A 57,671-nucleotide genomic window follows, 5' to 3' on the forward strand; every position below is an offset into this window, starting at 1 on the left:
AGACAGCTTCACCGTCACGGTCAGCGACGGCCACGGTGGCACGACGACGAGCACCGTGACCGTGACCATCAACCCCGTCAACGACGCCCCCGTGTTCGTCGACGGCGGTGGCACCCCGGTGAACACGACGGACGGCTACGTCTTCGGCTACGACGAAAACCGCCCCGCAGGCACCGTGCTCGGCACCGTCCGCGCCACGGACGTCGACAGCGCGACCATCACCTACAGCATCCTCTCGGGCAACGACAACGGCTACTTCGCCATCAATCCGGTCACGGGCGCGATCAGCCTCACGGCTGCAGGCGCTGCGGCGTTCGTGAACGACTACGAGGCAGGCGCCAACGGGCACGCGCTGGTGGTCGGCGCGAACGACGGCACGGTCACCACGTCCATCCCCGTCACGCTCAACGAGCAGAACCTCAACGACGCACCGACGGCGCCCGACGACAACAAGACCACGGACGAAGACACGCCGGTCAGCGGCCAGATCGTCGGCAGCGACGTCGACGGCGACACGCTCACCTACGCCAAGGGCAGCAACCCGGCCCACGGCACGGTGACGGTCAACGCCGATGGCACCTACACCTATGTTCCCGGCCCGAACTTCAACGGCACCGACAGCTTCACCGTCACGGTGAGCGACGGCCACGGCGGCACGACCACCAGCACGGTGAACGTGACCGTCAACCCCGTGAACGATGCGCCCTCGGCCACGGTGATTGCGCCCGAGGCTGTCTCCGAAGGCAGCCTGCCCGGCGGCATTCCGGCTGCGGGAGAGCCGCCGCTGCAATCGACCGGCACCATTTCCATCGCGGACCTGGACAGCGCGGCCGGCGACCTGTCGGTGTCGCTGAGTGGCCCCAACGGCGTCACCTCCGGCGGCCAGCCGGTGTCGTGGACCTGGGACGCGGGCACGCACACGCTCACGGGCAGCGTCACCGTCGGCGGCGTCACCACCGAGGTGATGACCGTGGCCGTGGGCAATGTCACCGCCACGGGCGCGGGGCAGTTCGAGGCGGGCTACACCGTCACGCTGAAGGCGCCGATCGACCATCTGCCGGGCAACGGCGAAGGCGTGTCGAACCTGCATTTCGAAGCCGTGGTGAGCGATGGTCAGGCCAGCGGCGCGCCGGTGGGCTTCGAGGTGCCCGTCAAGGACGATGCGCCGGTGCTCGTGAACGGCGAGCAGGCCGTCGACGTGGCGCCGATCGATACCAACCTCATGGTGATCCTGGACCTTTCCGGGAGCATGGGGCAGGAAACCCCGACACGCCTCAGCCGTGCGAAAGAGGCTGTCCAGAATCTGATCGACGGCTACGACCTGTACGGCGACGTGCGGGTGCAGCTCGTCACCTTCAGCACGACCGGGGCGTCGCAGCAGGCCTGGATGACGGCGGCCGAAGCCAAGGCGCTGGTGCAGAACCTGCAGGCCAGTGGCAGCACCAACTACGACGCCGCCCTGGCTGCGGCGATGAACGGCTTCTCGGCCACCGGCAAGCTGGACGGGGCCCAGAACGTGTCCTACTTCCTCACGGACGGCGAGCCGACCCTGGGCGACGGCAACACGGGGCAGTTGGCGAACAGCAGCAACAGCAGTACGGCCGATAGGGGCATCCAGGCCGGGGAAGAAGCGATCTGGACGAACTTCCTCAGCACCCACCAGATCAACTCGTTCGCACTGGGCCTGGGCTCGAGCCTGAACGCGGAGGCACAGGCTTTCATCGACCCCATCGCCTACAACGGCAACACCGGCGCGAACACCAACGGGCAGATCGTCACCGACACGAGCCAACTGAACGACATGCTGCAAGGCACGATCAGCGTGCCGCCCACCGTCAGCAACCTGCTGACCGGCGGCCTCGGTGGGTCGTCGGGCTTCGGTGCCGACGGTGGCCATATGTCCACGCTGAGCATCGACGGCACCACCTACGCCTTCGACAGCGTCACGGGACTGATGACGAAGACTGGCCCGGCCACCGGCAGCGACTACAGCTACAACGCGGCGACACACCAGGTCACCATCGCCACGGCGCAGGGCGGCAAGCTGGTTGTGGACTTCGACTCGGGCGAATTCAGCTACCAGGTGGCACCGAGGACCGCCGCCTCGCAGAATTACGACGAGACCCTCAGCTACCAAGTGGTCGACCGCGACGGCGATGCGAGCAACGCGGCCACGCAGACGCTGCATGTCAACTACACGCCCAGCGCTGGTGCAGCGGGGGCGGCAGCGCTCTTCGCCTCGGCCGACTCGCTGGGTCTGGCCGGTGTCGACGAGGTGACGGTGTCGCTCGAGCAGCAGCAATCGCACGACGCGCCGCAGTTTCCCTTCGGCGACAGCCCGTGGGGCGGCATGCAGCTGTCCGACATGCTGCAGGGCTTCGGCGCTGCCGAGTCGCTGCATGCGCTGCTGCAGGTCGCGTTCCCGCCGGCCTTCGCGAGCACGCAGGCATCGCCCACGGTGCTGGCCCTGGCGTCATCGGCCGACTCGCTCGCGGCCTACGCACCGCCCGTGGCCCCTTCGCTCGACGACGAGCTTCACATGGGCCTCGCGTTTCACCACTGACCGACCGGGGCGTCGGCGCCGCTTGCGGCGTCGACACCTTGGTCCACACGCTGTCCGCACGTTCTTACGCATGTTTGCTTCCCGTCTTCTTCCGACCGCCGCCGCGGGCCTTTTATTCCTGCTCGCCGGAACGGGGGCGTTTGCGCAAGCGAGCGCCGCCACCCCGCTGGGCATGACCGAGGCCGTGCGCCTGGCCGCCACATCGCACCCGACCGTGCGCAACGCCGTCGGGCAAGCGCTGCAGGCGGGCGAGGGCATTGCGGCCGCGCGCTCGGGCTACTACCCGCAGGTCAGCGCGGGCCTCAGCGCACGCACGGGCAACCGCCAGCTGCAGACCGACGGTCGCCGCCAGGTGCACCAGGCCTCGCTGTCGGTGACCCAGATGCTGTACGACTTCGGCAAGGTGTCGAGCGCCGTGAACGAGGCCGAGGCCTCGGCCACGGCCGCGCGCGCCAAGCTGCTGTTGGCGGTCGACGACGTGGTGCGCGACACCGCCCAGGCGTGGATCGAAGTGCATCGCCAGCAGGCGCTCGGCGAAATCGCGCAGGCCCAGGTGAAGGGCGTGCAGTCGCTGGCCGGCCTGGTGGGCGAGCGCCAGGCCAAGGGCGCCACCAGCCAGTCCGACGTGGCACAGGCGCAGTCGCGTCTGGAAGCCGCGCGCGCCCAGCAACTCAACACCGCGTCGCAGGCCGAGCGCTGGCGCCTTAACCTCATGCATCTGACCCAGGGCCGAATGCCGGCCGACATTGCCGGCGAAGCGTCGGCACCGCTCGCGAGCGCCTGCGCCGCGCACCCGCAGACGGCCTTGCCCGCACCGACCGTGCAGATGGCGCAGGCCGAGCGCGACATAGCACAGGCCGCGCTGCGCGGTGCCGATGCCCAGTTGCTGCCCACGCTGTCGCTCAACGCCGGCGTCAATCGAGGGCTCGAATCGGGCGCGCGGCTTGCCGGCCAGTCCGCCACCGAAAGCACGCTCACCGTGAACTTCAGCGCGCCGCTGTACGAAGGCGGGCGCAGCCAGGCCCGCCAGCGCGCCGCCTTGCACGCCGTCGAAGCGGCCGAGGCCGCGCTGGGCTATGCACAGTTGAGCGTACGGCAGCGGCTCGAAGACGCGCGCGTGCAATCGCAAGGCCACGCGCAGCGCCTGCCCGTGCTCGCCGCGCGCGTGCACAGCACGCAGCGCACGCGCGACCTGTACCGCGAGCAGTACCTGCAGCTGGGCACGCGCTCGCTGCTCGACCTGCTCAATGCGGAGCAGGAGTTCCACGGCGCGCGCTTCGAGCAGGCCGAGAGCGTGCACGAAGTGCAGCGCCTCGCGGTCGAGTGCCTGTACCAGTCGGGCCGCCTGCGCGAAGCCTTCGGGCTGGTCGATGCGGGCGACCTCGTGGCCGGGGGCCAGCCATGACCGCCACCACGATGCCCGAGCTTTCTGCCGCGCGCGGCCCCGAGCTGCTCGCCGGCTGGGTCGACGCCGTGCTGGCCGTGGCCGCCCACTACCACCTGGACACCTCGCGCGAGCGCATCCGCGGCGCTGCCGCGTGGAGCGACCACGAAGACATCGGCGAGCGCGTGCGCCAGATGGCCCGCCAGGCCGGGCTCACCGTGCGCCAGGTCGCGCCGCGCCTGGACACCCTGAGCCCCTGGCGGCTGCCCGTGGTGCTGCAGCTGCGCGACGGACAGGTGGCCGTGGTCACCGCCATCTCGGCGCAGGGCCTGCGCGTGATGCTCGGTGGCGACCAGGGCGCAGAAACCGTCTGCACGATCGATGAGCTGGAGCCCGCGCTCGAAGCCATGGCCGTGCTGCGGCCCGCGCAGTCCGCACCCGACTCGCGCGTCGATGCCTACATCCGCCCCGTCGAGCCGCACTGGCTGCGACAGATCGTGCTGGCCGACTGGCGGCCCTATGCGCACATCCTCGTCGCGTCACTCGCCTACAACCTGATGGCGCTCGCCGGCACGCTGTTCTCGATGCAGGTGTACGACCGCGTGGTGCCCGCGCAGTCGCTGCCCACGCTGCATGTGCTGTTCGGCGGCGTGCTGCTGTCGATTGCGTTCAGTTGGGTCATGCGCGGCGCGCGCATGCGCATCACCGACGTGGTGGGCAAGCGCGCCGACCTGCGCATTTCTGACCGCGTGTTCGGCCACGCGCTGCGCGTGCGCGGCTCGGCGCGCCCGCGCGCCACCGGCACCTTCATCTCGCAGCTGCGCGAGCTGGAGCCCGTGCGCGAAATGCTCACGTCGACCACCGTGGCGGCCGTGGCCGACCTGCCGTTCTTCTTCGTCTTCTGCGTGCTCTTCTGGTTCATTGCCGGCTGGCTCGTGCTGGTGCCGCTGGCCGCGTGCGTGCTGCTGCTCGTGCCCAGCCTGCTGGCGCAGCCGCGTCTGCGCGCACTGGCCCAGGCAGGCATGCGCGAATCGTCGCTGCGCAACGCCATGCTGGTCGAGGCCGTGCAGGGCATCGACGACATCAAGGTGCTGCAGGCCGAGCCGCGTTTCCAGAACCAGTGGAACCACTACAACGCCGTCAACGCCGACTCGGGCCTGCAACTGCGCGCGCTGCTCAACACCCTGAGCAACTGGACGCAGACCGTGCAGGGCGGCGCCTTCGCCTTCGTCGTGTTCTTCGGTGCGCCGCTGGTGATGGACGGCCACATGAGCACCGGCGTGCTCGTGGCCGCGTCGATCCTGTCGACCCGCATGCTCGCGCCGCTGGCGGGCGTGACGCAGGTGCTCAACCGCTGGCAGCAGGCCAAGGTGGCCGGCGAATCGCTCGACCAGCTCATGAAGCTTCCGGTCGACCACCCGCCCCACGAAACGCGCGTGCACCGGCCCGCCGTGCAGGGCGACTACACGCTGCGCGACGCCGTCTTCAGCCACGACGGCCAGACCACCGCGCTGCACGTGAAGGCGCTGCACATCGGCCCTGGCGAGCGCATTGCCGTGCTCGGGTGCAACGGTGCGGGCAAGTCGACGCTGCTGCAGGCGCTGTCGGGTCTCATCGAACCGCGCGCGGGCAGTGTGGTGCTCGACGGCGTTTCGATGGCCCACATCGATCCCGCCGACGTGCGCCGCGACGTCGGCTTGCTCGCGCAAGACGCGCGCCTGTTCCACGGCACCCTGCGCGAGAACCTGCAGATGGGCGCGCCCCATGCCACCGATGCCGAACTGATCACCGCCCTGCAAGCCACCGGCGCCTGGGCCTTCGTGCGCCGTTTGCCCACGGGGCTGGACCATCCGCTGCTGGAAGGCGGGCGCGGCCTCTCGGGCGGGCAGCGCCAGAGCCTGCTGCTCGCGCGGCTCATGCTCCGCCGCCCCAGCGTGCTGCTGCTCGACGAGCCCACCGCCTCGCTCGACGAAGTGGCCGAGCGCGAAGTGATCGAACAACTGCGCGCTCTGTCCGCAGGCCGCACGCTGGTGCTGGCCACGCATCGCCCGGCCGTGCTCGATGCGGTGGACCGCATCCTCGTGGTAGATGGCGGCGCCGTCGTACTCGACGGGCCGCGCGACCAAGTGATGGCACGGCTGCGCCAAGGCGCGGCGGCATCGCGCGAGACAACGGCCCTCGCAGGCCGTGGCAAGGAGGCACAGGCATGAACGCCGTGACATTGACCAAGGCAGCGGTGCCTGCGCAGGTATCCACCGCCACCGTGTGGGGCCCTGGCGGCGCCGGCGACTTCGACGAGGCGCGCGCCAGCGGCTCCGCGCGCGTCGTGTGGTTCGTTGCGCTCTTTCTGCTCGCGTTCTTCGTGTGGGCCTGGTGCTTCGAAATCGACGAAGTGTCCAGCGGCATGGGCAAGGTGATTCCCAGCTCGCGTGAGCAGCGCATCCAGTCGCTCGAAGGCGGCATCCTTGCCGAGCTGCGCGTGCACGAAGGCGAGATCGTCGAGAAGGGCCAGGTGCTCGCGCAGCTCGACCCGACGCGCGGCGAATCGAGCGTGGAAGAAACCGCCGCGCGCTACCGCGCCGCGCTGGCCAGTAGCGTGCGCCTGCGCGCTGAGGTGGAAGGGCGCAGCACCCTTCAGTTCCCCGCCGAGCTGAAGGCGTACGCGCAGCTGGTCGACTCCGAAAGCGCGCTCTTCCGCTCCCGGCAGGGCAGCATGCGCGACACCGTTTCAGGCCTGGGCCAGGCGCTTGCGCTCGTGCGCAAAGAGCTCGACATCACGCGCTCGCTGCAGGTGAGCGGCGCGGCCAGCAACGTCGAGCTCATCCGCCTGCAACGCCAGGCCGCCGACCTGGAGCTGAAGATCTCCGAGGCGCGATCGAACTACATGGTGCGCAGCCGCGAAGAACTCGCCAAGGCCGATGCCGAGGTGAAGTCTTTGTCGTCCGTGGTGCGCGGGCGTGCAGACTCGCTCGAGCGGCTCACCCTGAACTCGCCCGTGCGCGGCATCGTCAAGAGCTTGCAGGTCACCACCATCGGCGGTGTCGTGCCGCCTAACGGCTCTCTCCTGACCCTGGTGCCGCTGGACGACCAGTTGCTGGTCGAGGCGCGCATCTCGCCTCGCGACATCGCCTTCATGCGGCCCGGGCAGGAGGCGCAGATCAAGGTCACCGCTTATGACTACGCCGTGTACGGCGGCCTCAAAGGGCGTGTGGTGACCATCGCACCCGACACGCAGCGCGACGAGGTCAAGCCCGAGATCGTGTACTACCCCGTACTCGTGCGCACCGACTCCGACGCACTTACCGACAAGGCCGGCCGCCGCATGCCCATCGTGCCCGGCATGGTGACTACCGCCGACATCCGCACCGGTCGCAAGACCGTGTGGGACTACCTGACCAAGCCGCTGAACAAGGCGCGCGAAGCCATGCGCGAGCGCTGATTCGCGCGCGCTCATCTCTCCCAAGAATCCCATCTGACCCAAGAGGAAGCTAGCCATGAAAAAGACCCCGCACGCATCACCCACCGTTGCCGCCTTCGCGCTCGCCGCCGCGCTGCTCGGCGCCGCCACCCATGTGGCAGCGCGCGATAACCCTGTAGACCCCGTGAGCAACCCCGACAAGCTGGACTATCGCGACGTCGAGGCGCGCCGCCCTGACTTCAAGGAGCCCTTTCTGCGCGACGGCATCGTGTCGCGGCCCGCGCGCTTTCGCGAGATCAAGCCCGGGATCAATCAGGCCCATGTGCTCGCCGTGCTCGGGCAGGCGCTGAGGCAACAGCGCGGCGCGCTCGGCACTGAGTGGGACTACCAGTTCAAGTTCCAAATGCCGCAATCGGCCAACTATCTCGTATGCCAGTACAAAGTCGTGTTCGACGACAGCCAAACCGTGCGCAGCGCCGCGTGGCGCCGTCGGCAATGCTTGGATCTGATCCCGCACTGAACTGCCAGCCGGTGATCGAGCCGTCAAATCTTCGCCTGGGTGAATAGTGGCCTTAGCCGGTGCCGTTTGATGCAAAACCTGTAGTGCGTCCCTACGAAGCCTTCGTGTACGGAAACGCTGCAGATGAGCCGAACAAGTTGGCCGAGCGTTGCTTGGAGGTGATCGAGAGCACGCTCAAGAGCGTCGAACGCGTCACAGCCTGCTTACGCGCCGCCGAATTGGAACAGGGCATCGGAATCGCGGCCATGACGCGCACGGAAATCGCCGACGCTGCTGAATGGCACCGCGCCAAGCTACAAGGTCTGCTGGCTGTGAAGCTGCGACGCACTGGTTGTGGTGACCTTCAAGTGGTGGAAGACCTTCATTTGGTCGTGCGGATCAAACCCAGACTCACGGCCGCACCAATACCCGCAGTGCCCGTCTTCTCAAAAGGTGACTTGGTTCACCCGATGCCAAATGATCAAACTGACTGACTCGGCACATCGTATTTGCACTTTGCCGCTGATTGTTCGCATGCCTCTTTTGGGAGATGCATCGTGATCCGTCGCACCAAGCGGTTTCGAAGAAACCTCCTCCTATTGAGCAACATCGCGCTGTGGTTGTACGTCGGCCTCCTCGCTGCCCTCGCGATTGAAGCGCTTCTTGGATAGGCTGCGCAGCCAGTGGGCAAAGCCGGGAGCGCCATACAGGCCGCTAACAACCAATCCTGCGATGCGCAGCTTGTCCAGGTAGTCCGCCCAGCGTTGCATCATTTCCCGGCGCGCGGGGAGATGTGCGGTGCGGTTGTACGCACGACCGTTGGCATCCTTGACCGTGTGGGAGAGCTGGTGCTCGATGAAGTCCACGCGCTCGCCAAGCACCTCATCCATGATCGTCCGCGCGGTTGCCCTGAAGCCGTGGGCCGTGTGGACTTCAGCGCTGTAGCCCATCCCGCGCAGAGCGGCATTGATCGTGTTCTCGCTCATGGGCGTTCACCCGTCCGTATGCTGGGAAACACAAACCGTCCATGACAAACCGTCCATGCCCTGTGATCGGGTGGAGGTTCCGCAGGATATCCATCGCTTGGGTTGCTAGCGGTACGACGTGATCGACCTTCATTTTCATCTTCGGGCCGGAGATGCGCCACTCGGCCGCGTCCAGGTCGATCTCGGCCCATTCCGCGGTGCGCAACTCGCCAGGCCGGACAAACAGCAGAGGGGAAAGCTTCAGCGCGGCAACAGTAGTGGGGTGGCCGCTATAGGCGTGGATCGAGCGCATCAGGTCTCCGACTCGCTTGGGCTCGGTAATGGCGGCGAAGTGCTTGGTCACTTTCGAAGCCAGAGCTTCGCTCAGATCGGCGGTTACGTCCCTCTCTGCCAGTCCTGACACCACTGCGAAGCGAAACACCTGCCCGCAAAGCTGCTTGACGCGATGGGCGGTATCGATAGCGCCGCGTGCTTCCAGCTTGCGCACCACTCGCTCCAGGATGTCGCGCGGGGCGATGGTGGACATTGGCATCTTGCCGATGAAGGGGAACACGTCCTTCTCGAGCCATGTCTTGACCTTGAGCTGCATTCCACTCGCTCGTTTGGCCGCAGTCTTTCCCAGCCACTCGCGCGCAACCGCCTCGAACGTATTCGCCGCTGCGTCCGCTCGGGCTCTCTTTTCTTCGCGCTTGGCCGCGCTCGGGTCAGTCCCGTCTGCCAAAAGCTCGCGGGCGGCGGCGCGGCGATCCCGAGCTTTGGCCAGCGAGACCTCTGGGTAGGTTCCCAGCGCTAGCGTTTTCCGCTTGCCGGCGAAGGTGTAATCCATTCGCCAGTATTTCCCAGCAATCTTCACCAACAGGTACATGCCGGCGCCGTCGGCATATTTGAGCAAACGTGTCTGTCAGTGCCATCTCTACTCCTTGACGGTATCTCGTCACGGGGATTTCCGGGATACCGGCAAAAGTAACGGTATTTCCGTGCGATAGGCTATGCCGCGCGTCGTCCGCGAGGCAAAGAAAAACCCGCTACGCCTTGGAGCGTGCGGGTTTCTGATGTGGGGTGAGACGCCGTGAACCGGGTCCTTGGTGCCTTCGACAGGAATCGAACCTGTATCTGAGTCTTAGGAGGACCCCGTTCTATCCATTGAACTACGAAGACGAAGGGCGGCCCGGACTTTACCAGTTCGGGGCGCCTCCGGAGCGGCCGCTGGCGCGACGTCGCTCGGTTTGTTGCCTAGCGCAGGCCGATGCGCGAGGCGTGCCAGCGCAGCACGTCGGCGCGCAGCGGGTCTGATGCCTCGATGCGGTTGGCGCGCACTTGGAGGGCGCGCATCTGCTCGACTTCGTCGATGACCTTGCCGGGGCTCAGCAAGGCCTGAACGAGCACGCTGGCCTCTTCGGCGAGTGCCTTGAGCGCGCCAGCCAAGCCACCGGATGCGCTCGCGCCGGACGATCGTTCAAGGGTAGGCATAAAAAACTCCTGCGTTGGGTGGATGGGTTGAATTGCCCTCCATTTTAGGGTTTACCCGGATTCCCCTCGGAAAGGCTCAAAAAGACAGCGCAGTGCGTGCCGCTCCGCGTAGCTCTGCCCACCTGCGGAGGCCGCATCGGAGCGCCGTTCCCGCTCGATCGCTCACCACGCGGCGCGGGGTTACCCCAAGACAAAATCTTGAAAAAGTTGACCATGGTCAAGCAAGCGAAGTTCGTCCAGCGCGCACCATCTGCCCTGTTCGCATCTCGGCTCAGATTCACGAAAAAAGAGCGCCCCATACACAGGAGACAACATGATGAAGAACTTCTTTTCGCGCACCCGCACTTGTCGGGCAAAAGTCTTCGCCGCAGCCATGTTGGCGCTCGCGGTGGCCACACCAGCCTCCGCGTGGGAGCCCACCAAACCGGTGGAGTTCGTGATCCCGGCAGGCACCGGCGGAGGTGCCGACCAGATGGGGCGGCTGCTGCAGGGCATCGTCATCAAGTACAAGCTGATGAAGGAGCCGCTGATCGTCGTCAACAAGTCGGGCGGCGCGGGCGCAGAGGGCTTCCTGGCGGTGAAGGAAGCCAAGGGCGATCCGCACAAGATCGTGATCTCGCTGTCCAACCTGTTCACCACGCCGATGGCCACGGGCGTGCCCTTCAACTGGAAGGACATGACGCCGGTCGCGATGATGGCGCTCGACCAGTTCGTGCTGTGGACCAATGCCGAGCAGCCGTACAAGAATGCCGGGGAGTACATCGCGGCGGCCAAGGCGGCGGGCCCGAGCAAGTTCAAGATGGCGGGCACAGGCTCCAAGCAGGAAGACCAGATCATCACGGTCGCGCTCGAGAAGGCCACCGGCACCAAGTTCATCTACGTGCCGTTCAAGGGCGGCGGCGAGGTGGCGGTGCAGCTGGTGGGCGGCCACGTGCAGTCCACCGTCAACAATCCGATCGAGGCCGTGGCCCAGTGGCGCGCGGGCAAGCTGCGCGCGCTGTGCGTGTTCGACGACGAGCGCATGCCGTTCAAAGCCAAGGTGACCGACACGCAGTCATGGAACGACATTCCCACCTGCAAGGAAGCCGGCGTTCCCACCAAGTACACCATGCTGCGCGGCATCTTCATGCCCCCCGGCGTAACGCCCGACCAGCGCGCGTTCTACGTCGACTTGCTGACCAAGATCGCCGCCACGCCGGACTGGAAGGAGTACATGGAGAAGGGTGCCTTCAACCCGACCTTCATGAGCGGCGACGCGTTCACCAAGTGGCTCACCGAAGCGGAAGCCACGCACCGTACGTTGATGAGCGAAGCCGGCTTCCTGGCCAGCAGCAAGTAACAGCGGCAACAGAGCGCCCTGCAGCGTTCCGGGCTGAGTAGACTGCCGCCGGCCGGGGCGGCGGGCGAGGCGCTGCACTCTTTTTTACGGCACATACATACACATGAACGATGGGGACTCCATGGAGCACGACGAGATTTCCGATGGCGCGCCACGCCGTGGCGTAGCGACCAACGTGGTCGAGGCGGCGGTTGCGCTGGTCCTGCTGGTGATAGGGCTGGTGGTGATCTACGAGAGCCAGAGGCTGGGCTCGGGCTGGACGAGCGATGGTCCCGGCGCGGGGTACTTCCCGTTCTACATCGGCGTGATCATCTCCATCTCGGGGGCCGGCATCCTGTATCAGGCGCTGCTTGGCAAAAACAAGAAGACCGAGGTTTTCGTGGACACGGTGCAGCTCAAGCGCGTGCTGTCGGTGCTGGTGCCGGCCACGGTCTACGTGCTGGCCATTTCAGCGCTCGGCCTGTATGTGGCTTCGGCGATCTACATCGCGCTGTTCATGGTGTTCCTGGGCAAGTACTCGTGGGTGAAGAGCGTCATTGCGGCGCTGGTGGTCAACACGGTGTTCTTCTTCATGTTCGAGGTGTGGTTCAAGGTGCCGCTGTTCAAGGGCGCACTCGATCCTCTTCGTTTTCTCGGCTACTGAATCTCACGGAGCAAATGCGAAATGGATGAAATCAGTGCCCTGATGCAGGGCTTCTCGGTGATCCTCACACCCATGAACATCGGCCTGATGTTCGTCGGCATCATCCTGGGGGTGCTGATTGGCGTGCTCCCAGGTCTGGGTGGCGCCAACGGGGTGGCAATCTTGCTGCCGCTCACGTTCACGATGTCGCCGACCTCGGCGATCATCATGCTGTCGTGCATCTACTGGGGTGCGTTGTTCGGTGGAGCCATCACCTCCATCCTGTTCAACATTCCCGGTGAGCCATGGTCGGTGGCCACCACCTTCGACGGCTATCCGATGGCGCAGCAGGGCAACGCCGGTGCCGCGCTGACCACGGCGTTCACGTCGTCCTTCGTCGGTGCGCTGCTGGCGGTGATCATGATCACCTTCCTGGCGCCGCTGGTGGCCAAGTTCGCGCTCAAGTTCGGCTCGCCCGAATTCTTTGCGGTGTACCTGCTCACCTTCTGCAGCTTCGTTGGCATGGGCAAGGGGTCGCCGTTCAAGATCCTCGCGTCGATGGCGCTTGGCTTCGCATTGGCAAGCGTGGGCATGGACACGGTCACGGGCCAGCTGCGGCTCACGTTCGGCCAGTCCGAGCTGATGCGCGGCTTCGACTTCCTGATTGCGGTGATCGGTCTGTTCGGCATCGGCGAAATTTTGCTGTCGATGGAAGAGGGCCTCAAGTTCTCCGGCAAGAGCGCGAAGATCGATCCCAAGGTGGTGCTGCAGACCTGGAAGCAGCTGCCGCAATACTGGGTGACCTCGCTGCGCAGTTCGCTCATCGGCATCTGGATGGGCATCACGCCGGGCGGCGCCACGCCGGCTTCGTTCATGGCCTACGGCCTGGCCAAGAAGATGTCGAAGCGCGGTTCCAAGTTCGGCACCGGCCAGATGGAGGGTGTCGTGGCGCCCGAGACCGCGGCGCACGCCGCCGGCACCAGCGCCCTGCTGCCGATGCTGGCGCTCGGTATTCCGGGTTCGCCCACCGCCGCGGTGCTGCTGGGCGGCCTCTTGATCTGGGGCCTGCAGCCCGGACCGCTGCTGTTCGTCGAGCAGAAGGACTTTGTCTGGGGCCTCATCGCCAGCATGTACCTGGGCAACATCGTCGGCCTGATCGTGGTGCTGAGCACGGTGCCGCTGTTCGCATCGATCCTGCGCATTCCGTTTTCGATCATTGCGCCGGTGATCATCGTGATCTGCGCCATCGGCGCCTACACGGTGCACAACGCGATGCTCGACATCTGGTTCATGCTGGGCTTCGGCGTGGTGGGGTATTTGTTCAAGAAGCTCGACTTCCCGCTGGCGCCGCTGGTGCTGGCACTGGTGCTCGGGGACAAGGCGGAAGACTCGTTCCGCCAGGCCATGCTGGTCTCTCAGGGCGACGTGATGATCATGTTCTCGAACCCGCTGGTCGGTGGCATCACCACGCTGGCGCTCCTGCTGTTGTTCTGGCCGCTGATCTCCAGGGCGCTGGCTTTCATCAAGCCGAAGAAGCCGGACGAATTCGCCGTTGAGCGGCCTGTGGACTGAACGGAACGGAACACACTATGCCAGTGATTGCACTCACCCAGGAGATGGGCTCCCTCGCCAAGGACGTGTCGCAGCGCCTTGCCGAGCAGCTCGGCCTTGAGCTCATGCGCCACGAGACGATCGAGCGCGTGGCCGACCGCATGCAGGTGCCGACCAGCTTCATCGGCCGGCTGCGCGACGGCAAGGCCGGTTTTGTCGAACGGCTCACCGCCGACAAGCGCAGCCTTGCGCTGTATACGGCCGAAGAACTCTTTGCACTGGCAGACCGCGGCAACGTGGTGCTGCGCGGCTGGGGCGCAACCTGCCTGCTTCGGCCAGTGCCGCACGTGGTGTGCGTGCGCATCACGCGCTCGATGAAGAAGCGGGTCGAATGGCTGATGGCGCACCTGGAGACCGACGACGCCGAGTTTGCAGAAGCCGAGATCCGGCGCAGCGACGACGCGCATGCGGCGCGCATGCATGCGCAGTTCGGCGTGACATGGGGCGATCCGGTGCTCTACGACCTGGTGCTCAATACCGATCGCCTCTCGGTGGACAGCAGCGTGGCGCAAATCCGTGCGCTGGTCGAGCGCCCGGAGTTTGCCGAGACGCCCGCCTCGCGCGCGCTCTTGGCCAACATGGCGCTCGCGGCGCGGGTGAAGTCGGCGCTGAAGGACAACGAGGGGACCGGCGATATTCGCGTGACCGTCGAGGCCGACCAGGGCAAGGTAAAGCTGAGCGGCATCGTTCTCAATGCACAAGAACGCGCGCTCACGGAGGATGTAGCCTCCAAGGTCGACGGCGTGAGCGACGTGGACAACGCGCTGCGCCTGATGACCGTTCCGCGCCGCTTCGCCTCGGCGAAGCAGACCTGAACCATCCACGGACAATTCTTCGAAGCCCAGATTCTTTTCGTGAAACACCGAGGAACCGGCTTTGCCGGGCCTCTGGTGTTGCCCCCGGTAGGGGGTTGGCGAAGCGACACGAAGTGCGCGAAGACTGGGGGCGAGCTAAATTTTCCCGCGCTTGCGGAGGCGGCTCAGGGTTTCCGCGGAGAGATTGAGGTACGAGGCCAATTCCTTGCTCGGAATGCGGTCTTCGAGCTCGGGGTGCTTGCGCATGAACCGGTGCACGCGGCCGGGTGCGTCGAGCAAGTGCAGCGTGATGGTGTGCGCCATGATTTCGCTCATGCCGCGCATCACGCAGTACTCGAACAGTTCCTTGGTCTCGGGGTGGCGGTCCAGAAACGCGATCCACTCCTTCAGCGGCAGGCTGGCCACGCGCGCCTTGGTGACGCACACGATGCCGTAGGGCGTGGGCGTGCCCAGCCGCAGCGCCGCGTAGCTGGTTTCCATGTCGTGCGCGTCGGCAAAGCGCAGGATCATTTCCTTGCCCTCGGGGTTGCTCACCACCCGCTTGAGGATGCCGTCCAGGATGAAGTACTGCTCCATCTCGCGCACGCCCTGGTGCAGCAGAAAGTCGCCCTTGTTGCCGTCCACGATGACGAGATGGGTTTCCAGCTCGGTGCGCTCGCTCTCGCTCAGGTCCTTGAGAAGGATGTTCTGCCGGAGCTGCGCGCGAATGATGTTTTTCTCCGGGTGGTTTTCCAACAACGTCATGGGTCCCGTCTTGCTCGAATTCGCAACAACAACATCTGGTTCATCTGGCCGGTGCCGTTTTCCGGAAAGTTGACCGAGGTCAACGCCCGAAAGCATGCCCCCGAATCATAGTCCCGGCTCGGGCCTCGGCCATTCACCCAAGCAAGAAGGAGAGACATGTCTTCAGTAAGAACGGACAAAGAGGCATCCACGACCCTGGACGACGCCCTCAAGCCCAAGAACCGGGCCGCAGAAGGCGAAGCGGTCGTGGTCGCCCTCAAACACCCCACGGAGGAGGCAGTGGCGGCGCACGACGCGACGATCGACGGCTTCCACCTGGTCATCGATGCGCTGAAGCTGAACGACATCGACACCATCTTCGGCCTGCCGGGCATCCCGATCACCGACCTCACGCGCATGGCACAGGCCGAAGGCCTGCGGGTCATCTCGTTCCGCCACGAGCAGCATGCGGGCAACGCGGCTGCGGCCGCCGGCTTTCTCACGCAGAAGCCGGGCATCTGCCTGACGGTGTCGGCGCCCGGCTTCCTGAACGGCCTGACGGCGCTGGCGAACGCCACCACCAACTGCTTCCCGATGATTCTCATCAGCGGATCGAGCGAGCGCGAGATCGTCGACTTGCAGCAGGGCGACTACGAAGAGATGGACCAGCTCGCGATCGCCAAGCCGCTGTGCAAGGCCGCCTTCCGCGTGCTGCATGCCGAAGACATTGGCGTGGGCATCGCACGCGCCATCCGTTCGGCGCTGTCGGGCCGCCCCGGCGGCGTGTACCTGGACCTGCCAGCCAAGCTGTTCGCTCAGACCATGAACGCCGAAGCCGGCCGCCGTTCGCTCATCAAGGTGATCGACCCGGCACCGCGCCAGATTCCGGCGCCCGATGCCGTCAATCGCGCACTCGACCTGCTCAAGGGTGCGAAGAAGCCGCTCATCCTGCTGGGCAAGGGCGCCGCCTACGCGCAGGCCGATGCCGACATCCGCGCATTCATCGAGAAGACCGGCATTCCCTACTTGCCCATGTCGATGGCCAAGGGCCTCTTGCCCGACACGCATGCGCAATCGGCCGCGGCCGCGCGCTCCTACGTGCTGCAGGAAGCCGACGTGGTGATGCTGGTCGGCGCGCGCCTCAACTGGCTGCTGTCGCACGGCAAGGGCAAGACCTGGGGCCAGGAGAAGGGCGCCAAGCAGTTCATCCAGATCGACATTGCACCGACCGAGATCGACAGCAACGTGGCCATTGCCGCGCCGGTGATCGGCGACATCGGCTCCTGCGTGGCGGCACTGCTCGCTGGCGTCGACTCCAAGTGGGCCAAGCCCCCGGCCGAATGGACCGGAGCCATTGCCGAGCGCAAGGACAAGAACCTCTCGAAGATGGCCGTGACGCTGGCCGCGCGGCCTTCGCCGATGAACTTCCACAGCGCGCTGAGCGTGATCCGCGACCAGGTGAAGGCACGGCCCGACGCCATCGTGGTGAACGAGGGCGCCAACACGCTTGACTTCGCGCGCAGCATCGTCGACATGTACGAGCCGCGCAAGCGCCTGGACGTGGGCACCTGGGGAATCATGGGCATCGGCATGGGCTTTGCCGTGGCGGCCGCGGTGGTCACCGACAAGCCGGTGATCGCCATCGAAGGCGACAGCGCCTTCGGCTTCAGCGGCATGGAGGTGGAGACCATCTGCCGCTACAACCTGCCGATCTGCATCGTCGTGTTCAACAACAACGGCGTCTACCGCGGCACTGACGTCAACCCGAGCGGCACGCCCGACGTGGCGCCCACCGTGTTCGTGAAGAACGCGCGCTACGACAAGCTGATGGAAGCGTTCGGCGGCGTGGGCGTCAACGCCACCACGGCGGACGAACTGCAGAAGGCGCTGGCCGAAGCCGTCGCCTCGCGCCGTCCGACCCTGATCAACGCCGTCATCGACGAGACGGCCGGAACGGAAAGCGGCCGGATCACCAGCCTCAATCCGAGCACGGCAAAGAAAAAGCAGCAGCAGTAATCCAAGGCAACCCAGGAGTTATTCACATGAGCAACAAACCCCTCAACGGCATCAAGATCATCGACTTCACGCACGTGCAAGCCGGCCCGGCCTGTACCCAGATGCTGGCCTGGTTCGGCGCCGACGTGATCAAGGTCGAGCGCCCGGGCGCCGGAGACGTCACACGCAGCCAGCTGCGCGACATCCCGAACGTCGACGCGCTGTACTTCACCATGCTGAACAGCAACAAGCGCTCGATCACGCTGGACACGAAGAAGCCCGAAGGCAAGGCCGTGCTGGAGAAGATGATCCGCGAATCCGACGTGCTGGTCGAAAACTTTGGCCCCGGTGCGCTGGACCGCATGGGCTTTACCTGGGAACGCATCCAGGAGCTGAACCCCAAGATGATCGTCGCGTCGGTCAAGGGCTTCAGCGACGGCCACCACTATGAAGACCTGAAGGTGTACGAGAACGTGGCGCAGTGCGCCGGCGGCGCCGCCTCCACCACCGGCTGGTGGAAGGGCGAAAACTCGGCCCCGACGATCTCGGCGGCTGCGCTGGGCGACTCCAACACCGGCATGCACCTCGCCATCGGCATCCTGACGGCCATCATCGGCCGCCAGCAGACCGGCAAGGGCCAGAAGGTGGCCTGCTCGATGCAGGATGCCGTGCTCAACCTGTGCCGCGTGAAGATGCGCGACCAGCAGCGCCTGGACAGCGTGGGCTACCTGGAGGAGTACCCCCAGTACCCGCACGAGATGGACGCCTTCAAGGACGGCGTGGTGCCGCGCGGCGGCAACGCCGGCGGCGGCGGCCAGCCGGGCTGGATCCTGAAGTGCAAGGGCTGGCAAACCGACCCCAACGCCTACATCTACTTCACCGTGCAGGGCCACGCCTGGGACCCGATCTGCGACGCACTCGGCAAGCCGGAGTGGAAGACCGATCCGGACTACATGACCCCCAAGGCCCGTCAGCCGCACATCGACCAGATCTTCGCCACCATCGAGGACTTCATCAAGGACAAGACCAAGTTCGAGGCGGTCGACATCTTCCGCAAGCACGACATTCCTTGCGCGCCGGTGCTGTCGATGAAGGAACTGCTGCACGACGAGTCGCTGCGCAAGAGCGGCTCCATCGTCGAAGTGCCGCACAAGGAGCGCGGCAGTTATTGGACCATCGGCAGCCCGATCAAGTTCTCGGACCTCAAGCCCGAGGTCACCGCCTCGCCGCTCTTGGGCGAGCACACTGAACAGGTGCTGGCCGAACTGGGCTACACCCAGGCACAGATCGACAACCTGAAAGAATCGAAGGCCGTGTAGCGGACTCACCCCAGCTCGCCTGCTTGACCACAGGCAGGCGGGCTGGGAAATGACATGAAGCGCCAGAGGTAAACATGCAAGCGAACGTTGATTTCAAGCAGATCGTCGAAGGCGCCGGCGACGCGATCATGGTGTGCAATGCGGAAGGAGCGATCACGCTCTGGAACCGTGCGGCCGAGCGCATCTTCGGCTTCACCGAAGCCGAGGCCCTGGGCCAGTCGCTGGACATGATCATTCCCCAGCGGCAGCGCCAGCGGCACTGGGACGGCTACAACAAGACCATGGAAACCGGCATCACCAAATACGGTGCCGATCTGCTGCGCGTGCCGGCGCTGCACAAGGACGGGCACACGCTGTCGATCGCCTTCACGGTGTCGATGCTGTTCTCGGAGAATCGTGAAGTCACGGGCATCGTTGCCTTCGTGCGAGACGAGACAGCCCGCTTTGCGGAGGAGCGTAAATTGCGCGCTCGTCTGCAAGAAGCAGAGACCACGATCAAAGGAGACAGCTGATGAGCAAGGCACTTGAGGGCGTTCGCATTCTCGATTTCACCCATGTCCAGTCCGGTCCCACGTGCACGCAGTTGCTGGCGTGGTTCGGCGCGGACGTGATCAAGGTGGAGCGCGCCGGCGAAGGCGACGCAACGCGCGGCCAGCTGCGCGACATTCCCGGTGTGGACAGCCTCTACTTCACGATGCTGAACCACAACAAGCGCTCGATCACGCTCGACACCAAGAAGCCCAAGGGCAAGAACGTGCTCGACACGCTGATCAAGACCTGCGACGTGCTGGTCGAGAACTTCGCGCCCGGCGCGCTCGACCGCATGGGCATTACCTGGGCCCACATCCAGGAGCTCAACCCGCGCATGATCGTGGCCTCGGTCAAGGGCTTCGGCCCCGGCAAGTACGAGCACTGCAAGGTGTACGAGAACGTGGCGCAGTGCGCAGGCGGCGCGGCATCGACCACCGGCTTCGAAGACGGCCCGCCGGTCGTCACGGGCGCGCAGATCGGCGACAGCGGCACCGGCCTGCACCTGGCGCTGGGCATCGTGGCGGCGCTCTACCAGCGCAACAGCACGGGCCGCGGCCAGCAGGTGCTCGCGCCCATGCAGGACGCGGTGCTCAACCTCTGCCGCGTGAAGATGCGCGACCAGCAGCGGCTGGAGCGCACTGGGACCATGCACGAGTACCCGCAATACCCGGACGGCAAGTTCGGCGACGCGGTGCCGCGCGCCGGTAACGCCTCGGGCGGCGGCCAGCCGGGCTCGATTCTCAAGTGCAAGGGCTGGGAGACCGATCCCAACGCCTACATCTACTTCATCACGCAGGGCGCGGTGTGGCCGGCCGTGTGCAAGGTCATCGGCGAAGAAGGCTGGATCACCGACGAGGCCTACGCCACGCCGGCCGCGCGCCTGCTGCACCTGAAGCCGATCTTCGCGCGCATCGAGCAATGGACCATGACCAAGGACAAGTTCGAGGCCATGGACATCCTCAACCAGTACGACATTCCGTGCGGGCCGATTCTTTCAATGAAAGAGATTGCCGCCGATCCGTCGCTGCGCGAGACCGGCACCATCGTCGAGGTGGACCACCCGACGCGGGGCAAGTACCTGACGGTGGGCAACCCGATCAAGATGTCCGACAGCCCGACCGAGGTCACGCGCTCGCCGCTGCTCGGCGAGCACACCGAAGAAGTGCTGATGCAGCTGGGCTACACCGCGGGCGATGTGGAAGCTCTGCGCGCCGAGGGCGTGATCTGAGCCGCGGCGCGGCTTTTTTAATAGCGCAATAAAGACGCCGGCGGCCGATGCGCTGGCGATGGAATTCGTCGCCTCGAATGTATAACTTATCGTGAATGCATTCAATAAAATAGTTTAACTATTATTTATCGATCAACGAACCTACATTTTGATCATGCCGATCCACAAAACATTTGTCGCCCGGCGTTCAATTTCTAGGAGAAATTTCATGATCGATGAATTGCCAATTCAATACTGGAACAGCGAAACCGAGCGCAACGCCTACAACGCTGCCTTCTACGAACTCGGATTCCGCTGGCACTGGGACCGCGAAATCTATTGCCAGCTGCTGCGCGAGGGCCACGACGGCATCGAGCGGGTCAGCCATTACCTGAATACCCACCAGCCGCATTTGCTGCGCGCCTACGACGCCAAATTCCTGGCCGAGGTGATCGAACAGAAGAAGGAAGAGCATCAAAAGCGCGAGCTGGACTCCGGGGCCATGAAAAGGCGTTATTTCAACTGGGCTGAAACCCGCGGCGCGGAACTCGGCGCCTGAATTGCCCGCCATGAATATCCACGAGTACCAGGGCAAGGACGTACTGCGCAAATACGGCGTGCCCACGCCGCGTGGATATGCGTGCTTTACGCCGGACGAAGCGGCCGACGCGGCCACGCGGCTCGGCGGCAGGGCATGGGTGGTGAAGGCGCAGATACATGCCGGCGGCCGAGGCAAGGGCGGCGGTGTCCGGCTTGCCTGGTCGGCGGCCGAGGTGCGGCGCCATGCCGACGAACTGCTGGGCATGCAGCTTCGAACGCACCAGACGGGCCCCGAAGGCCGGCTGGTGAAGCGGCTGCTGGTCGAGGAGAGCGTCGAGATTGAAAAGGAGTTCTACCTCGGCATGACGGTCGACCGCGATTCGCGGCGCGTGGCCTTGATGGCTTCGAGCGAAGGCGGCATGGACATCGAGGATGTCGCGGCCCGCACGCCGGAAAAAATTCGCAAGCTGTTCATCGACCCGGTCACCGGCGTGAAGTCGGCAGAGGCCGATGGCATTGCGCGCGACATCGGCTTTTCGGGCAAGTCGCTGCTGCAGGTGCGCACGCTGGTGCAGAACCTCTACCAGGCCTTCGACGCCTGCGACGCTTCGCTGGCCGAGATCAACCCATTGGCGCTGACCCGCGACGGCCGCGTCATCGCGCTGGACGCGAAGTTCAACTTCGATCCCAACGCGCTGTTCCGCCAGACCGAGATTGCGGCGATGCGCGATCTCGACGAAGAAGACCCGGCCGAGATCGAGGCCTCGAAGTTCGATCTTTCGTACATACCACTGGACGGTGACATCGGCTGCCTGGTGAACGGCGCGGGCCTGGCGATGGCGACGATGGACGCGATCAAGCTCTATGGCGGATCGCCGGCCAACTTTCTCGACGTGGGCGGTGGCGCCACGGCCGAGAAGGTGACCGAAGCCTTCAAGCTGATGCTGCGCAATCCGAATCTGCGCGCCATCCTCGTCAACATCTTCGGCGGCATCATGAAGTGCGACGTGATCGCGCGCGGCATTGTCGCGGCGGCCCGTGAGGTCCAGTTGTCGGTGCCGCTCGTTGTGCGCATGAAGGGCACCAACGAGAGCCTCGGAAAGACCATCCTCGGACAATCGGGTCTTCCGATCATCTCGGCCAACGACATGGCGGATGCGGCCCAGACGGTCGTTGCTGCGGCTCGGCGAGGAGTTCGATGAAAACTCGCTCTTTGATGTGTCGTGTCGCGCATTCAGGGCGCGCTCCCGCCGACGGGGTACCTTGCTCCGCGAATGTCCCCCGCCCTTCGGGCTCCTCCTTTATTTCGCTGCGCAAGGCACCCCGCCAGCGGGATCGTTGGGCAGGGCGGACGTTTATCAGCCAGCACAACGACAGCGCTTGGTGTGAACAGGGCGCCGGGTGCTCCCCGCAGCGAAATAAAGGAGGAGGGCGAAGCCCGGGGGACATTCGCGGAGGGGAGTACCCGGTGGCCTGTGCACGCGCCCTGAACAAGAGCCCTGGACAAGAGCGCCAAGAACACAAGCAACGCAAGGTGGAGAGCTGAAGATGTCCATCCTCATCAACAAGCACACCCGCGTCATCACCCAAGGCATCACCGGCAAGACCGGACAGTTCCACACCGCCATGTGCCGCGACTACGGCAACGGCCAGAAGTGTTTCGTCGCCGGCGTGAACCCCAAGAAGGCAGGCAAGTCCTTCGACGGCATTCCAGTGTTCGGCACAGTCAAAGAAGCAAAGGCAGAAACAGGCGCCACCGTCTCCGTCATCTACGTGCCGCCACCCTTCGCGGCCGCGGCCATCGACGAAGCTGTCGATGCCGGGCTCGAGCTTGTCGTGTGCATCACCGAAGGCATTCCGGTGCGCGACATGATCCGCACCCGCCATCGCATGGAAGGTAGCAAGACCCTGCTGCTCGGCCCCAACTGCCCCGGCCTCATCACGCCCGACGAAATCAAGATCGGGATCATGCCGGGCCACATCCACCAGAAGGGCCGCATCGGCGTGGTGTCGCGCTCGGGCACGTTGACCTACGAGGCCGCGAGCCAGCTTGCCAACTATGGCATCGGGCAATCGACCGTCGTCGGCATCGGCGGCGATCCGGTCGGCGGGCTGCGGCACATCGACGTGCTGAAGATGTTCAACGACGACCCGCGCACCGACGCCGTGATCATGGTCGGCGAAATCGGCGGCAACGACGAAGAGATCTGCGCGCGATGGATCAAGGACCACATGCATAAGCCTGTGGTCGGCTTCATTGCTGGCGCCAGCGCTCCGCCAGGCAAGCGCATGGGCCACGCGGGCGCCATCGTTTCGGGCGGCAAGGGAACGGCAAAGGAAAAGTTGTCGGTGATGAGGGAGTGCGGCATTCACGTGACCGACAACCCGGCCGAGATGGGAAAGCTGCTCGCATCGCTCGTGATCCCCGACTACTTGCCCTTCGACTGAGCCCGGAAAAAACACACTCCAACAGAACCAAGGAAGGCGCGCCATGCAGCAGCAGAAACATCAGCAATGGGTCCGTTTTGAACACGGCGGCGAAACCGGATTCGGCACCCTCCTGGACGATGCCGTGCACGAGCACCGCGGCAACATGTTCGAGCACCCCGAGCCGACCGGCCGCGTGTTCGTGCTGGCCGGCGTGCGGCTGCTCACGCCCACCGAGCCCACCAAGGTCATTGCGCTGTGGAACAACTTCCACGCGCTCGGCGAAAAGCTGAAGCTGCCGGTGCCCGCGGAGCCGCTGTACCTGCTGAAGGCGCCCAACTCCTACCTCGCGCCCGGCGCGGACATCTGCAAGCCTTTGTGCGACGGCAAGGTCGTGTTCGAGGGAGAGCTCGGGATCGTCATCGGCAAGACCTGCACCGCCGTGCCCGAGGCCGACGCGCTGGGCCATGTGTTCGGCTACACCTGCGCCAACGACGTGACCGTGGCCGACATACTGAGCCGCGACGCCTCGTTCACCCAATGGGTGCGGGCCAAGGGCTTCGACACCTTCTGCCCCATGGGCCCGGTGGTGGCCACCGGCCTCGACCCCGCAACGCTGACCGTGACCACGCTGCTCAACGGCGAGGTGCGCCAGGACTATCCGATCAGCGACATGCGCTTTTCGGTCCAGCAACTCGTGAGCCTGATCTCCCTCGACATGACGCTGAACCCCGGCGACGTGATCCTGTGCGGCACTTCCATCGGAGTCGGTTCGATGAAGCCCGGCAGCCTTGTCGAAGTCGAGATCGGCGGCATCGGCAGGCTCGGCAACCGCTTCGGCTGAGCCCTGCGCGCGCGAAAAGATTCAACAACCTTGGGGATCGACATGAAGATAGCAGTCATCGGAGCGGGCGCCATCGGCGGCTTGGTGGGCGCAAAGCTCGCCCTGGCCGGCGAGGACGTGACGTTCATCGTGCGCGGGAAAAATCTCGACGCCATTGCCACCAACGGCTTCAAGCTCATCGGTGCGGATGGGGCGGAGCAGGTGGCGCGGAACGTCAAGGCCACCGACCGCTACGACCAGGCGGGGCCGCAGGACATCGTCATCCTCGCGATGAAGGCACACCAGGTTGAAGCCGTGGCGAACGACGTACCCAAGCTGTTCGGTCCCGAGACGGTGGTGGTGACGATGCAGAACGGCATACCGTTCTGGTACTTCCACAATCATGGCGGCGCGCTGGCGGGCACGCCGGTGCGAAGCGTCGATCCCACGGGCCTGGTGGCCGCGAAGATTCCGGCCGAGCGGGTCATCGGCTGCGTGGTGTACCCCGCATCGGAACTGACGGCGCCCGGCGTGGTCAAGCACATCGAGGGAGACCGCTTCCCGGTCGGCGAGCTCGACGGCTCATCGAGCGATCGCGTGAACCGCGTCTCGACCTGCCTGGGCGCTGCGGGCTTCAAGGCGCCGGTGCTCGACAACATCCGCGCCGAGATCTGGCTCAAGCTCTGGGGCAACCTGACCTTCAACCCGATCAGCAGCCTCTCGCACTCGACGCTGGTCGACATCTGCCAGTACCCACCCTCGCGCGAGCTGGCCGCGGCGATGATGCGCGAGGCGCAGGCGGTGGCGCACAAGCTGGGCATCGAGTTTCGCGTGACGCTCGACAAGCGCATTGCCGGCGCTGAAAAGGTCGGCAAGCACAAGACCTCGATGCTGCAGGACGTCGAAGCCGGCCGCGCACCGGAGATCGATGCGCTGGTGGGCGCCGTGGTCGAGCTGGCGCGGCTCACCGAGACCCCGACGCCGCACATCGACACCGTGTATTCGCTCGTCAAGCTGCTGGCGCGTACGATGGAAGAACAGCGCGGCCGGGTCTGCCTTCACGAGATGGCGAGCTAGCTCTTTTCAGGCTGCGCATTCTGCGCCGTGTGCGCGCAGTGATCGATCGATGAAATGGAACGGATGATGCGACGTACACGCAGCGCGAAGATCGTGGCCACGCTGGGCCCCGCCACCACCGACGAACCGGCCATTCGTGCCTTGTTCGAACGCGGTGTGGATGTGTTCCGGCTCAACTTCAGCCACGGCACGCAGCACGACCATGCACGCCGCCTCGACACGATCCGGCGGCTCGAAAAAGAGTTCGGCCGGCCCATCGGCGTGCTGCTCGACCTGCAAGGGCCCAAGCTGCGGCTGGGCACTTTCGAAGGCGGGCGCGCGCAGCTCGATGCAGGGTCGCACTTCCGCCTCGACATGGACAAGGCGAGCGGCAATGCACGCCGCGCGCCGCTGCTGCATCCGGAAATTTTCGCGGCGCTGGAGGTCGGCACGGAACTGCTGCTGGACGACGGCAAGCTGCGGCTGCGTGTGGACAGCCACGGCGCCGACTTTGCCGAGACCACGGTCCTGGTCGGCGGTCCGATCTCCGACCGAAAGGGCGTCAATGTGCCGAGCGTGCTGCTGCCGATCTCGCCGCTCACGCCCAAGGACCTCGACGACCTGGCCTGTGGCCTGGCCATGGGCGTGGACTGGGTGGCGCTCTCTTTCGTGCAGCGCCCCGAAGACATCGAAGAGGCGCGCGCCATCATCGGCACGCGCGCGTGGATCATGGCCAAGCTCGAGAAGCCAGCGGCCATCGACCACCTCGATGCGATCGTCGATCTGTGCGACGGCGTCATGGTGGCGCGCGGAGACCTCGGCGTGGAGTTGCCGCCCGAGCGCGTGCCCGAACTGCAGCGCCTCATCGTGCGCGCCTGCCGCAAGCGCGGCAAGCCGGTGGTGGTGGCCACGCAGATGCTCGAATCGATGATTGCCGCGCCCGTGCCCACGCGCGCCGAGGTGTCCGACGTTGCGACCGCCATCTATGACGGCGTGGACGCGGTGATGCTCTCCGCCGAATCGGCCTCCGGCAAATACCCGCTCGAGGCGGTCGCCATGATGGACCGCATCATCTCGCGCGTGGAAGCCGATGCGTCGTACCGGATTGGCATCGACGCCACGCACGAGGCGTCGCTGTCGACCACCGCCGATGCCGTGTGCGCTTCGATGCGCCAGGTGGCCGCGCTGTTGGCGCCCGCCGCCACCGTCACCTACACCTCATCGGGCTTCACCAGCCTGCGCGCCGCCCGCGAGCGGCCGGCCGTTTCCATCCTGAGCCTCACGCCCGACGTGGCCACCGCGCGCCGCATGGCGATGGTGTGGGGCGTGCATGCGGTGCTGGTCGACGACGTGCACGACGTGGCCGAGATGATCGAGTGCGCCTGCCGCATCGCTTGCACCGAAGGCTTCGCGAGCGCGGGCAACGACGTGGTGGTGGTGGCCGGCCTGCCGTTCGGGCTTTCGGGAACGACCAACCTGCTGCACGTCGCGCGGATACCCTAGGCCGCATTCGCACGGGCCGTGGTGCGCAGTACGATGCCCGCTCGATTGCAGCAATTTTTCTCCGAATGAAGCACGCGACCCTGCGCCAGTTGAAAGTGTTCGAAGCGGTGGCGCGCTTGCTGAGCTTCTCGCGCGCGGCGGAAGAGCTTCACCTGACGCAGCCGGCCGTCTCCACGCAGGTGCGCAAGCTCGAAGAGCACGCGGGCAATGCGCTCTTCGAGCAGTTCGGCAAGAAGATCTACCTGACCCCCGCCGGCACCGAACTGCTGCAGATCAGCCGCGCGATCATCCAGCAGTTCGAGGCGGCCGAGAACGCGATGCTGCAATTCAACGGCGTCTCGGGCGGCAAGCTCAACGTGGGCGTGATCAGCGCGGGCGATTATTTCTTTCCGCGCCTCCTGGTGGAGTTTGCGAGCCGGCACCGCGGCGTGACGCTGAACTTCACGGTGCACAACCGCGAAGGGCTCATGACGCACATCGCGGAGAACCTCACCGACCTGGCAATCATGGTGCGTCCGCCGACCGACCTGGACACCATCAACCAGCCGTTTGCGCCGCACCCCTATGTGATCGTCGCGGCGCCCAATCATCCGCTGGTGGGCGTGCCGAGAATTCCCTTGAAGCGGCTGATGCGCGAGCCCTTCGTGGTCCGCGAGAAGGCCTCGGACACCTGGCACTCGATGGAAGAGGGCTTTGGCGGCGACCTCTCCGGCATCAACATCGCCATGGAGATCCGCAGCACCGAGACCATCAAGCAAGCGGTGATCGCGGGCATGGGCGTGAGCTTCCTGTCGGCGCACACCATCAGCCAGGAAACCCGCGCCGGCAGCCTGCGCGTGCTCGACGTGGAGGGCTTTCCGCTGATGCTCAACTGGTACGTGGTGCACCGCCGAAACAAGCGGCTGCCGCCGGTGGCGCAGGCCTTCAAAGACTTTCTGCTGGCCGACGGACCGGCGCTCATTTCGCAGATCGTGCCCTTCGACTCCGGGGCCTGAAGACGGAACTGGACGCGGTGCAGGTTCGTCCTGCGCCCGATGCGCCGCCGTTCAGCGCAGGCCGATGCGCGAGGCGCGCGAGCGCAACACCTCGGCCCGCCGGGGATCGACTGCTTCGATGCTGTCGGCCGCAACTTGCAGCGCACGCATCTGCTCCATCTCGCCAATGAGCTTGTTCGGGCTCAGCAGCGCCTCGGCCAGCATCAGCGCCTCGTCGACAAGCGCCTTGAACGCATCGGCAAGACTTTCGGTGGGGCCGACGTGGAATGGCTCGCGAAGGGTGGGCATCGATCAACTCCTGGTTGGTATGGATGCCTTCATCTTGGGCCTGCGTTCGCAGCAAGTAAAACGATATTAATTGCCAGTTGAGTGCAAAAATAATGCACTTAAAAACTGGATGCGGCATGGACATCAACCTCGCCCGAACCTTCCTCGAAATCGTGGAGACACGCAGCTTCCTGCGTGCCGCACAGCGGCTGCACGTGACGCAAACCTCGGTGAGCGCGCGCGTGCGTACGCTGGAAGGGCTGCTGGGGCGGCCGCTCTTCGTGCGCAACAAGGCAGGCGCGGTCCTGACTGCCGCTGGTGAGCAGTTCTTGCCGCACGCCACCACGCTGGTGCAGGTGTGGGAGCGCGCACGCCACCAGGTCGCGGTGCCGAGCGGCAGCCGCGCGGTGCTCGCCATCGGCTGCGAAATCAGCCTGTGGGACCCGCTGCTGCTGCAATGGCTGCTCTGGATGCGCACCGCCGCGCCGCAGCTGGCCATTCGTACCGAGGTGGGCTTTCCGCACGACCTGCTCGACAAGGTGGCCTCGGGCGTGCTCGACATCGCCATTGCCTACGCGCCGCAGCAGCGGCCTGGCCTGCGCGTGGAATTGCTCATCGAGGAGAAGCTCGTCATGGTGACCACCGCGAAACGTCCGCGCGTGCCGCGGCCGGCCGACTACGTGTATGTGGACTGGGGCCCGGAGTTCGCGGCGCAGCATGGCCTCGCGTATCCGGAGCTCTCGAACGCCGCGGTGAGTGCGGGGCTTGGGCCGCTCGGCCGCGAGTACCTGCTGGCGGCGGGCGGCACCGGCTATTTTCGGCACGACGTGGTGCGCAGCCATCTCGAGTCGGGCCGGCTGCGCCGCGTGCCCAACACGCCGGAGTTTTTGTACCCGGCCTACGCGGTGTATGCGGTGGGCGCGGACACCGCCATCGTGGACCCTGCGCTAGAGGGCTTGAGGAAGGTCGTCAAGGCCAAGCCGGCCGGCTAGGTTGACAGGTTGGCTGAGGGTTTGGCCGTCAGGTGGCCAACATGTGCCTTGCGCGCTCCACGCGCTCTTCGTGCGACTGGAGCAGCGACTCGTAGTAGAGGCACAGCGGCATGGCGATGAACACCATGCCCGCAACGTAGATGATGAGGCTCATCAGCGGAAAGTCATCGCCTCCCCAGTAGGGAATGGACGCCGCCGCGGCGCCGGCTGCGATGACTGCAATGACGCACTGCAACGCGGTGCGCAAGAACGTGGTTCGCGAGTAGCCCGGCGGGTCGTACTTCTGACGGTCCAGCGGGGAACACTCGCCCTTGTCTCCATCATCGTGCATCGTCGTTCCTTGTTAGAAGGGCGTCGACGATTCTTATCCCGTGAATTGCCGTGGTCAAGGCGGCAGACCCGGACCCCTCAGTCGTACTTCAAGGTGTAGATCAGGTCGAGCCCGCTGGTCTGTCCGGCCTGCCCGCGCAGCGTGAGCCGTTGCGTCAGGTCGTAGAAAATGAAGATCGTGCCGAAGGTGCCGCCCACGCTGCGTTCGTAGGTCAAATAGAAATCCTTCGACAGCCGCTTGCCGAGCGTCACTGCGGACTCGCGCAGGTCGCCGCCGTTGCCGGGCCCCTTGAAGCCGAGCTCGTCGAGCCCGAAGCGGCTTGCCAGGCTGCCGCCGCTCCCGCCCTTGCTGACATGGCCGATCAGCGCAAGGGCCGCCTGCTGCAGCAGCGCCGATTCGCCGCCGCTGGTGGCCGAGGCACGGCCCAGCACTACCCACGACAGCGTTTCCGCATCGGACAGTGCGGGCTCGGAGTAGAGCTTGACGCGCGGCGATTGCGCGGTGCCCGTGATCTGCACGCCGGCGCGCTGCGAGATGTTGGGCCGGATCGCGAGGATGTCGAGCGCGGGATTGTCGAACGGCCCGTTGAAGCGGGCCAGGCCGGTTTCGACGTCGAGCTGCTGGCCATAGGCGCGGTACTGGCCCTTCACGGTCTTCACTTCGCCGGTGATGCGCGGTGGCGCATTGAGCTTGGTGCTTCGGATCTCGACCTCGCCCTCGAGCCGTGTGGTGATGCCGCGTCCCTGCACCGCGAAGTCGTCGCCCAGGTCGAAGTTCACTGCGATGTCGGGCGGCTTCGCGGTCTCCGGCCGGGCGGCCCGCGCTTCGCTGCTGGCGGCGTCGCGCTGCGCCTGCTCGGCCGCCTCGCGGTCCTTGGCGGCCGAGCGCACGACCACGTCGGTGCCCAGGCTCGGCGCGGTTTCGTCGGGCAGGATGATCACTGCACGGTCGGTCTTGAGCTTGCCGCGCACGCTGAACTGGCCGCCGTCGAGCCGGGCTTGCAGGTTGCCCGACAGCGTGACCTGGCGGTCGGTGCGCACCAGCACGCGCAGCGAGCGCAGATCGGCCTGCAGCGCCATGCGAATGCCGGTGCCCGATGCGCCGGCCGCACCCCAGCCGATGTCGCCGCGCGCCGAGAGCGAGCCGCCATCGACGGCGGCCTGGCTGGCCGCGGTGCTGCGGTTGCCGCTCTGGCCCGCGATGCGCACGTTGCTGCCGGCGCCGCCCTTGAGCGTGAATTCGGTGACGTCGATGCGCGTGCCGGTGAGCGTCGCGCGCAGGCGGCCATCGCGCAGGTCCAGTCCTTCGACGGGCGCGCGCAGTGCGAGCTTGTCTGCGCCCAGCGTGCCGTTCCAGCGCGGCGTGGCGCGGTTGCCCGAGAGCGCGGCATCGGCGTCCAGCGTGCCTGCAATGCGCCAGCCAGGCGGCGCCAGCATCGACCACACGCCCAGGTTCGGCAGCGCGGCCTTGATGTTGCCGGCCAACGGCGCATCGGCCGCCCACTGCCAGCCTTCCGCGCGCTGCTGCATGCGCGTGTTGAGCTGGGCGTCGATCTTGCCCGCGCGTTCGCTGTCCCAGGCCAGCGTGGCGCGCACCGCATCGGCTTGCGCATCGAGCCGCAGTTCGGCCTGGCGCAAACCGGCGGGCGTGCTGGGTGCGGCTCCGCCGGCCGCGCTCGAGTTCATCGTGCGCTCGCTGGCCGTGCCGGTGCCGCGGCTGGTGATGCGCGTGACCAGCGCGGCCTCGCCGGCCTGCACGCGGATGTCCCCGCTCTGCCGCGCGAGCCGTGCATGGGCGCGCAGCGTGTCGCCGGCGTCGATGTCCCAGTCGCCGTCGAACATCAGGTCGCCGCTCACGCCCAGTTCATTGAAGGTGGTGCTGGCGCCGAAAGCCTCGGCCCATGCCATCGGAAGGCCTTGCAGCGTGCCCTTGGACTGCATGCGAAAAGCCTGATTGGGTGCCACGCCGCTGCGAGTGAAGCGCAGCGGCTGCCATTCGATGCGAACGGTACCGGGCGCCGGTCCGCGCAATGTGGCCGTGGCTGCGGAGGCTTCGACATCCAGGCGGCTCGCGGCGCCGCTTCCGCTCGTCTTGATCGTGGCGGTGACTTCTCGGCCGAGCTCCAGGGTCCAGGGCGCGGCGGCAGTGCCGAAACGCGCGCTGTCCAAGGCCTGCAGACGCAGGCTCGCGAGCGCGGCACGCCAGTGGTTGGGACCCGCAAGGCCACCACTCGCGCGTGCATCGACCGTGAGCTTTTGCGTGCCCGTGGCAGCTTCGCCCTGCAGTGCGAGCGTGGCTTGAGCCAGGCTGCCGGCGAGGTCCGCACGCAGGTCTTTCAGCTGCAGCGTAGTGACCGCGGCGTTGCCATTGCCATTTGCGTTGGCCGCAGGCATGCGCAGGTCGAGCCGAGGTACGCCGAGCGTTGCTTTCAGGCTCGGCTCCGCGATGCCGCGCTGCGCCGGCGCGGCGGGGTTCTCGAGCCGGCGCTGGATGGTCTGCCAGCCGCCCTGCCAGCTGGCGTCGAGTCGCGCGGAACCCTTGGCGCTCTTGCCCGCGAACACCTTCGACAGCTCGGGCAGGCCCTCGATCCAGCGCTGCACGGCATCGGCATCGTCGATACGCGCCTTGATGTCGCCGCCCCCTTGCGCCGGTGCGATGCGGCCTTCGAGTTGCGCGCTTCCGCCCGGCAGCGCCAGGTCGAGCTTGCCGCTCGCGGCCTGCTCGGCCACTCGCACCTGCAGCTTGCCCTCGATGCTGGCGCCTTCGGCCTCGAGGCGCAGGGTGCGCAGGTCCAGCACCTGGTTTTTCCACTGGCCCTGGGCCAGCGCGCGGTCGAGGCCGAAGCCGGGCATGGCCTTGCTGCCGGCACCGCCTTCGGCGCGGAGCGCCAGGTCGAAGCCGATCGTGTCTTCGCGTTGCTGTGCCGTCGCCGTGCCGCTGATCGGTGCGCCCGAAAGCTCGCTGTGCAACAGGCCGGCGCGCACGCCGCGCACGTTGGCGCGCACCTGCCACGGTGCAGGCGCCGGGCTCCAGCGGCCCTGAGCTTCGATGCGGCCGCCGCCCGTGCGCAGCATGGCTTCGGGGATGGTCCAGTTGGTGCCGTCGAAACCCACACGCGCCTCGACCTCTTCGAGCGGCAGCGCGCCCTTGTCCCACGGCCCGGGCAGCGCGTTGCGGATGCTGGCCGAGGCCTGCCAGGCGGCGGGGCCGGTGGCTGCATCGGGCTGCAGCTCGACCGTGCCGGTCAGGCGGGTCTTCGGCGCGCCGGGCCAGAGTGCGGCCGCATCGACGTTGCGAAGGTCGGCCTTCGCATCGATGACGGGCTGCGGCAGCCAGGGCGCGACATTGGCTTGCAGCTTGGCTTCCATGGGCGCTTCGGCGTCGGGCTCGGCTGGCTTCAGTTCGGCGGCTATCTGCAGCCGCGCATCGCTACCTGCGAGCTTGCCCTTGATTGCGGCTTCGGCCAGCACGTCGATGCTGCGGCCTTCGGCCAGCGGCGCCTTCACGCGGCCGTTCAGCGTGGCGTCGAGCGCCATCGGCGCAGGGCCCTGCAGCTTCACGCGCGCGCTGTAGTGGCCTTCGGCAATGTCGACGCCCTTGACCTCCAGCTGATGCTCGGTACCGGTGTAGCGGTAGCTGCCCGTGAGCTGGTCGGCCTGGAGTGCGGGCGGGCCGGTCCACTGCAACTGGTCGATGCGAAACGGCACGTCGACCTCGATAGGCAGCGCGAGCTGCTCGAGCGGCTCGGTGGGCGTGTCGCTCGGCGGGCCACGTTTTTCGATGACGAGCCGAGCCGCGTGCACTTCGCCCAGCTGCAGCTTGCGCTTGAACAGCGGGGCGAGCTGCCAGCCGATGTCCGCCTCATGCACCTCGACCGCCAGTTTCTCGCTTTGCCAGCGCAGCCAGCCGATGCGCCCGCCCGTTCGCAGCGAGCCCGTGACCTCGCGGCTTTCGAGCGACTGGCCGGGGGGCAGGTAGCGCGCGGCCTTGGCCAGCGCGAAGGCCAGCGACTGGTTGGAACCGAGCCACCACCAGGCGCCCGCACCCACGACGAGAACCAGCGCCAGCAAGCCGGACACGGTCCAGCCCAGCGCACGCAGCGCGCGGCGCGTGCGCGAGCGCCGTGCACGCGGAGCGGCGTTGTCGGGCTGGAGTTCGGCGTCTGTCTGCATCGATGGGGTGCGCATCAGAAGGTGAAGCCGAGGCGGAAGTGAAGGCGGAATTTCTTCGTGTCCACGCCATAGGCAAGATCGGCCTGCACCGGCCCCACCGGGCTGCGCCAGCGCGCACCCACGCCCACGCCGACCTTCGGTTTGAGTTCGCCAGGCTTGTCGGCCACGCCGCCGGCGTCAACGAACACCACGCTCTCCCATTCGGTGAGCTTGTCTTTGTAGACGAAGGGCCGCTGCCATTCGACGCTCACGACGCCGAGATAGCGGCCAGCCACTATCTGGCCATCGTCGCGCACGGTGCCGATCTGGCGGTAGCTGTAGCCGCGCACGGTGGTGTCGCCGCCGGTCAAAAACATCAGCGTGGAGGGGATCTGCGCGCTGTCCTTGGCGGACACCGCACCGGCTTCGGCGCGCAGTTGGAGGCGGCTGCGGCGAGCCAGCGTGGCGTCGTCCCGGCCCTCTGCAAACCCCAGCGGCAGCACGCCGAGCCAGCGTGCATAGGTGCGCGTGAAAGGCAGCTGCTCGCCGGTCAGCGTGTAGCCCGCGGCCAGTTCGAGTGCCAGGCCAAAGCCTCGCGTAGGCCGGGCGTTGTCGTCGAAATAGCGGCTGGTCCAGCCCCAGTTGGCGGTGACTGCGGAGGCCGAGGGCGGGGCGTTGGTGCCGCGGTTTTGTGCGTAGTCGTATTGCAGGAAGTAGCTTCGGTCGATGTGGCCGCTCGACTTGCTGCGCCCGCTGCGCACGCGGCCGCTGTCGACCACGTAGCTGCCCGAGGTTTCGCTCTTGAGGCCGGCGCCCGCGAACCAGCGCCAGCCGTGATCGTCGGGGATGGCATTCCATTCGGTGGACAGCGATTTGACATCGCTGTCCACCGACAGCCGCGACACGGCACGCCAGCCGAGCAGCGGCAGCTGGTTGTGAATGTGGTCGATGGACAGGCGCGGCCCGCTGTCGGTGGTGAAGCCGGCGCCCAGCACCACCTTCTGCATCGGGGCTTCGCGCAGCTGCGCGATCACGGGCGCTGCCAGCGGCGTGCCGCTCTCGGTGTCGAGCGTGAGAAACACCGAGTCGTAGTAGCCGCTGCTGGCCAGGCGCTGCTGTGCATCGAGGAGCTTCTGCTGGTCGTAGTCGGTGCCGGTGGGGAGCTGCGCGATGCGGCGCGCGCCATCGGCGTCGTAGCGTTCGGTGCCGCGCAGCACCAGCGGGCCGAAGCGGTAAGCGGGGCCCGACTGGTAGGTGACGCTGAGCCGGGCCTCTTGCCGGTCGGCATCGATCTCGGCGCGGCTCACTTCGATGCTGCCGGTGGGAAATCGTTTGGCCGTGAGGCTGCGCAAAGCCGTGGCCTTGGCGTTGTCCCAGCCCTGCTGCGTGAAGGGTAGGCCGGGCCGCAGCGCCCAGGCGGTGCGGATCGAGTCGCGCTGGGCCTCGGCGGTGGGGTCGTCTGCTATCGCGCCGCCGTAGCTGAGCTGTACGTTGCTCACGCGGGTGAGCTCGCCCGGTTCCACGGTGATGACGATCTCGCGCGGAGCCTTGCTGCTGGCCGGTGTTTCGTTGAGTTCGAGTGTCAGCGTGGGCGTGAAATAACCCAAGGTGCCGAGCAGTTCGCGGGCGTTGGTTTCCGCCGCCACCATGAGCCGCGAGATCTCGGTGGCGCCCAGGTCGTCGAGCGCGCGGTAGCGCTGGATCTCCAGATGCAGCGCGAGGTATTCGCGCACGGTGTCGGGCCCGCGCACGTCGACAGTGAATGCATCCCGCCGTGGGCCCTTGTCGCCGTCCTTGCGGGTTTCATCGGCGGCGGTGTCGCCGCTGCGCACCAGTGCAGGGGAGGCGCTGTCCGTGGCGGCTTCTTTTTTCGGCAGCAGGCTGCATCCTTGCAAAAGCAGGACGCCGAAAAAAAGCAAAGCCGGCAACCACGCCGGCAGAAGGACTGGGACCACCCTGAACATGGGCGGATTTTGACAGCAAGGCGCGCAGGCTCCGGAAGCATCCGGAAACAGAGGCGCATGCCGCACGCCGCCTTACTTCGAAAGCATTCGCATCGCGTCTTCGAGGCCCCGCAGCGTGAGCGGGTACATGCGGTTCGACATGAGCTGCTGCATCACCGCGATGCTCTGGCGGTATTGCCACACGCCCTGCGGCTCGGGGTTGATCCAGGCGAACTTGGGAAACGCGTGCGTGAGCCTCTGGACCCACTCGGCGCCGGCTTCCTCGTTGTTGTATTCCACGCTGCCGCCGGGCTGCAGGATTTCATAAGGGCTCATGGTCGCGTCGCCGACGAAAATGAGCTTGTAGTCCTTGTTGTACTTGCGCAGGATGTCCCAGGTTGCGAACTTCTCGGAGAAACGGCGCTTGTTGTTCTTCCACATGAAGTCGTACACGCAGTTGTGGAAGTAATAGAACTCCAGGTGCTTGAACTCGGTCTTCACGGCCGAGAACAGTTCTTCCACGCGCTGGATGTGCTCGTCCATGGTGCCGCCCACGTCCATCAGCAGCAGCACCTTGACGTTGTTGTGGCGCTCGGGCCGCATCTTGATGTCGAGGTAGCCGGCATTGGCCGCGGTGGAGTGGATGGTGTCGTCCAGGTCCAGCTCTTCTTCATGGCCTTCGCGCGCGAACTTGCGCAGCCGCCGCAGAGCCACTTTGATGTTGCGCGTGCCCAGTTCCTGGCTGTCGTCGTAGTCCTTGTAGGCGCGCTGGTCCCACACCTTGACGGCGCTCTTGTTCTTGCCAGCACCGCCGATTCGAATGCCCTGCGGGTTGTAGCCGCCGTGGCCGAAGGGCGAGGTGCCGCCGGTGCCGATCCACTTGTTGCCGCCCTCGTGGCGTTCCTTCTGCTCCTCGAAGCGCTTCTTGAGCGTTTCCATGAGCTCGTCCCAGCCCATCTTCTCGATCTTGGCTTTTTCTTCGGCCGTGAACTCGCGCTCCAGCGTCTTGCGCAGCCAGTCGAGCGGCACTTCCTTGGTGAAGTCGGCCAGCATCTCCACGCCCTTGAAGTAGGCGGCAAAGGCGCGGTCGAACTTGTCGTAGTGCTTCTCGTCCTTGACCAGCGCGGTGCGCGAAAGGTAGTAGAAGTCATCGAGGCCAAAGGCGCCGTCGGAGTTGGGCCCCACCACGTCGGCCTGCAGCGCCTCGAGCAGCGTGAGGTATTCCTTGACCGAGACCGGCAGCTTGGCCGAGCGCAGCGTGTAGAAAAAATCGATCAGCATGGTCGGGCTTTCGTTGGGCTTGTCTTCAGCTTCGCGGCTTGTCGAGCAGGTAGAGCAGCTGGGCCTTCACCTCGGGCCACTCGCCCGAGCGCAGGCTGTACATGACGGTGTCGCGGATGGTGCCGTCGCGGCGCATGGCATGGCCGCGAATCACGCCGTCTTTTCTTGCGCCCAGCCGCTCGATGGCTTGCTGCGAAGCGAAGTTGAAATTGTCGGTGCGCCAGCCCACCACGTTGCAGCCGAGGGTATCAAAGGCGTGCGTCAGCATGAGCAGCTTGCAGGTGGTGTTGACGTGCGTGCGCTGGCAGCGTTTGGCGTACCAGGTGTAGCCGATCTCCACCCGTTTCACGGCCGGCAGGATGTCGTGAAAGCTGGTGCTGCCGAGCACGGTGCCGCTTTCGGCCTCGGTCACGGCAAACGCAAAGCGGTGGCCGGCTTCGCGACCCTGCAGGGCGGTCTCGATGTAGGTGCGGGTTTCGTGCGGCTCGGGCACAGAGGTGACGCGCAGCTTCCAGAGTTCGCCGTCGGCCGCGGCGGCGCGAAGGCCTTCTTCATGGCCGAGCGACAGCGGCACCAGGGCCAGGTCGCGGGCCTTCAGCGTGACAGGTTCGACGAACGCCATCTTCAACATCCCTCGGGATTGCTTTTCAGCCTCTTGGCTTGCCGTACTTGCGGTCGTACCAGGCCCGGGCCAGCTGCACGCCGCCGCCGCCGCCCACGCCGATCAGCACAATGCCGAAGATCTCGCGGTTGCCGTAGCCGTTGGGCCCGAAGGCATCCAGCCCCAGCTTGAGGCCGATCCAGCGGCCGAGCAGCGCACCGGCCACGAACAGCACGGCCTGCGCGACGCCCAGCTTGAGCAGCTGCCCGACCGGATGCGGCGCTTGTGGCTGGCTCACAAGGAAACCTCCGTGCTTCGCACTGCGGTGCGACGGGGTCTCATCGGTTGTTCCGCTGCATGAAGACGAGCTTTTCGAACAGCGTCACGTCTTGTTCGTTCTTGAGCAGCGCGCCCACCAGCGGCGGCACGGCAACCTTGTCGTCCTTGCTCTGCAGGGCCTCGATCGGAATGTCTTCGGCCACCAGCAGCTTCAGCCAATCGAGCAGCTCGGAAGTGGAAGGCTTCTTCTTGAGGCCGGGCAGGTTGCGCACGTCGTAGAAGGTCTTCATCGCCGACGTGAGCAGTTCCTGCTTGAGGCCGGGGAAGTGCACCGCCACGATGTGCTTCATCGTCTCGGCATCGGGAAACTTGATGTAGTGGAAGAAGCAGCGGCGCAGGAAGGCGTCGGGCAGCTCCTTCTCGTTGTTGGAGGTGATGAACACCACCGGCCGGTGCTTGGCGCGGATGAGCTCGCGCGTTTCGTAGCAGTAGAACTCCATGCGGTCGATTTCGCGCAGCAGGTCGTTCGGAAACTCGATGTCGGCCTTGTCGATTTCGTCGATGAGCAGCGCCACCGGCTCGTCGGCCGTGAAGGCCTGCCAAAGGACGCCCTTGACGATGTAGTTCTGGATGTCCTTGACGCGTTCGCCGCCGTCCACGTCCTTGAGCTGCGAGTCGCGCAGGCGGCTCACGGCATCGTATTCATACAGGCCCTGCTGCGCCTTGGTGGTCGACTTGATGTGCCACTGCAAGAGCGGCAGGCCGAGCGATTCGGCCACTTCCTCGGCCAGCATCGTCTTGCCCGTGCCGGGTTCGCCCTTGACGAGCAGCGGACGTTTGAGCGTGATGGCGGCATTGACTGCCAGCATCAGGTCCTGAGTGGCGACGTAGTTGTCTGAGCCCTTGAATTTCATGAGTGGAACGCAAGCAGGTGGAGGAAGGCCGGGTGGAGAAAAGAACACACTCGATTCGCTTTGCGCGGCCTTTGCGCGGCCGGCGTGGGTTCCCGGAGGACCCTTGCATATAATCGAATGTTGATTCGAAAAACTGTAGCTCCACGAGATTGTGCGCGCAAAATGAACAAGTTGTTGACCACGATGTTTGCCTTCGCTGTCGCTTGCGTGACGGTCTCGGCGCAAGCCCAGCAAGCCAAGGGCGATGCCCAGAAGGGTGCCAAGCAGGTCGCCATGTGCGTGGGCTGCCACGGCATCATCGGCTACCAGGCCAGCTTTCCGGAAATCCACAAGGTGCCAATGATTGCCGGCCAGAGCGCCAGCTACATCGCTGCCGCACTCACCGCCTACAAGAACGGCGACCGCAAGCACCCCACCATGCGCGCCATTGCCGACACCCTCAAGGAAGAGGACATCGCCAACCTGGCCGCCTATTACAGCCAGCTGGGCCTGAAGGAAGGCGAGGCACCGCCGGCCGCCCTGGCCAAGCCCATGCCTGAGAACGTGCAGGCCCTGGTGGCGCGCGACAAGGACAACAGCTGCACCAAGTGCCACGGCGCCAACTTCAACACGCCCAACGACGGCACGGTGCCCAAGCTGGCCGGTCAGCATGCCGACTACCTCTTCGTGGCGCTCAAGTCGTACCGCGTCAAGAACAACCCGCACCTGGGTCGTTCCAACGCGGTCATGGCGCAGCAGGTCGAGCCCAAGAAGTTCACCACCGCCGAACTCAAGACGCTCGCCAGCTACATCAGCTCACTGCCCGGCGAACTCAAGACGGTGCCGGAATCGCGCATCCACCACGGCGCGCAGTAACAAGCACAAACAGCGGCAGGCGCAGCCCGAGCGGCGCCATTCCCCGCCCCCATGAAAAAGCCCGCGTGAAGCGGGCTTTTTTTCGTCCGGGCGATGCCGGTCAGACGTCGAAGAACACCGTTTCGTCCGCGCCTTGCATGCGGATGTCGAAGCGGTAGCTCACCGCGCCGCCTTGTTCCACGCGCTCGGCAATCAGCGTGTGGCGGCGCTCGGCCGGCACGCTGGCCAGCACGGCGTCCTTGGCGTTGGCTTCGGCCTCGTCGCTGAAATACACGCGCGTGAACGCATGCAGCAGCAGGCCGCGCATCAGCACGATCACATTGATATGCGGGGCTTCGCCCGGCGTTTCTGCGCCCGGCTTCACGGTGTGGAAGACGAAGCGGTTCTGCGTATCGGTGCCCGTGCCCGCGCGTCCGAAGGCGCGAAAGCCGATCTCGCGCGCCTCGGCCGGGGTTTGCGGATAGCGGCCTTCGCCGTCGGCCTGGCTGATTTCGACCAGCGCATCGCCGATGGGATTGCCATCGCCGTCGATCACGCGGCCCTCGAGCCGGATGCGCTCGCCAGCGGCGTCGTCCAGCGCCACGACGGCGTCGAAAGGCTGGTCGAAGTCGTAGCCGTACTGGGTGGCGGTGAGGCCGTAGGCAAAGTAGGGGCCCACGGTCTGGGAGGGGGTCTGGCCGAAGTCGGCTTCCTGTGCGCTCATCAACATGGTGTGTGTCTCCTTCTTGCTCAGCGGTTCTCGAACGGCGTTTCGTCGGCGCCGCGCAGCACGATGTCGAACTGGTAGCCCAGTGCGTAGCCTTCCTCGGTGATGTCGAGGCTGAAATCGGCGATCAGCCGGTTGCGGTAGCGCTCGGGCGTGCCGGTGATCATGGGGTCGTACTGCATCAGCGGATCGCCGGGGAAATACATCTGCGTGACCAGGCGGCTCGCAAAGCTCTGGCCGAACAGCGACAGGTGGATGTGCTGCGGACGCCAGGCGTTCGGGTGGTTGCCCCACGGGTAGGCGCCCGGCTTGATGGTGAGGAAGCGGTAGCGGCCCTCGCTGTCGGTCAGGCAGCGGCCCGCGCCCAGAAAGTTGGGGTCGAGCGGTGCGTCGTGCTGGTCGACCTTGTGCACATAGCGGCCCGCAGCATTGGCCTGCCAGAGCTCCACCAGCGTGTTGGCCACAGGGCGGCGGCGCTCGTCGAGCACCTGGCCGGTCAGGATCATGCGTTCGCCCAGCGGCTCGCCGTTCTTGCACGCGTTGCGCGTCAGGTCGTGGTCGAGCGCGCCGATGCCGTCGTGGCCGTAGACCGGCTGCTGCAGCTCGCCCAGCGAGGCTTTCAGCGGAACCAGGGGCTTCTGCGGACCCCGCTTCACGGTCGACTTGTAGCCGGGGTAGACGTAAGAGGGGTGGGCCTCCCAGTCGCGCGGCGTGAGGATGGCGGGGGATGCCTTGGTTGGGGTCGACATGCGTTGTCTCCTGCGGTGGGGCGGATCGAGTTTTGGAGACTGAACTTTAGAAGTCCCGTTCGATGATGTAAATTGAAGATTGATCCGTTTTGAATAACCAAGAGTAATTGAACACTCCTGAGAAGCTTCGCCAGGACTTCGTGCGCAACGTGCAGCTGCGGCACCTGCGCTGCCTGGTTGCGGTGGCGCAGGAGCGCCACCTGGCGCGCGCCGCGGAGCGCCTTTCGCTGAGCCAGCCGGCCGTCTCCAAGACGCTCTCGGAGCTCGAAGCCATCGTCGGCGCGCGCCTGGTCGAGCGCAGCAAGGCCGGGCGGCGCGGCGTGCAGGGGCTGTTGCCGGCCGGCGAACAGCTGCTGGCCCACGCGCTGCGCGTGCTGGAGGCGCTCGACGCCAGCGCGGAGGCGGTGGCGCCCGCTTCGGGCGGACGCATCGAGCGGCTGCGCATCGGCGCGCTGCCGAGCGTGGCACCGGCCCTGCTGCCGATGGCGCTCGCACGTTTCCGCGAGCATTGGCCCTCGGTGCAGGTGGTGGTGAAGAGCGCCGCCAATCCGGTGTTGCTCGACGAGCTGCGTGCCGGCGAACTCGACATGGTGGTCGGCCGCATCAGCGATCCGCGGCTGATGGGCGGGCTCAGCTTCGAGCTGCTCTATACCGAGCCGCTGGTGTTTGCCGTGCGCGCGGGCCATCCGCTGGTGGCGCGGTCCGCTCGCGCGGTGTCGGTGCAGGCGGTGCTGGACTATCCGCTGGTGGTGTACGGGGAGGGCACGATTCCGCGCCACAACACGGAAAGTTTCTTGTCGGCGCGCGGCCTGGTGCTGCCGCCCAACGCGCTTCAGACGCTCGACGTTGCAGTGGCGCGCGGCCTGCTGGCGGTGTCCGATGCGGTCTGGATCACGCCGCTCGGCGCGGCGCGCGGCGAATTGGCCGATGAGCGGCTTGTGAAGCTGCGCATCGAAACCGCCGGCACCGACGAGCCGGTGGGCCTGCTGCTGCGCAGCGATGCAGAGCCCTCGGCCTTGCGCGTGGCCATGGCCGCGCTGCTGCGCGAAGGCGCGAAGCAGCAGGGCGCGCCGCCTTCGCAGCCCAGGAGAAAGCCGCAGGGGTAGCGATCCAGCCCTGCGGATGTGCCTAGTCTTTGGTTGCTCGTCGCTGCACGCAGCCCACGTAGCCATCGCCATCCGGCGGCCGGCCGGCGCGCTGGCTCTCCCACATCATCTGGCCCAGGCATTCCATGGCCTCGTGGTGCGCGTCGAGCAGCGAGCCGCGGCGGGCCGCCAGCAGTTCCACGGCTTGGCGAATGCCACGCGGCTGGTCGATCGAGCACTGCTCGCTGATCGACAGATGCATGGAGAGGTGCAGGAACGGATTCTCCCGGCCGTTCGAGCCGTCGTACACACGTGCCACCGCCGCATCGGCATCGGCCAGGTCGCCGTGGTACTCGGGGTGCGCGTCGATCCATCCCGCCGCAATCGTCTCTAGCGCTTCCATCGGCAAGCCCTGGCGCTGCTTGGCGTACACGTCGCAAAAGAAGCGGCGCACATCTTCCTGGGAGGGGTTGAACATATCTGTATGAAGAAGAGAAAGCGAGGTTGATGTTCCGGTAGCGAGACGTTACATCGTTACGTAACGAAGCGCCAAAAGACCGCTCTCGCGGCTTGTTTCGACGCTGTCACGCACGCCGGTTTTAAATAAATATCTATATGAATCAATAACTTGCGTCATTGGCTGAGCCGAGTTTGTAGCGCGGTAACGAATCGGCACGCTAGTTGCCCCTGTACACGTATCTTTTGTCACAGAGGCTGTCATGAACGCACCACAAGCACCGACCCCATCGACCGAAGGACTTGCCGCCAGTGGCGTTGCTCCTGTGGTCATCGCTCAAGCCAGCGGCACCCCGCTCGGCGCACCCGCCATGTTCGGCTCGCCGGCGCCTGCCGCAGCCGCGGCTGGCACGACGGCACCCGCCAGCGTGGGCACATTGTCCAATGCTACGCCGGGCGTCGCGGTAATGCGGGACGGTGTCCGTATTCCGGTAGACGGCAACCAGACACTGCTGGCGGGCGACCGCGTGATGGTTCCCGAAGGCGGGCAGGCCAACGTCCTGTTTCCAGGCTCGGCCACCAACAAGGCGCCGCTGGCTGGCGTCTTCACCGGCGGCACCGACGCCACCATCGGCTCCACCAAGCTGCCCGGCGGCCTCGAACAAGTGAACGTCGACGTTGCCTCGGGCGACCTGCAAGTGACGCCGCCAGACAGCGACGCCGACGCGGCCGCACTGGCCGTCACCAAGAAGGTTGCGGCCGGCAGCGGCCTCGGCTTGGGCGAATTCGCGCTTGGTGCACTGGGTGCCGCCGCGCTTGGCGCCGGCCTGGGCGGTGGCGGTGGGGGTGACGGTGGAACGGTTCCGTTCTTCCTTGGCAGCGGCGATGACGGAGACGCTGACGCTGACGCTGATGCAGATGCAGATGCAGATGCAGATGCAGATGCAGATGCCGATGCGGACGCCGATGCCGACGCAGACGCCGATGCGGACGCCGATGCTGACGCTGACGCCGATGCCGATGCTGATGCTGATGCTGATGCTGATGCTGATGCAGATGCAGATGCAGATGCAGATGCAGATGCAGATGCAGATGCAGATGCAGATGCAGATGCCGACGCTGATGCAGACGCAGACGCAGACGCAGACGCAGACGCAGACGGCGATCACCTGCTCGATCCAGGCGACGTCCTCACGGGCGGCGTGGTGGGCTCGACCGACGACAACCTGGGCCTCGATGGGTCGCTCACCCCGGTGCCGGGCGTCATCGACAGCACGACCGACTTGGTCGATGACCTCGTCTCCCCGGTCCTCGGCGACCATTTCACGCGGGACGATCCGAACCAGTTCGATCCGGTGGACGATGCTGCCGAAACCATCGTCGACAGCGTTGGCGGCGCCGCAAGCCCCATCGTCGACACGCTTCTGGGAAATGGCGCCACCGATGCACTGGTCGGCCAGGTCGATCACCTCACCGATGCTCTGCAAAACGGCATCGACAACCTCGTGGGCGGCGACGGCATCCTGAGCGGCGCGACCACGGCTCTAGGCGTGGACGGCGTCATCGACGGCCTCGTCGGCGACTGTGGGGTGGTCGACGACCTGGTCGTCGGCGTGCTCGGAGAGAACAGCCTCGTCGGTACCCTGGTGAGCGAAGAGGGCCTGGTGGGCGGGCTCCTTGCCGATGACGGCGCCGTTGGCAACCTTATCGGCGAAGACAGCGCCATCGGCGGCCTGCTGGCCAATGTGCTGAGCGACGAAGGCATCGTAGGCGGCCTGATCGGCGACGACGGCGCCCTGGGCGGATTGCTCGGCGGTTCGCTGGGCGAAGACGGGCTGCTCGGCGGCCTGCTCGGCACCGACAGCCCAGTGGGCAGCCTGCTCGGTGGCGACGGCCTGGTCGGTGGCCTGCTTGGCGGCGAAGGCACTGCCGCCGGCCTGCTGGGCAGCGAAGGCCTCACCGGCAGCTTGCTGGGCCAGGAGGGCGTGGTGGACAACCTGCTTGGCGCCAATGGCGTGGTGGGCGGCCTGGTCGAAGACGGTCCCCTGGGTGGCCTGCTCGGCGGCGAAGACGGCCTGCTCGGTGGTCTGACAGGCGACGTCCTGGGCGGCGAAGGCCTGCTGGGTGGTGTGCTCGGCGACGAGGGCATCGTCGGCGGCCTGGTCGGCGAAGACGGCCTTCTGGCCAGCGACGGCGCACTCGGTAGCCTCCTTGCGAGCGATGGCCTTCTCGCCGGCGTGCTCGGCGACGACGGCCTGGTCGACAACTTGCTCGGTGACGGCGGCCTGCTTGGCGGTGTGCTCGGCGGCGAGGGGTTGCTTGGCGGCGTGGTGGGCGAAGACGGCCTGGCCGGTGGCCTGCTGGGTGGCGACCTCCTGGGTGGCGACCTGCTCGGCGGTGACCTGTTGGGCGGCGTGCTGGGCGAAGACGGCCTGGTCGGCAACCTTCTCGGTGGCGATCTCCTGGGTGGCGACCTGCTCGGTGGTGACCTCCTGGGCGGCGTGCTTGGTGAAGATGGCCTGGTCGGAAACCTGCTGGGCGGCGATCTCCTCGGTGGCGACTTGCTCGGCGGCNCTGGGCGGCGTGCTTGGTGAAGATGGCCTGGTCGGAAACCTGCTGGGCGGCGATCTCCTCGGTGGCGACTTGCTCGGCGGCGACCTGTTGGGCGGCGTGCTGGGTGAAGACGGCCTCGTCGGCAACCTTCTCGGTGGCGATCTCCTGGGTGGCGACTTGCTCGGCGGCGACCTGTTGGGCGGCGTGCTGGGCGAAGACGGCCTGGTCGGCAACCTGCTGAGTGGCGATCTCCTCGGTGGCGACTTGCTCGGTGGTGACCTCCTGGGCGGCGTGCTTGGTGAAGATGGCCTGGTCGGAAACCTGCTGGGCGGCGATCTCCTCGGTGGCGACTTGCTCGGTGGTGACCTCCTGGGCGGCGTGCTTGGTGAAGATGGCCTGGTCGGAAACCTGCTGGGCGGCGATCTCCTCGGTGGCGACTTGCTCGGCGGCGACCTGTTGGGCGGCGTACTCGGCGAAGACGGCGTGGCGGGCGGCCTTCTCGGTGGCGACCTGCTCGGCGACGACGGCCTGGTCGGCAGCCTGCTTGGCAGCGGCGGCTTGCTCGGCGGCGCCTTGGGCGGCAGCAGCCCGGTGGCGAACATCTTGGATCCGGTGCTCGACACCGCAGGCACTGTCGGCGAGGTCCTGGAACCCGTGGTCTCCGCCGTGTCCGAGGTGGCCGAACCGGTGACCGACATCCTGGCCGGCGCAACCCCGACGCTCACTCCGGCGATCGAAACGGTCCATGGCGTGCTGGACACCGTCGCGGAAGCCGCGCCGATCGTGACCGACGTGGTGACCCCGATCACGAGCCTGGTCGATCAGGCCGCCGGAACCGGCAACGTGCTCACGCCCGTGACGAACGTGCTGCACGGCCTGCTGGGCTAAGCAACAAAAGGGCAGAAGAGGAGAAGAAGAACGACAGCACCAGGGACAGGCCGGTGTCGGCCTGTCCCATGAAAGGAATTGGGTATGAACAACAGCAGCAGCTATCGGATATTGATGGGCGTAGCGCTCGCGGCAAGTCTTGCCGCCTGCGGAACGGCGGTTACGAGCGGGCGCGAAGACGCGACCTACTACTACTCGAACAAGGGCGCCCCGGTGGCGAAGGTGCAGCCGCCTGCGCCCGCACCGCCGGTGGAGAACAGCCCCGTCGGCGTGGCGAAGATCGTGTACTTCAATTTCGACAAGTACGACATCAGGCCGCAGGACCGCAACGTGGTGGAAGCGCATGCCAACACGCTGAGGAACCGTCCGGCGAGCAAGGTGATGATCGAAGGCCACACCGACTCGCGCGGCGGCCGCGAATACAACCTTGCGCTGGCCCAACGCCGCGCGGAGTCCGTGCAGCGCGCGCTCACGCAGCTCGGCGTGCCGGGCGAGCGCATCGAGGCCGTCAGCTGGGGCATGGAAAAACCCGCATCCCCCGAAGCCACCGAGGAGGGTTATCAGCTCAATCGCAGAGCCGAATTCAGCTACCGCTGATCCGGATGTCCTTCTCCAACCAGCTGCATGCCTGCCACGAGCGCTTGGTCCCGGTGTGTGCGGCGCTGCCGGCGCCCTATCCGGCCTTCACGCTTTTTTTCTCGGTGAGCGACGGTTGGCAGCGCGCGCACGTGGTGCACGCGCGTGCGGCCGAGTTCGAGACCGCCTGGCGCGATGGCGCCGCGGCCGCGGAGCGCTGGGTGCGCGAACACGGCCTGGTCTCGCCATGGCTGCGCATCGACTGGGTCGAGGGCGCACGCCCGATGGACTGGGCGCAATTCAAGGCCCAGCTTGCCGCCGTCAAGCGCAACTACTTTCGCCTTGGCCTGGCCTTCGACAAGAGCTTCGAGACCGCCTTCACCGAGCAGGAACTCAACGCCAACGCAATGCTGTGCGGTGACTCGACCATTGCGCATGCGGTGGTGAATGCGCGTAACTTTGCGCTCTACGGCCAGGCGCGCTTCGCGCGTGCGCCGATGCTCGACCTTTTGCCGGCGGACCAGCCCGTCTACCTGCTGGCGACGGCGGGCGTCTTTTGCCAAGCCGATTGCGTGGTGCACAAGCTCGTCGGCACGGGGCTCGACGCGGGTCGACGCCAAGCGCCGGCACTCCATCCGCAATCGGCGCTCGAGCTCGTGCGAAGCGGTTCGGCCTATCTGGCGCGCCAGGTGCGGGGCGACGGGTCGTTTGCATACGGCTACTTTCCGTGCTTCGACAGCGTCATTTCCACCGATGACGCAACGCGCCATGCGGGCGCACTTCACACCATGATCGAGGCGTGGGAGCTCACGCGGGATGACAAGCTGCATGCGGCCGTCGGGCAGTCGCTCGACCATCTCACGAACTCGCTCATACGCCACTACAGACTCGCGGACGGCACCCAGGTGGCCTTTCTCGTCGACAACGGCGAGGAGATCGGGCTGGGCGGCAATGCCGCGTGCGTGCTTGCCCTGGTGAAGTATTGCGAGGCCATGGACACGCGCGACTGGCTGCCCTTGCTGGAGAAACTTGGGCTGGGCATCGCATGGCTGCAGGACGCCGCCACGGGCCGCTTCAATCACGTGCTTCATGCCGCGGACCTGCAGCTGAAGCAGGCCTCGCGCGCCGTCTGCGACGACGGCCAGGCGACCCACAGCCTCATGCGCCTGTATGACCTCACGCGCGATGCCAGGTGGCTGGCGGTGGTCGAAAAGGCCTTCGGCCATTTCATTGCAAGCCAGCACTGGCAGGCGCACGATCACTGGCTGAGCCGCTGCGTCAACGAGCTCACGCGCTGGAGCCCGCAGGAAAAGTACTTTCGCTTCGGCCTGCAGAACGTGGCCGGGTACCTGGACTTCGTGCTCGACAGCAAGACCACCTTTCCGACGCTGCTCGACCTCATGCTGGCCGCGCAGCAGATGCTTCAGCGGCTCGAAAGCATGCCCGCGATGCGGCACCTGCTCAACGAGCTGGACATCGAGAAATTCCACCGCGCGCTGGAGTACCGCGCCCACTACCTGCAGAACGGCTTCTTCTGGCCCGAGATGGCGATGTACTTCCAGCGGCCGTCCGCCATTGCCGGCGCTTTCTTCATCCGGCACCACGCGTTTCGGGTGCGCATCGACGATGTGGCGCAGAACGTGTCCGGCTTCGTCGCCTACCACCGCTACCTGCTGGAGCGGCGGGCCTCGCCCGGTTCCGGCAGCGCCAAGGATGACGGCGCCGCCTGGACCGCGAGCGAGATGGCACGCGTGACCGGCGGCCAATGGGTGGTCAGTCCGGACGACGGATGGCGCGCCAGCGGCGTGGCGCAGCGCTCTTTCCTGCGCAAGGGGCGGGTGGTGTTCGAGCACCAGGCGCGGCCCTTGAGGGCGCCGCTGGCCGCAGTGGCGCTCAAGGGCGTGTTGCAGCCAGCCGCCGCCGTGCTGTGCGCCGACGCCGCGCCGCATCTGGACAAGCGCGTGCCCGTGCTCCAGGTGGCGGACGTGCAGCAGGCCGTTCTGGACCTGGGCGCCCATGCACGCACCGAATTCAGCGGACGTGTCTGCGGCGTGCTCGGCAGTGGCGCCATCGGCACCACCGTCGCAGCAATGCTGGCCGAGACCCTGGCCGTGTGGGGTGAGGTCGGCCGCCCGGAGGGCAACGTCAGCCTCCCTTCGGGCCTTGCCTGGAACCTGACCTGCATGCCGCGGCATGCTGCTTACTGGGTGCTGGAGATGGGCTCGCCCCACATCCTGGCTTCGGCACAAATGGCGCGGCCCATGGTGACGGTGGTGGCAGGGCTTTCGCCCGCTTCGCAGAAGCACCGCATCCCCTCGGAAGCCGCGGCACGCCTGGACAGCCGCATCTTCGAGGGCATGGCCCCCGGCGACAGCGCCGTGCTGAATCGCGACCTCCCAGAGTTCGCGACCTTCGCCGAGGCCGCCATGGCGCACCAGCTCCAGATCGTGACCTTTGGCGAGCACAAGGACGCCGATGTGCGGCTGCTTGCGTTCGACCACGGAGAGGTCCAGGCCCTGGTGCTCGGCGAGCCTTTCCAGCTGCGCCTCAATGCGCCCGGACGCCACATGGGCGCGAGTGCGGTGGCGGCGCTGGCCGCATTGCAGGCGATGCGCCTGAAGCTGTCCGCCGCAGTCGAGCCTTTCGCGCGCTTCGAACCGCCGAGCGGGCGCGGCGCGCTGCACACCATCCACATCGGCGGCGGCAGCTTCAAGCTGATCGACGAGACCTATGACGCCAACCCAAGCTCCATGCGCGCCGCGCTCGAGCTGCTGTCTCAGGCGCCCTGCGAACCCGCACGGCGCGTGGCGATTCTTGGCGACATGCAGGAATTAGGTCCGGCCGCGCAACGCCACCATCTCGAGCTCGAGCCGCAGTTGCTCGCATCACAGCCCGACCGCGTATTGCTGTGCGGCCCGCTCATGCGTGCGCTGCACACGCGCATCCGCACCAAGGTCAGCTCGCATTGGTTCGTCGATGTGTCCGACCTTTCGACCGCGCTCGGTGGCCTGTTGCAGCCCGGCGACTGGGTGCTGGCCAAGAGCTCCGCCGGCGTCGGCCTGTCCCGGCTGGCCCGTGTATTGAAGGCATTGCCGTGAAAGTGAACGCGTCCCTGCCCCTCTTCTTCGAACCCAAGCCAGCACCGCCAGCACCGCCAGGCCGCTGGTGGCTGGGCTGGCTGCAACTGCTTTGCGCATGGCTCCTTTGCATGCTGCTGTGCGCCAACGTGGCGTTGGTGCTGACCAAGGGCTGGCCGCACGACGAGGCCCGGCCGCAGGCGAAGACACAGGGCGATTGCACGCATGCGGAAGCTGCCGCAAAGCCCCGGCGCACTCCTCGATGCGGCGGCGCGTAACGTGATATTTTGCCTAGTAACAATTGGGTAACAGTTGATAATGACGCAGGCGTCATTGCCGAACGGATCGGCCCTTTCCCATGATCAAGTTTCTCTTGCCCAGCCAGCTGGTGGCCGAACTGCCCGAGGAGCCAGGCGCCAGTCCGTACGCGGGTGCGCTGCACACGGCGTTCCGGGCCGCCTACCCGCTGGTGAAGAGCGCGGCATGGCGGTCGCTGCCGATCAGCCTGTTCGGCTTGCTGCCTTCGATCTTTCTGCTGCAGGTCTACGACCGCGTGCTGTCGCGCAGCGGCGTCTCGACACTGGCCGCGTTGGTGAGCGGCATCCTGTTTTTTCTCTGCATCGAGTTCTGGATGCGCACGCGGCGCTCGCGTCTGCTGCGCAACGCGGGCGCCATCATCGACCATGGTGTTTCGGGGGCGCTGCTCCACTCGATGCTGAACCGGCCGCTGCGCGCGCTCGAAGCGCGGCCGGCGTCGATCTGGCACCAGTACTTTCGCGACGTGGCCTCGGTGCGCGGCACCGTCACAGGCGGTCTGGCTCAATCGATCTTCGATCTGCCGATGGCGATTTTCGCGCTGGTGGTGATCGGCATCGTGGCTTTGCCCGTGCTGCCGGTGGTGGCGCTGTTCCTTGCCATCATGGCTTTCCTGGCCTGGTGGTGGGCCGACGAGGTGCGCACCGGCCGCGTCGAGGAAGTGCAGCGCGGCCGCGGGCTCGACCGCATGACCTCGGAGATCTGCAATGCGCGCGAAACGCTCAAGACGCAGGCAAACGACGGCCCGACCATCGAGATGTGGCGCCAGACCTATAACGCCTGGCTGGGCGAGAGCTTCAGCAAGAACGGCCAGATCGAATCCGCGCGCGACGGCACCACGGTGCTGCTGACGGTGTTCTCGGTCATCGTGGTGAGCGTGGGCGCGGTGTCTGTCATGGAGCAATGGATGACGGTCGGCGGGCTGGTCGCCTCCAACATGCTGGCGCTCAAGGCACTTCAGCCGGTGGCCGGGCTGGTGTCGAGCTGGCGCTCGCTGGCTGCCGCGAAAGAGGCGGCCAAGCGGCTCGAGAAAGTGCTTTCGGAGCCAGTCGAGAAGCCACCCTCGGGCATGACGCTGCCGCAACCGCTCGGACGTGTCACGCTGAAAGACGTGAGCTTCAGCTTCACGGAAGGCGCGCTGAAACCGGTGCTCGAGAACGTCGACCTGGACATCGGGCCGGGCGGCCTTCATGTGATCGTCGGGCGCAACGGCGCCGGCAAGTCGACGCTGGTCAAGCTGCTCTCGGGCCTGTACACGCCCACGCGCGGTGTCGTCAGCATCGGCGAGTACGACCTTTCGCAGTTCGGGCGCGAAGAGCTCTCGCGTTGGATCAGCTACCTCTCACAAGAGGTCTACTGGTTTGGCGGGCCGCTGATCGACACCATGCGCCGCACGGCCCCGGGGCAGAGCGACGAGCAGGTGGTGGCGGCCTGCAAGCTGTCGGGCGCGCACGACTTCATCTCGCGGCTGCCCGACGGCTATCGCACCGTGGTCGGCGAAGGCGGCACCGGCTTCTCGGTGGGCGAGCGGCGCAAGCTTGCGCTGGCCATGAGCTTCCTGCGCAAGCCCTCGGTGCTGGTGCTCGACGAGCCGAGCAACGACCTCGATTTTCAGAGCGAACGCACGCTCCTTGCGACGCTGCTTGCGGTGGCCAAGGTGCGCACCGTGGTGGTGGTCACGCACTCGCTGCGCATCGTGTCGGCCGCCACCGTGGTCTATCACGTGACGGGGCAGGGCAACGTCGAGCAGGGAACGGCGGCCGCCATGGTGCCCAAGCTGTTCGGGGTCAAGAAGCCATTGGTGGCGCTGGGCGATTCCGCCGTGGGCGACGACGCTGCCGAGGCGCCGCAGCAGGGCAACGCGGCAAACCGCTCCATGGCCTGAGCCGATCGATTGGAGATAAGAGCATGGGGACCGCGATTTGAAATCAGACCTGCCGCAGATACTTCAGGACGAAGACCAGAGGCGTGCGATGCATGCATCGCCCGAGGGCAGGCGCCGCCAGTGGGTGATCGGCGGCGTGATCGCGGTGCTGGCCGTGGTCGGCCTGGGCTTTCCCATGGAGACCGTGGTGGTGGCGCCCGGCCGCGTGATTCCGTCGGACCGCGTCAAGTCGATCCAGCATTTGGAAGGCGGCATCGTCAGCAACGTGCTGGTGAAGGAAGGCGACCGCGTGACGCAGGGCCAATCGCTGGTCGAGATCGACCTTGGCGGCAGCGGCCTCAACCTCGAAGAACTCTCCGCACGCCATGCCGCCACGCTGGCCACCCGCGTCAGGCTCATGGCCGAGAGCCGCGGCCAGCCGCTCAAGCGCGAGAGCTTCGGCGCCGACATCGACGCGAGCGTGCTCGAAGGCGAGAGCGGTGCGTATGAGGCGCGCGCGCTCGAGCAGCGCGGCGTGATGGCCGGCGCGGTGTCCGGCCTGGAGCAGGCCCGCAGCAAGCAGCTCGAGCAGCAGGCCAAGGTGAAGGGCCTCAACGACCGCCTGGCGCTGATGCAGAAGGAGCTCGAAATCTCTGAACAGCTGCTGAGCGAAAAACTGGTCGGGCAGGTCGAGGTGCTGGAGAAGCGCAGGCAGGTCGAGGGCGTGCGAAGCGAGCTGGCCGTTGCGCGCCAAGGTGCCATCTCGGCCAGTGCGGCCATCACTGAGGCCCAGGCCAAGATGGCCGAGGCCGAAGGCAGGTTCCGGCGCCGCGCGTCGGACGAACTCGCGACCGTGGAGCGCCAGTTCGCGAGCCTGAGCGAAGACCTGGCGCGCGCACGAACCCAGCGCTCGCGCACGATCGTGAAGGCGCCCGCCGACGGCATCGTCAAGGGGCTGCGCAGCGGTAGCCCGGGCTGGGTCATCAAGCCTGGCGAGGCGATCATGGAAGTGGTGCCCGACAAGGACGAGGTCATGATCGAGGCGCGCCTGAACCCGAACGACCGCGGCTTTGTCGAAGTGGGCCAGGCGGCGCGTGTGAAGGTCACAGCCTACGACTACCTGCGTTACGGTGCGGTCGAAGGCAAGGTCACCCTGGTGGCCGCCGACGCCGACCGCGACCCGGCCATTGCCAACGCGGCACCCTACTACCGCATCCTGATCGGCACCGGGCAGGCCTACGTGGGACAGCCGGAGAACCGCATCACCGCCGGCATGGAGTCGGAGGTCGATCTGAAGGTGGGGACTGATCCGTTCATCTGGTACATCCTCCGTCCTGTGCTCAAGCTGCGGCGCGAAGCCTTCCGCGAACCATGAGGACGCGCGTCCTGGTTGACCTGCGCCGAACGGGCCGCGGTGTTCTGTGCGCAGTACTGTGCGCGAGCTTCGCGCTTCCTCCGGGCGCAATGGCGCAAGAGCTGCTTGACGCGCCGGCACAGCTGGTGGCTGCGCGGCGTCTTTCGAAACCTTCGATCGGGGCCGCAAGCTACGCCCAGCGCGTGAAGCAGGCACTCATCACGATCGCGCAGGACTATCCCGAAGTGCAAACAGCACAAGCCGCCGCCAACACCAGCAGCTTTGGCGTGGATGCCGCAAGGAAGGCCCGTTACCCGCGCTTCAAGATGGGCACCGCGTCCGGCACCTACAACAGCGGCGCGGCCAATGCCAGGAGCGAGAACTACACGGTGCTGACCGCCGAGGCGCGCGTGAGCCTGGTCGACGGCGGGGCCATGAGCGCCGCGGTGCGTGCCGCCGAAGCCGGCAACCAGGCCGACGACGAGGCCGTGGTGACTACCTCGCAGAAGGTGGTGCTCGATGCACTGACCGCTTATCTGCAGGTGCAGCGCTTCGATTTGAAGAAGCAGATCGCGCGCAAGTCCACCGAGGTGGTGGCCGAGCTTTCGAAGGCCGAAGCACGCCGCGTGGCGCTCGGCGCAGCGGGCGAGAACGACCTGAACATGGCGGCCGCGCGCCGCGCCAGCGTGGCCGCGCGCGAGTCGGACTTTCAGGCGCAGCGCGACGAGGCGCTGGCGAAGTTCAACACGTATTTCAAATTCACGCCCAACACCGATTCGCTGCCCGTGCTCGCTGCGCCCGTGTTCTGGCGCATCGCCTCGCAGGACGAAGCGCTGCGGCGCGCAGAAGAACGCAGCACCGAGATCGCCGAAGCCAAGGGCCGCGTGGCACGGGCCCAGGCCCTGGTCGATCAGCAGGAAGCCAGCATCTACCCGACGGTGGACGCCGTGGTCGTCAAGAGCAAGGACCCGCGCGGCGTGTCGCCGCAGGACCCGACGCGTGCCGCCTTCGAGCTCAACTGGAACTTCGGCAACGGCTTCGACCGCCAACTGCGGCTGAAGTCCGCGCTGGCCGAAGTCGCCAACCAGGAAGCCAAGCTCGAAGGCGTGAAGCTCAACCTGCTGGAACTCACCTCGGCCTCCTGGTCGCGCACGGTGTCCGGACGCGAACGCGAGCGGCAGCTGATGGAAGCCGTCAGCACCTCGGGCCAGGCCTTCCGTGGCCGGCGCCGCCTGATGGAGTTTGGCCGCGAGACTCTGCCGGCCGTGCTCGACGCGCAACTCGACTACTACAACCTGCTGTTCGACTATGTCGATGCCGTGTTCGACCTGCGCATCAGCGAGCTGCGCCTTGCACGCACCACGGGTGAGCTGCGAATCGACCCCGATGCGAGCAATGCCTGGATCGACCGCATCTTCGGACCGCCGAGCCGCCCCGCACTGAGCGAAGACGGCCTGCTCACCGCGCTGTGCATCTCGAGCAATGCGAGCTGCGCCAGCGAACCCGTGGCCGACCGCGGCGCCACCGCGACTGCATCGAACCCGCCGCTGCGCCGCGCTGACCGTCTGGCCACGCGCTAGCTGTGCGGGAGTGGGCTCAGGCGTCTTCGGGGATGCCGGGTTCGCCGTCCAGGATCTGATACTTGCGCATCTTTTCCCACAGCACCTTGCGGCTGATGCCCAGGTGCTGCGCGGTGTCTTGGCGCTTCCAGTCGTTGATCTCCAACGCCGCGATGATGCGGTTGCGCTCGCCGCTGTTCCAACCCTTGCGGTCGCCGTTGCCATCGAGCGCGACGCCGTTGGCGCTCCCGTTGTAGCCGTTTCTCTCGGCTGAACCGGCGGTGGGCGTCGGCGTACCGCGCGTGAGTGCGATGGCGCGCTGGATCAGGTTCTGGTCCCACGCATGCAATTGCCGCGCAATCACACCCACGCGCTCGGCCAGGTTGCGCAGCTGCCGAACGTTGCCCGGAAAGTACGTTTCCGCAACGGCATCGCTCAGCCAGTGCGGCGTTTCACCCAAGGCTTCGAGCTCGTCGCCCAGCACATTGCCAAGCAGCGCTTTGAAGATCGCGATCTTGTCGATCTCGCCGCGCTCTTCGAGGCTGGGCACGTGCAGCTCGATCACCGCAAGGCGATAGAAAAGGTCGGCGCGAAACTCGCCGCTCGCCACCATCTCGCGCAGGTTGCGGTTGGTGGCAGCGACCAGCCGAAAGTCGACGCGAACCGGCGCCGTGGCGCCCAGCCGCGTGACCGCGTTGTCTTCGAGCACGCGCAGCAGCTTGACCTGCTGGTACTTCGGCAGGTCGCCGATCTCGTCGAGAAACAGCGTGCCTCCCGTTGCTTGCTCGAAGTAGCCGCGGTGCGCATGCACGGCGCCGGTGAACGAGCCCTTCGTGTGGCCGAAGAAGAGCGACTCGAACAGCCCATCGGGAATCGCGCCGCAGTTCACTGCCACGAACGCGCCCTTGCTGTAGTGCTGATGGCCGAGATGGAGCTGCTGCGCAATGCGCTCCTTGCCCACCCCCGTTTCACCGCGCACCAGCACGCTGTGGTTGCAGTCGGCAAAGGCGCCCACTTCGGCGAGCAGCGATTTCATCGCCTCCGAGTGCGCCACCAGCACATCGGGCGCCTGCGGCGCCACGTCGCGCGCCCGCAGCTGCCGCACCAGCTTGGCCACCATCGTGCGCAGCTCGGCGCAGGTGAAGTCGTAGGGCAGAACGTGCAGGTACTCGGGCGGATAAGTGCGCGAGTCGCGGTCCCGCGAAGCCGCGGCCACCCAGATCACCGGCATACCCTGCAGCAGTTCGGTCGCGTGCGCGAGCCCCCCGCCGTCGATGACCGTGACGCTGATGATCGCGACCGAAGGCCGAATCGCCGTGCCGCGCTCCTGCTGAGGAGGCGGCATGCCATCGGCCCGGATCACCTCGACGTCAAAGCTCGCCATGCACCGCGCAATGCGGTCGAGGATGTCGGCCTTGCCTTCCCAGACAAAGAGGTCGAGTTCGTCGAAGTTGGGGGCGCTCATGAGAACAATCGCTTGAGGTGTGTTCGTGTGTTTTTGCAGTGGCTCACTTCAGTACACCAATTCCGCACCCGCTTTGCATGTCATGCGAGCGCCGACTTCGGCGTTCGCAAGTTCGATACCGAGGTTTTTCAAGAGTAGCTCCACCAGCGAGTTGACAACAGAAGAGACAAGAGAATCGATCAACGGCTTGAGCAGGTTGAACACGGCGGTGGCCGCCGCATCGGTGGTTTGCACGATGGCACCGAGCAATCCTGCCGAGGCGCCGGGTGCATACAAGTTGAGCTGCAGGCCGTTGACGATGCCGGTCACGAGGCCGGCCACATCATTCGTGGCGGACGTTGCCAGGTAGGTTTGGGCCGGCGCTGCAACATCGTCGATTTCCTTCAGCAGCCCGGGTGCGCTCGAGTGAAAGAGCAACGAGTCGGTGCCACCGTCGAGATGATCGGAGTTGACCGAGAGGCCGACACCTCCGCCACCGAAAGCCGTGCGCTGTGCGGTCGCCTTCTGGTTCGTCCACGTTCCGTTCGGTTGGAGATACTCTTGCGTACTGCCTAAGCAAATTCCGGCGACCACAGCTGTGCAGGTCTTTCTGGTTTGCACCGTGCCGATATCGATCAGTGCAATGGGCTCCACGGCGGGAGCCAGCGCTGTCGACGAGAAAGCCTTGATTTTTGCGTCAGCCGGCGTGGTGCCCATTTTTCCGATGCGCAGCGTGGCGATGCTGGATTTGGAATTTGCCCACAGCTTGCTGTCGGAACTGTTGGTGCAGTCATAGTCCGTGACATAGGCCGACGCAGATGCGATGTCGATGCTGATGTCGATCTGCAACGGCAGCGGAAGTGCTCTGACATCCGAGATTTCGGCTTTCGCAGGCGTGTGGCAATTCAATGCGATGACCGGGCAGTCGCCCGGTGGGGTCAGATCGATGATGGAACTCAAGATCGAAATCAGTGCATTGCTCAGCGAGTTGAGTGCATTGGACAAACCGCTGATCAATGTCGTCAGCACCTGCCCGGCTGCCCCGAGATTTGCGGAAACAAGTGCCCGAACCTGAGCCGTCCGGACATAGATCTTGTTCGGGCCCAGCGGATCGAGCTTGGCCAGTTCAGGATTTCCCACGGCAGAAAACTGTGGCGGCTCGATCACCTTGATGCTCGCAGTGACCCCGCCGAGGCTGACATCGACGACCGTCCCGTTTTTGCCATTGGCGGCCTGCACCACGCCTTGCAGCAACTGAAAAACCTGAATGCTGGTGTCCAGTCCGGCGGCGTCCGTGCCGGACTGCACGCCCAGCAGTGTCCCGAGCTTCAACAGTGGCTGGACCGCGGCTGCATTGGCTGCGATCTTGATCAGCCCGAGTGCGTCGATGGCCGTCTGGGCTGTGCCCCCGTTTCGTTGAAGCGCATTGATCATGGCCTGCACCAATGTGCCCACCGAGGCGTCGGCGGCCAGGACCTCGTCGTACTTTCCGGCGCCGATACCCAGTTCAAGCGCCAGTTCGTCCAGGAAGGTCAGCAACTTGAGGTCGGTCGAAACCAAGCCGTCCCAGCCAACGGCTTCGAGGTTGAGGCTGCCCCCCAGAAG

General features: G+C 66.1%; 48 protein-coding genes, 1 tRNA gene and 1 pseudogene (1 of these 50 running past the window's edge). 32 read left to right on the forward strand and 18 right to left on the reverse strand.

The window, feature by feature from the left end; genetic code table 11:
• The 6 genes from ASC78_RS14335 to ASC78_RS27470 form a co-directional block, all read left to right on the forward strand.
• Positions 1-2,563 (forward strand): tandem-95 repeat protein (locus ASC78_RS14335; RefSeq protein WP_157634456.1); only part of this gene is annotated, 2,563 nt, incomplete at its 5' end.
• Positions 2,564-2,633: 70 nt separating this feature from the next.
• Positions 2,634-3,968 (forward strand): TolC family outer membrane protein, encoded by a 1,335-nt coding sequence (locus tag ASC78_RS14340; protein ID WP_055802463.1) that lies wholly within the window; start codon positions 2,634-2,636, stop codon positions 3,966-3,968.
• A complete protein-coding gene (locus tag ASC78_RS14345) occupies positions 3,965-6,157 on the forward strand; it encodes a type I secretion system permease/ATPase (RefSeq protein ID WP_055802465.1) in 2,193 nt (730 codons plus the stop codon). Before ASC78_RS14340 ends, ASC78_RS14345 begins: the two co-directional genes overlap by 4 nt.
• Complete coding sequence (locus tag ASC78_RS14350; protein WP_055802467.1) at positions 6,154-7,386, forward strand: HlyD family efflux transporter periplasmic adaptor subunit; 1,233 nt, start codon at positions 6,154-6,156, stop codon at positions 7,384-7,386. Before ASC78_RS14345 ends, ASC78_RS14350 begins: the two co-directional genes overlap by 4 nt.
• A gap of 55 nt (positions 7,387-7,441) precedes the next feature.
• Complete coding sequence (gene bamE / locus ASC78_RS14355; RefSeq protein ID WP_055802469.1) at positions 7,442-7,885, forward strand: outer membrane protein assembly factor BamE domain-containing protein; 444 nt, start codon at positions 7,442-7,444, stop codon at positions 7,883-7,885.
• Positions 7,886-7,968: 83 nt separating this feature from the next.
• Positions 7,969-8,358, forward strand: coding sequence for a hypothetical protein (locus ASC78_RS27470; RefSeq protein ID WP_162246103.1), 390 nt, complete (start codon positions 7,969-7,971; stop codon positions 8,356-8,358).
• A 102-nt stretch (positions 8,359-8,460) separates the two neighbouring features.
• Here the strand turns inward: ASC78_RS27470 and ASC78_RS28295 are convergent, their stop codons facing one another.
• The 4 genes from ASC78_RS28295 to ASC78_RS14370 form a co-directional block, all read right to left on the reverse strand.
• Complete coding sequence (locus ASC78_RS28295) at positions 8,461-8,850, reverse strand: tyrosine-type recombinase/integrase (RefSeq protein WP_327198127.1); 390 nt, start codon at positions 8,848-8,850, stop codon at positions 8,461-8,463.
• Complete coding sequence (locus ASC78_RS14360; protein ID WP_327198128.1) at positions 8,798-9,742, reverse strand: tyrosine-type recombinase/integrase; 945 nt, start codon at positions 9,740-9,742, stop codon at positions 8,798-8,800. The genes ASC78_RS28295 and ASC78_RS14360 overlap by 53 nt, the downstream gene beginning before the upstream one ends.
• Before the next feature lie 191 nt (positions 9,743-9,933).
• Positions 9,934-10,008 (reverse strand) — tRNA-Arg (locus ASC78_RS14365).
• Positions 10,009-10,083: 75 nt separating this feature from the next.
• On the reverse strand, positions 10,084-10,320 hold the full coding sequence (locus ASC78_RS14370) for a hypothetical protein (RefSeq protein ID WP_055802472.1): 237 nt from the start codon (positions 10,318-10,320) through the stop codon (positions 10,084-10,086).
• 313 nt (positions 10,321-10,633) lie between these two features.
• Between ASC78_RS14370 and ASC78_RS14375 the strand changes: the two genes are divergently transcribed.
• From ASC78_RS14375 to ASC78_RS14390, 4 genes are all read left to right on the forward strand, one after another.
• A complete protein-coding gene (locus ASC78_RS14375) occupies positions 10,634-11,659 on the forward strand; it encodes a Bug family tripartite tricarboxylate transporter substrate binding protein (RefSeq protein ID WP_055802474.1) in 1,026 nt (341 codons plus the stop codon).
• Between the two features lie 121 nt (positions 11,660-11,780).
• Positions 11,781-12,302 carry a tripartite tricarboxylate transporter TctB family protein gene (locus ASC78_RS14380; RefSeq protein ID WP_055803345.1) on the forward strand — a complete coding sequence of 174 codons (522 nt, stop codon included), beginning with the start codon at positions 11,781-11,783 and terminating at the stop codon, positions 12,300-12,302.
• Positions 12,303-12,323: 21 nt separating this feature from the next.
• Positions 12,324-13,853, forward strand: a complete 1,530-nt coding sequence (locus ASC78_RS14385; protein WP_055802476.1) for a tripartite tricarboxylate transporter permease — start codon at positions 12,324-12,326, stop codon at positions 13,851-13,853.
• 17 nt (positions 13,854-13,870) lie between these two features.
• The gene (locus ASC78_RS14390; RefSeq protein ID WP_055802478.1) at positions 13,871-14,707 is read left to right on the forward strand and encodes a cytidylate kinase family protein; all 837 of its coding nucleotides are present in this window, start codon (positions 13,871-13,873) and stop codon (positions 14,705-14,707) included.
• 135 nt (positions 14,708-14,842) lie between these two features.
• Here ASC78_RS14390 and ASC78_RS14395 read toward each other — a convergent pair whose 3' ends face one another.
• Positions 14,843-15,451 carry a Crp/Fnr family transcriptional regulator gene (locus ASC78_RS14395; RefSeq protein WP_055802480.1) on the reverse strand — a complete coding sequence of 203 codons (609 nt, stop codon included), beginning with the start codon at positions 15,449-15,451 and terminating at the stop codon, positions 14,843-14,845.
• 156 nt (positions 15,452-15,607) lie between these two features.
• Between ASC78_RS14395 and oxc the strand changes: the two genes are divergently transcribed.
• The 11 genes from oxc to ASC78_RS14450 all read left to right on the forward strand — a co-directional run bounded on the left by oxc (position 15,608) and on the right by ASC78_RS14450 (position 27,826).
• Positions 15,608-17,446, forward strand: a complete 1,839-nt coding sequence (oxc, locus tag ASC78_RS14400; protein WP_055802482.1) for an oxalyl-CoA decarboxylase — start codon at positions 15,608-15,610, stop codon at positions 17,444-17,446.
• A gap of 26 nt (positions 17,447-17,472) precedes the next feature.
• Complete coding sequence (gene frc, locus ASC78_RS14405) at positions 17,473-18,744, forward strand: formyl-CoA transferase (RefSeq protein ID WP_028259226.1); 1,272 nt, start codon at positions 17,473-17,475, stop codon at positions 18,742-18,744.
• Positions 18,745-18,818: 74 nt separating this feature from the next.
• The gene (locus tag ASC78_RS14410; protein WP_055802483.1) at positions 18,819-19,256 is read left to right on the forward strand and encodes a PAS domain-containing protein; all 438 of its coding nucleotides are present in this window, start codon (positions 18,819-18,821) and stop codon (positions 19,254-19,256) included.
• A complete protein-coding gene (gene frc / locus ASC78_RS14415; RefSeq protein ID WP_055802485.1) occupies positions 19,256-20,503 on the forward strand; it encodes a formyl-CoA transferase in 1,248 nt (415 codons plus the stop codon). Before ASC78_RS14410 ends, frc (ASC78_RS14415) begins: the two co-directional genes overlap by 1 nt.
• A 208-nt stretch (positions 20,504-20,711) precedes the next feature.
• Positions 20,712-21,041 carry a hypothetical protein gene (locus tag ASC78_RS14420; protein ID WP_055802487.1) on the forward strand — a complete coding sequence of 110 codons (330 nt, stop codon included), beginning with the start codon at positions 20,712-20,714 and terminating at the stop codon, positions 21,039-21,041.
• Between the two features lie 10 nt (positions 21,042-21,051).
• Positions 21,052-22,224, forward strand: a complete 1,173-nt coding sequence (sucC, locus tag ASC78_RS14425) for an ADP-forming succinate--CoA ligase subunit beta (protein ID WP_055802489.1) — start codon at positions 21,052-21,054, stop codon at positions 22,222-22,224.
• A 346-nt stretch (positions 22,225-22,570) separates the two neighbouring features.
• A complete protein-coding gene (gene sucD, locus ASC78_RS14430; protein WP_055802490.1) occupies positions 22,571-23,470 on the forward strand; it encodes a succinate--CoA ligase subunit alpha in 900 nt (299 codons plus the stop codon).
• Between the two features lie 43 nt (positions 23,471-23,513).
• Positions 23,514-24,293, forward strand: a complete 780-nt coding sequence (locus tag ASC78_RS14435; protein WP_055802491.1) for a fumarylacetoacetate hydrolase family protein — start codon at positions 23,514-23,516, stop codon at positions 24,291-24,293.
• A 42-nt stretch (positions 24,294-24,335) separates the two neighbouring features.
• Positions 24,336-25,349, forward strand: a complete 1,014-nt coding sequence (locus ASC78_RS14440; protein ID WP_055802492.1) for a 2-dehydropantoate 2-reductase — start codon at positions 24,336-24,338, stop codon at positions 25,347-25,349.
• Between the two features lie 66 nt (positions 25,350-25,415).
• Entirely contained in the window at positions 25,416-26,831 is a 1,416-nt protein-coding gene (gene pyk, locus ASC78_RS14445; RefSeq protein WP_055803349.1) for a pyruvate kinase, read from the forward strand.
• 65 nt (positions 26,832-26,896) lie between these two features.
• Positions 26,897-27,826: a LysR family transcriptional regulator gene (locus ASC78_RS14450; RefSeq protein WP_055802493.1), complete on the forward strand. Its 930-nt coding sequence runs from the start codon at positions 26,897-26,899 to the stop codon at positions 27,824-27,826.
• A gap of 51 nt (positions 27,827-27,877) precedes the next feature.
• Here the strand turns inward: ASC78_RS14450 and ASC78_RS14455 are convergent, their stop codons facing one another.
• Positions 27,878-28,114 (reverse strand): hypothetical protein, encoded by a 237-nt coding sequence (locus ASC78_RS14455; protein ID WP_055802495.1) that lies wholly within the window; start codon positions 28,112-28,114, stop codon positions 27,878-27,880.
• A gap of 116 nt (positions 28,115-28,230) precedes the next feature.
• Here ASC78_RS14455 and ASC78_RS14460 point away from each other — a divergent pair, with 116 nt between their 5' ends.
• Positions 28,231-29,085 carry a LysR family transcriptional regulator gene (locus tag ASC78_RS14460; protein WP_055802497.1) on the forward strand — a complete coding sequence of 285 codons (855 nt, stop codon included), beginning with the start codon at positions 28,231-28,233 and terminating at the stop codon, positions 29,083-29,085.
• Between the two features lie 28 nt (positions 29,086-29,113).
• Here the strand turns inward: ASC78_RS14460 and ASC78_RS14465 are convergent, their stop codons facing one another.
• The 7 genes from ASC78_RS14465 to ASC78_RS14495 form a co-directional block, all read right to left on the reverse strand.
• Positions 29,114-29,416: a hypothetical protein gene (locus tag ASC78_RS14465; RefSeq protein ID WP_055802499.1), complete on the reverse strand. Its 303-nt coding sequence runs from the start codon at positions 29,414-29,416 to the stop codon at positions 29,114-29,116.
• Between the two features lie 77 nt (positions 29,417-29,493).
• Positions 29,494-33,588 (reverse strand): translocation/assembly module TamB domain-containing protein, encoded by a 4,095-nt coding sequence (locus ASC78_RS14470; RefSeq protein WP_055803352.1) that lies wholly within the window; start codon positions 33,586-33,588, stop codon positions 29,494-29,496.
• Between the two features lie 14 nt (positions 33,589-33,602).
• Positions 33,603-35,531 (reverse strand): autotransporter assembly complex protein TamA, encoded by a 1,929-nt coding sequence (locus ASC78_RS14475; RefSeq protein ID WP_055802501.1) that lies wholly within the window; start codon positions 35,529-35,531, stop codon positions 33,603-33,605.
• Between the two features lie 72 nt (positions 35,532-35,603).
• Positions 35,604-36,791, reverse strand: a complete 1,188-nt coding sequence (locus ASC78_RS14480; protein ID WP_055802504.1) for a vWA domain-containing protein — start codon at positions 36,789-36,791, stop codon at positions 35,604-35,606.
• Positions 36,792-36,816: 25 nt separating this feature from the next.
• The gene (locus ASC78_RS14485; protein WP_055803355.1) at positions 36,817-37,413 is read right to left on the reverse strand and encodes a GNAT family N-acetyltransferase; all 597 of its coding nucleotides are present in this window, start codon (positions 37,411-37,413) and stop codon (positions 36,817-36,819) included.
• 25 nt (positions 37,414-37,438) lie between these two features.
• Positions 37,439-37,690, reverse strand: a complete 252-nt coding sequence (locus tag ASC78_RS14490; RefSeq protein WP_055802506.1) for a hypothetical protein — start codon at positions 37,688-37,690, stop codon at positions 37,439-37,441.
• 40 nt (positions 37,691-37,730) lie between these two features.
• A complete protein-coding gene (locus ASC78_RS14495; protein WP_055802509.1) occupies positions 37,731-38,585 on the reverse strand; it encodes an AAA family ATPase in 855 nt (284 codons plus the stop codon).
• A 162-nt stretch (positions 38,586-38,747) separates the two neighbouring features.
• On the opposite strand from ASC78_RS14495, the gene ASC78_RS14500 reads away from it, so the two are divergent.
• Entirely contained in the window at positions 38,748-39,440 is a 693-nt protein-coding gene (locus tag ASC78_RS14500; protein ID WP_055802511.1) for a c-type cytochrome, read from the forward strand.
• 100 nt (positions 39,441-39,540) lie between these two features.
• On the opposite strand, the gene pcaG is transcribed toward ASC78_RS14500, so the two are convergent.
• On the reverse strand, positions 39,541-40,149 hold the full coding sequence (gene pcaG, locus ASC78_RS14505) for a protocatechuate 3,4-dioxygenase subunit alpha (RefSeq protein ID WP_055802512.1): 609 nt from the start codon (positions 40,147-40,149) through the stop codon (positions 39,541-39,543).
• 20 nt (positions 40,150-40,169) lie between these two features.
• Positions 40,170-40,895 (reverse strand): protocatechuate 3,4-dioxygenase subunit beta, encoded by a 726-nt coding sequence (gene pcaH / locus ASC78_RS14510; protein ID WP_055802514.1) that lies wholly within the window; start codon positions 40,893-40,895, stop codon positions 40,170-40,172.
• Positions 40,896-41,002: 107 nt separating this feature from the next.
• Here pcaH and ASC78_RS14515 point away from each other — a divergent pair, with 107 nt between their 5' ends.
• On the forward strand, positions 41,003-42,001 hold the full coding sequence (locus ASC78_RS14515) for a LysR substrate-binding domain-containing protein (protein ID WP_235505096.1): 999 nt from the start codon (positions 41,003-41,005) through the stop codon (positions 41,999-42,001).
• Between the two features lie 22 nt (positions 42,002-42,023).
• Here the strand turns inward: ASC78_RS14515 and ASC78_RS14520 are convergent, their stop codons facing one another.
• Positions 42,024-42,458 (reverse strand): DUF1841 family protein, encoded by a 435-nt coding sequence (locus ASC78_RS14520; protein WP_055802516.1) that lies wholly within the window; start codon positions 42,456-42,458, stop codon positions 42,024-42,026.
• A 241-nt stretch (positions 42,459-42,699) separates the two neighbouring features.
• Here ASC78_RS14520 and ASC78_RS14525 point away from each other — a divergent pair.
• From ASC78_RS14525 to ASC78_RS14555, 8 genes and pseudogenes are all read left to right on the forward strand, one after another.
• A partial coding sequence (locus ASC78_RS14525) for a hypothetical protein (RefSeq protein ID WP_157634466.1) occupies positions 42,700-45,009 on the forward strand: 2,310 nt, incomplete at its 3' end.
• A 1-nt stretch (position 45,010) separates the two neighbouring features.
• Positions 45,011-45,877: pseudogene (locus tag ASC78_RS28015) on the forward strand (hypothetical protein); the annotation flags it as partial.
• Positions 45,878-45,961: 84 nt separating this feature from the next.
• Entirely contained in the window at positions 45,962-46,474 is a 513-nt protein-coding gene (locus ASC78_RS14530) for an OmpA family protein (protein WP_055802518.1), read from the forward strand.
• A 5-nt stretch (positions 46,475-46,479) separates the two neighbouring features.
• Positions 46,480-49,551 (forward strand): glutamate ligase domain-containing protein, encoded by a 3,072-nt coding sequence (locus tag ASC78_RS14535; RefSeq protein WP_055802520.1) that lies wholly within the window; start codon positions 46,480-46,482, stop codon positions 49,549-49,551.
• Positions 49,548-49,808: a hypothetical protein gene (locus ASC78_RS14540; protein ID WP_235505097.1), complete on the forward strand. Its 261-nt coding sequence runs from the start codon at positions 49,548-49,550 to the stop codon at positions 49,806-49,808. The genes ASC78_RS14535 and ASC78_RS14540 overlap by 4 nt, the downstream gene beginning before the upstream one ends.
• An 80-nt stretch (positions 49,809-49,888) precedes the next feature.
• Positions 49,889-51,730 (forward strand): peptidase domain-containing ABC transporter, encoded by a 1,842-nt coding sequence (locus tag ASC78_RS14545; RefSeq protein WP_055802524.1) that lies wholly within the window; start codon positions 49,889-49,891, stop codon positions 51,728-51,730.
• A 37-nt stretch (positions 51,731-51,767) separates the two neighbouring features.
• Positions 51,768-53,084: an HlyD family type I secretion periplasmic adaptor subunit gene (locus ASC78_RS14550; RefSeq protein ID WP_055802526.1), complete on the forward strand. Its 1,317-nt coding sequence runs from the start codon at positions 51,768-51,770 to the stop codon at positions 53,082-53,084.
• Entirely contained in the window at positions 53,081-54,643 is a 1,563-nt protein-coding gene (locus tag ASC78_RS14555) for a TolC family protein (protein WP_055802528.1), read from the forward strand. Before ASC78_RS14550 ends, ASC78_RS14555 begins: the two co-directional genes overlap by 4 nt.
• A 16-nt stretch (positions 54,644-54,659) precedes the next feature.
• On the opposite strand, the gene ASC78_RS14560 is transcribed toward ASC78_RS14555, so the two are convergent.
• Together ASC78_RS14560 and ASC78_RS14565 are read right to left on the reverse strand one after the other, a co-directional pair.
• Positions 54,660-56,087, reverse strand: coding sequence for a sigma 54-interacting transcriptional regulator (locus tag ASC78_RS14560; protein ID WP_055802531.1), 1,428 nt, complete (start codon positions 56,085-56,087; stop codon positions 54,660-54,662).
• A 48-nt stretch (positions 56,088-56,135) separates the two neighbouring features.
• Positions 56,136-57,671, reverse strand: partial view of a pilus assembly protein TadG-related protein gene (locus ASC78_RS14565; protein WP_055802533.1) — the 3' portion only. 549 nt of this gene lie beyond the right edge of the window; 1,536 of the gene's 2,085 nt are visible here — the last part of the coding sequence; its start codon lies beyond the right edge, outside the window — the gene reads right to left on this strand; its stop codon occupies positions 56,136-56,138.

It is taken from the genome of Variovorax sp. Root318D1 (genome assembly GCF_001424835.1).
Taxonomy (GTDB): domain Bacteria; phylum Pseudomonadota; class Gammaproteobacteria; order Burkholderiales; family Burkholderiaceae_C; genus Variovorax.

Coding starts and splice junctions, on each gene's coding strand:
- ASC78_RS14340 (WP_055802463.1), top strand. CDS start 2,634: ATGTTTGCTTCCCGTCTTCTTCCGACCGCCGCCGCGGGCCTTTTATTC.
- ASC78_RS14345 (WP_055802465.1), top strand. CDS start 3,965: ATGACCGCCACCACGATGCCCGAGCTTTCTGCCGCGCGCGGCCCCGAG.
- ASC78_RS14350 (WP_055802467.1), top strand. CDS start 6,154: ATGAACGCCGTGACATTGACCAAGGCAGCGGTGCCTGCGCAGGTATCC.
- bamE (WP_055802469.1), top strand. CDS start 7,442: ATGAAAAAGACCCCGCACGCATCACCCACCGTTGCCGCCTTCGCGCTC.
- ASC78_RS28295 (WP_327198127.1), bottom strand. CDS start 8,850: ATGAGCGAGAACACGATCAATGCCGCTCTGCGCGGGATGGGCTACAGC.
- ASC78_RS14370 (WP_055802472.1), bottom strand. CDS start 10,320: ATGCCTACCCTTGAACGATCGTCCGGCGCGAGCGCATCCGGTGGCTTG.
- ASC78_RS14375 (WP_055802474.1), top strand. CDS start 10,634: ATGATGAAGAACTTCTTTTCGCGCACCCGCACTTGTCGGGCAAAAGTC.
- ASC78_RS14380 (WP_055803345.1), top strand. CDS start 11,781: ATGGAGCACGACGAGATTTCCGATGGCGCGCCACGCCGTGGCGTAGCG.
- ASC78_RS14385 (WP_055802476.1), top strand. CDS start 12,324: ATGGATGAAATCAGTGCCCTGATGCAGGGCTTCTCGGTGATCCTCACA.
- ASC78_RS14390 (WP_055802478.1), top strand. CDS start 13,871: ATGCCAGTGATTGCACTCACCCAGGAGATGGGCTCCCTCGCCAAGGAC.
- ASC78_RS14395 (WP_055802480.1), bottom strand. CDS start 15,451: ATGACGTTGTTGGAAAACCACCCGGAGAAAAACATCATTCGCGCGCAG.
- oxc (WP_055802482.1), top strand. CDS start 15,608: ATGTCTTCAGTAAGAACGGACAAAGAGGCATCCACGACCCTGGACGAC.
- frc (WP_028259226.1), top strand. CDS start 17,473: ATGAGCAACAAACCCCTCAACGGCATCAAGATCATCGACTTCACGCAC.
- ASC78_RS14410 (WP_055802483.1), top strand. CDS start 18,819: ATGCAAGCGAACGTTGATTTCAAGCAGATCGTCGAAGGCGCCGGCGAC.
- frc (WP_055802485.1), top strand. CDS start 19,256: ATGAGCAAGGCACTTGAGGGCGTTCGCATTCTCGATTTCACCCATGTC.
- ASC78_RS14420 (WP_055802487.1), top strand. CDS start 20,712: ATGATCGATGAATTGCCAATTCAATACTGGAACAGCGAAACCGAGCGC.
- sucC (WP_055802489.1), top strand. CDS start 21,052: ATGAATATCCACGAGTACCAGGGCAAGGACGTACTGCGCAAATACGGC.
- sucD (WP_055802490.1), top strand. CDS start 22,571: ATGTCCATCCTCATCAACAAGCACACCCGCGTCATCACCCAAGGCATC.
- ASC78_RS14435 (WP_055802491.1), top strand. CDS start 23,514: ATGCAGCAGCAGAAACATCAGCAATGGGTCCGTTTTGAACACGGCGGC.
- ASC78_RS14440 (WP_055802492.1), top strand. CDS start 24,336: ATGAAGATAGCAGTCATCGGAGCGGGCGCCATCGGCGGCTTGGTGGGC.
- pyk (WP_055803349.1), top strand. CDS start 25,416: ATGCGACGTACACGCAGCGCGAAGATCGTGGCCACGCTGGGCCCCGCC.
- ASC78_RS14450 (WP_055802493.1), top strand. CDS start 26,897: ATGAAGCACGCGACCCTGCGCCAGTTGAAAGTGTTCGAAGCGGTGGCG.
- ASC78_RS14455 (WP_055802495.1), bottom strand. CDS start 28,114: ATGCCCACCCTTCGCGAGCCATTCCACGTCGGCCCCACCGAAAGTCTT.
- ASC78_RS14460 (WP_055802497.1), top strand. CDS start 28,231: ATGGACATCAACCTCGCCCGAACCTTCCTCGAAATCGTGGAGACACGC.
- ASC78_RS14465 (WP_055802499.1), bottom strand. CDS start 29,416: ATGCACGATGATGGAGACAAGGGCGAGTGTTCCCCGCTGGACCGTCAG.
- ASC78_RS14470 (WP_055803352.1), bottom strand. CDS start 33,588: ATGCAGACAGACGCCGAACTCCAGCCCGACAACGCCGCTCCGCGTGCA.
- ASC78_RS14475 (WP_055802501.1), bottom strand. CDS start 35,531: ATGTTCAGGGTGGTCCCAGTCCTTCTGCCGGCGTGGTTGCCGGCTTTG.
- ASC78_RS14480 (WP_055802504.1), bottom strand. CDS start 36,791: ATGCTGATCGATTTTTTCTACACGCTGCGCTCGGCCAAGCTGCCGGTC.
- ASC78_RS14485 (WP_055803355.1), bottom strand. CDS start 37,413: ATGGCGTTCGTCGAACCTGTCACGCTGAAGGCCCGCGACCTGGCCCTG.
- ASC78_RS14495 (WP_055802509.1), bottom strand. CDS start 38,585: ATGAAATTCAAGGGCTCAGACAACTACGTCGCCACTCAGGACCTGATG.
- ASC78_RS14500 (WP_055802511.1), top strand. CDS start 38,748: ATGAACAAGTTGTTGACCACGATGTTTGCCTTCGCTGTCGCTTGCGTG.
- pcaG (WP_055802512.1), bottom strand. CDS start 40,149: ATGTTGATGAGCGCACAGGAAGCCGACTTCGGCCAGACCCCCTCCCAG.
- pcaH (WP_055802514.1), bottom strand. CDS start 40,895: ATGTCGACCCCAACCAAGGCATCCCCCGCCATCCTCACGCCGCGCGAC.
- ASC78_RS14520 (WP_055802516.1), bottom strand. CDS start 42,458: ATGTTCAACCCCTCCCAGGAAGATGTGCGCCGCTTCTTTTGCGACGTG.
- ASC78_RS14530 (WP_055802518.1), top strand. CDS start 45,962: ATGAACAACAGCAGCAGCTATCGGATATTGATGGGCGTAGCGCTCGCG.
- ASC78_RS14535 (WP_055802520.1), top strand. CDS start 46,480: ATGTCCTTCTCCAACCAGCTGCATGCCTGCCACGAGCGCTTGGTCCCG.
- ASC78_RS14545 (WP_055802524.1), top strand. CDS start 49,889: ATGATCAAGTTTCTCTTGCCCAGCCAGCTGGTGGCCGAACTGCCCGAG.
- ASC78_RS14555 (WP_055802528.1), top strand. CDS start 53,081: ATGAGGACGCGCGTCCTGGTTGACCTGCGCCGAACGGGCCGCGGTGTT.
- ASC78_RS14560 (WP_055802531.1), bottom strand. CDS start 56,087: ATGAGCGCCCCCAACTTCGACGAACTCGACCTCTTTGTCTGGGAAGGC.